Annotated in this window: 60 protein-coding genes, 1 tRNA gene and 1 pseudogene (2 of these 62 only partly in view); 27 read left to right on the forward strand and 35 right to left on the reverse strand. The window is 60.0% G+C overall.

What is annotated here, in order from left to right; translation table 11 throughout:
- Together DVR09_RS02115 and DVR09_RS02120 are read left to right on the forward strand one after the other, a co-directional pair.
- A protein-coding gene (locus DVR09_RS02115) for a nucleoside deaminase (protein ID WP_115415468.1) crosses the window boundary here: on the forward strand, positions 1 to 155 show its end. 301 nt of this gene lie to the left of the window's left edge; the window shows 155 of its 456 coding nt (coding positions 302-456); the start codon falls outside the window, past its left edge; it ends in the stop codon at positions 153 to 155.
- A complete protein-coding gene (locus DVR09_RS02120) occupies positions 152 to 589 on the forward strand; it encodes a hypothetical protein (RefSeq protein WP_115415469.1) in 438 nt (145 codons plus the stop codon). The genes DVR09_RS02115 and DVR09_RS02120 overlap by 4 nt, the downstream gene beginning before the upstream one ends.
- Here the strand turns inward: DVR09_RS02120 and DVR09_RS02125 are convergent, their stop codons facing one another.
- The 5 genes from DVR09_RS02125 to DVR09_RS02145 all read right to left on the reverse strand — a co-directional run bounded on the left by DVR09_RS02125 (position 590) and on the right by DVR09_RS02145 (position 4,750).
- Positions 590 to 1,303 carry a ribonuclease T2 family protein gene (locus tag DVR09_RS02125; RefSeq protein WP_115415470.1) on the reverse strand — a complete coding sequence of 238 codons (714 nt, stop codon included), beginning with the start codon at positions 1,301 to 1,303 and terminating at the stop codon, positions 590 to 592. It abuts the gene before it with no gap.
- Positions 1,290 to 1,709 carry a hypothetical protein gene (locus DVR09_RS02130; RefSeq protein WP_115415471.1) on the reverse strand — a complete coding sequence of 140 codons (420 nt, stop codon included), beginning with the start codon at positions 1,707 to 1,709 and terminating at the stop codon, positions 1,290 to 1,292. Before DVR09_RS02130 ends, DVR09_RS02125 begins: the two co-directional genes overlap by 14 nt.
- Before the next feature lie 42 nt (positions 1,710 to 1,751).
- Positions 1,752 to 2,612 carry a carboxylating nicotinate-nucleotide diphosphorylase gene (gene nadC / locus DVR09_RS02135; protein ID WP_115415472.1) on the reverse strand — a complete coding sequence of 287 codons (861 nt, stop codon included), beginning with the start codon at positions 2,610 to 2,612 and terminating at the stop codon, positions 1,752 to 1,754.
- A gap of 114 nt (positions 2,613 to 2,726) precedes the next feature.
- The gene (locus DVR09_RS02140; protein WP_115415473.1) at positions 2,727 to 3,524 is read right to left on the reverse strand and encodes a LytR/AlgR family response regulator transcription factor; all 798 of its coding nucleotides are present in this window, start codon (positions 3,522 to 3,524) and stop codon (positions 2,727 to 2,729) included.
- On the reverse strand, positions 3,521 to 4,750 hold the full coding sequence (locus tag DVR09_RS02145) for a sensor histidine kinase (RefSeq protein WP_115415474.1): 1,230 nt from the start codon (positions 4,748 to 4,750) through the stop codon (positions 3,521 to 3,523). The genes DVR09_RS02140 and DVR09_RS02145 overlap by 4 nt, the downstream gene beginning before the upstream one ends.
- 82 nt (positions 4,751 to 4,832) lie before the next feature.
- Between DVR09_RS02145 and DVR09_RS02150 the strand changes: the two genes are divergently transcribed.
- Positions 4,833 to 5,444: an HD domain-containing protein gene (locus tag DVR09_RS02150; RefSeq protein WP_115415475.1), complete on the forward strand. Its 612-nt coding sequence runs from the start codon at positions 4,833 to 4,835 to the stop codon at positions 5,442 to 5,444.
- Between the two features lie 4 nt (positions 5,445 to 5,448).
- Here DVR09_RS02150 and DVR09_RS02155 read toward each other — a convergent pair whose 3' ends face one another.
- From DVR09_RS02155 to DVR09_RS02195, 9 genes are all read right to left on the reverse strand, one after another.
- Entirely contained in the window at positions 5,449 to 6,135 is a 687-nt protein-coding gene (locus tag DVR09_RS02155; protein ID WP_115415476.1) for a DsbA family protein, read from the reverse strand.
- A 19-nt stretch (positions 6,136 to 6,154) separates the two neighbouring features.
- A complete protein-coding gene (locus DVR09_RS02160) occupies positions 6,155 to 7,534 on the reverse strand; it encodes a M48 family metalloprotease (RefSeq protein ID WP_115415477.1) in 1,380 nt (459 codons plus the stop codon).
- Between the two features lie 11 nt (positions 7,535 to 7,545).
- Entirely contained in the window at positions 7,546 to 8,448 is a 903-nt protein-coding gene (locus tag DVR09_RS02165; RefSeq protein ID WP_162814816.1) for an alpha/beta hydrolase, read from the reverse strand.
- An 8-nt stretch (positions 8,449 to 8,456) separates the two neighbouring features.
- Positions 8,457 to 9,497, reverse strand: coding sequence for a phosphatase domain-containing protein (locus DVR09_RS02170; RefSeq protein ID WP_234041519.1), 1,041 nt, complete (start codon positions 9,495 to 9,497; stop codon positions 8,457 to 8,459).
- A gap of 123 nt (positions 9,498 to 9,620) precedes the next feature.
- Entirely contained in the window at positions 9,621 to 11,570 is a 1,950-nt protein-coding gene (locus DVR09_RS17865; RefSeq protein WP_115415480.1) for a PAS domain-containing protein, read from the reverse strand.
- Positions 11,571 to 11,680: 110 nt separating this feature from the next.
- Entirely contained in the window at positions 11,681 to 12,151 is a 471-nt protein-coding gene (locus DVR09_RS02180) for a DUF2141 domain-containing protein (protein ID WP_115415481.1), read from the reverse strand.
- The gene (locus tag DVR09_RS02185) at positions 12,148 to 12,864 is read right to left on the reverse strand and encodes a sterol desaturase family protein (protein ID WP_115415482.1); all 717 of its coding nucleotides are present in this window, start codon (positions 12,862 to 12,864) and stop codon (positions 12,148 to 12,150) included. The genes DVR09_RS02180 and DVR09_RS02185 overlap by 4 nt, the downstream gene beginning before the upstream one ends.
- A 49-nt stretch (positions 12,865 to 12,913) precedes the next feature.
- A complete protein-coding gene (locus tag DVR09_RS02190) occupies positions 12,914 to 13,411 on the reverse strand; it encodes an MmcB family DNA repair protein (RefSeq protein ID WP_234041520.1) in 498 nt (165 codons plus the stop codon).
- A 77-nt stretch (positions 13,412 to 13,488) separates the two neighbouring features.
- Entirely contained in the window at positions 13,489 to 13,878 is a 390-nt protein-coding gene (locus tag DVR09_RS02195; RefSeq protein ID WP_162814818.1) for a hypothetical protein, read from the reverse strand.
- Between the two features lie 295 nt (positions 13,879 to 14,173).
- On the opposite strand from DVR09_RS02195, the gene DVR09_RS02200 reads away from it, so the two are divergent.
- Positions 14,174 to 14,250, forward strand: a tRNA-Arg gene (locus DVR09_RS02200).
- Between the two features lie 101 nt (positions 14,251 to 14,351).
- Here DVR09_RS02200 and DVR09_RS02205 read toward each other — a convergent pair.
- Entirely contained in the window at positions 14,352 to 15,296 is a 945-nt protein-coding gene (locus DVR09_RS02205) for a LysR substrate-binding domain-containing protein (protein WP_115415484.1), read from the reverse strand.
- A 77-nt stretch (positions 15,297 to 15,373) separates the two neighbouring features.
- Between DVR09_RS02205 and DVR09_RS02210 the strand changes: the two genes are divergently transcribed.
- A complete protein-coding gene (locus DVR09_RS02210; RefSeq protein ID WP_115415485.1) occupies positions 15,374 to 16,045 on the forward strand; it encodes an FMN-dependent NADH-azoreductase in 672 nt (223 codons plus the stop codon).
- A 102-nt stretch (positions 16,046 to 16,147) separates the two neighbouring features.
- A complete protein-coding gene (locus DVR09_RS02215) occupies positions 16,148 to 17,074 on the forward strand; it encodes an alpha/beta hydrolase (protein ID WP_115415486.1) in 927 nt (308 codons plus the stop codon).
- A gap of 13 nt (positions 17,075 to 17,087) precedes the next feature.
- On the opposite strand, the gene DVR09_RS02220 is transcribed toward DVR09_RS02215, so the two are convergent.
- Positions 17,088 to 17,960, reverse strand: a complete 873-nt coding sequence (locus DVR09_RS02220) for a LysR family transcriptional regulator (RefSeq protein ID WP_115415487.1) — start codon at positions 17,958 to 17,960, stop codon at positions 17,088 to 17,090.
- A gap of 99 nt (positions 17,961 to 18,059) precedes the next feature.
- On the opposite strand from DVR09_RS02220, the gene DVR09_RS02225 reads away from it, so the two are divergent.
- Positions 18,060 to 18,524 carry a cupin domain-containing protein gene (locus DVR09_RS02225; protein WP_115415488.1) on the forward strand — a complete coding sequence of 155 codons (465 nt, stop codon included), beginning with the start codon at positions 18,060 to 18,062 and terminating at the stop codon, positions 18,522 to 18,524.
- A gap of 20 nt (positions 18,525 to 18,544) precedes the next feature.
- Here DVR09_RS02225 and DVR09_RS02230 read toward each other — a convergent pair whose 3' ends face one another.
- Positions 18,545 to 19,495 (reverse strand): LysR family transcriptional regulator, encoded by a 951-nt coding sequence (locus DVR09_RS02230; RefSeq protein ID WP_162814819.1) that lies wholly within the window; start codon positions 19,493 to 19,495, stop codon positions 18,545 to 18,547.
- Positions 19,496 to 19,531: 36 nt separating this feature from the next.
- Here DVR09_RS02230 and DVR09_RS02235 point away from each other — a divergent pair, with 36 nt between their 5' ends.
- Together DVR09_RS02235 and DVR09_RS02240 are read left to right on the forward strand one after the other, a co-directional pair.
- Entirely contained in the window at positions 19,532 to 20,377 is an 846-nt protein-coding gene (locus tag DVR09_RS02235; RefSeq protein WP_115415490.1) for a PhzF family phenazine biosynthesis protein, read from the forward strand.
- Complete coding sequence (locus DVR09_RS02240) at positions 20,374 to 21,288, forward strand: EamA family transporter (RefSeq protein ID WP_115415491.1); 915 nt, start codon at positions 20,374 to 20,376, stop codon at positions 21,286 to 21,288. Before DVR09_RS02235 ends, DVR09_RS02240 begins: the two co-directional genes overlap by 4 nt.
- A gap of 1 nt (position 21,289) precedes the next feature.
- Here DVR09_RS02240 and DVR09_RS02245 read toward each other — a convergent pair whose 3' ends face one another.
- The gene (locus DVR09_RS02245; RefSeq protein WP_115415492.1) at positions 21,290 to 22,159 is read right to left on the reverse strand and encodes a LysR substrate-binding domain-containing protein; all 870 of its coding nucleotides are present in this window, start codon (positions 22,157 to 22,159) and stop codon (positions 21,290 to 21,292) included.
- Positions 22,160 to 22,255: 96 nt separating this feature from the next.
- On the opposite strand from DVR09_RS02245, the gene DVR09_RS02250 reads away from it, so the two are divergent.
- Together DVR09_RS02250 and DVR09_RS02255 are read left to right on the forward strand one after the other, a co-directional pair.
- Positions 22,256 to 23,422 (forward strand): YbfB/YjiJ family MFS transporter, encoded by a 1,167-nt coding sequence (locus DVR09_RS02250; RefSeq protein WP_234041521.1) that lies wholly within the window; start codon positions 22,256 to 22,258, stop codon positions 23,420 to 23,422.
- A gap of 103 nt (positions 23,423 to 23,525) precedes the next feature.
- Positions 23,526 to 24,413, forward strand: coding sequence for a GlxA family transcriptional regulator (locus DVR09_RS02255; RefSeq protein ID WP_162814820.1), 888 nt, complete (start codon positions 23,526 to 23,528; stop codon positions 24,411 to 24,413).
- A gap of 25 nt (positions 24,414 to 24,438) precedes the next feature.
- Here the strand turns inward: DVR09_RS02255 and DVR09_RS02260 are convergent, their stop codons facing one another.
- Both DVR09_RS02260 and DVR09_RS02265 read right to left on the reverse strand, forming a co-directional pair.
- The gene (locus DVR09_RS02260) at positions 24,439 to 24,858 is read right to left on the reverse strand and encodes a PaaI family thioesterase (protein ID WP_115415495.1); all 420 of its coding nucleotides are present in this window, start codon (positions 24,856 to 24,858) and stop codon (positions 24,439 to 24,441) included.
- Positions 24,855 to 25,895 carry an alcohol dehydrogenase catalytic domain-containing protein gene (locus DVR09_RS02265; RefSeq protein WP_234041522.1) on the reverse strand — a complete coding sequence of 347 codons (1,041 nt, stop codon included), beginning with the start codon at positions 25,893 to 25,895 and terminating at the stop codon, positions 24,855 to 24,857. The genes DVR09_RS02260 and DVR09_RS02265 overlap by 4 nt, the downstream gene beginning before the upstream one ends.
- Positions 25,896 to 26,067: 172 nt before the next feature.
- On the opposite strand from DVR09_RS02265, the gene DVR09_RS02270 reads away from it, so the two are divergent.
- Positions 26,068 to 26,622: a GNAT family N-acetyltransferase gene (locus tag DVR09_RS02270; protein ID WP_199798583.1), complete on the forward strand. Its 555-nt coding sequence runs from the start codon at positions 26,068 to 26,070 to the stop codon at positions 26,620 to 26,622.
- Between the two features lie 35 nt (positions 26,623 to 26,657).
- Here the strand turns inward: DVR09_RS02270 and DVR09_RS02275 are convergent, their stop codons facing one another.
- Both DVR09_RS02275 and DVR09_RS02280 read right to left on the reverse strand, forming a co-directional pair.
- The gene (locus DVR09_RS02275; protein WP_162814822.1) at positions 26,658 to 27,722 is read right to left on the reverse strand and encodes a hypothetical protein; all 1,065 of its coding nucleotides are present in this window, start codon (positions 27,720 to 27,722) and stop codon (positions 26,658 to 26,660) included.
- 155 nt (positions 27,723 to 27,877) lie between these two features.
- Complete coding sequence (locus tag DVR09_RS02280; protein ID WP_199798584.1) at positions 27,878 to 28,255, reverse strand: winged helix-turn-helix transcriptional regulator; 378 nt, start codon at positions 28,253 to 28,255, stop codon at positions 27,878 to 27,880.
- Positions 28,256 to 28,485: 230 nt separating this feature from the next.
- Between DVR09_RS02280 and DVR09_RS02285 the strand changes: the two genes are divergently transcribed.
- Together DVR09_RS02285 and DVR09_RS02290 are read left to right on the forward strand one after the other, a co-directional pair.
- Positions 28,486 to 28,908: a DUF2267 domain-containing protein gene (locus DVR09_RS02285; protein ID WP_115415499.1), complete on the forward strand. Its 423-nt coding sequence runs from the start codon at positions 28,486 to 28,488 to the stop codon at positions 28,906 to 28,908.
- A 238-nt stretch (positions 28,909 to 29,146) separates the two neighbouring features.
- The gene (locus DVR09_RS02290; RefSeq protein ID WP_115415500.1) at positions 29,147 to 29,962 is read left to right on the forward strand and encodes a dienelactone hydrolase family protein; all 816 of its coding nucleotides are present in this window, start codon (positions 29,147 to 29,149) and stop codon (positions 29,960 to 29,962) included.
- 98 nt (positions 29,963 to 30,060) lie between these two features.
- Here the strand turns inward: DVR09_RS02290 and ftrA are convergent, their stop codons facing one another.
- Entirely contained in the window at positions 30,061 to 31,023 is a 963-nt protein-coding gene (ftrA, locus tag DVR09_RS02295) for a transcriptional regulator FtrA (RefSeq protein ID WP_115417738.1), read from the reverse strand.
- Between the two features lie 80 nt (positions 31,024 to 31,103).
- Between ftrA and DVR09_RS02300 the strand changes: the two genes are divergently transcribed.
- Positions 31,104 to 31,499, forward strand: a complete 396-nt coding sequence (locus tag DVR09_RS02300; RefSeq protein ID WP_115415501.1) for a rhodanese-like domain-containing protein — start codon at positions 31,104 to 31,106, stop codon at positions 31,497 to 31,499.
- Entirely contained in the window at positions 31,483 to 31,986 is a 504-nt protein-coding gene (locus DVR09_RS02305; RefSeq protein ID WP_162814823.1) for a GNAT family N-acetyltransferase, read from the forward strand. Before DVR09_RS02300 ends, DVR09_RS02305 begins: the two co-directional genes overlap by 17 nt.
- A 9-nt stretch (positions 31,987 to 31,995) precedes the next feature.
- On the opposite strand, the gene DVR09_RS02310 is transcribed toward DVR09_RS02305, so the two are convergent.
- The 5 genes from DVR09_RS02310 to DVR09_RS02330 all read right to left on the reverse strand — a co-directional run bounded on the left by DVR09_RS02310 (position 31,996) and on the right by DVR09_RS02330 (position 36,376).
- A complete protein-coding gene (locus DVR09_RS02310) occupies positions 31,996 to 33,228 on the reverse strand; it encodes a type II toxin-antitoxin system HipA family toxin (RefSeq protein WP_115415503.1) in 1,233 nt (410 codons plus the stop codon).
- Entirely contained in the window at positions 33,228 to 33,617 is a 390-nt protein-coding gene (locus DVR09_RS02315; protein ID WP_115415504.1) for a helix-turn-helix transcriptional regulator, read from the reverse strand. Before DVR09_RS02315 ends, DVR09_RS02310 begins: the two co-directional genes overlap by 1 nt.
- An 86-nt stretch (positions 33,618 to 33,703) precedes the next feature.
- Positions 33,704 to 34,060, reverse strand: coding sequence for a hypothetical protein (locus DVR09_RS02320; protein ID WP_115415505.1), 357 nt, complete (start codon positions 34,058 to 34,060; stop codon positions 33,704 to 33,706).
- Complete coding sequence (locus tag DVR09_RS02325) at positions 34,033 to 35,679, reverse strand: TonB-dependent receptor plug domain-containing protein (RefSeq protein ID WP_115415506.1); 1,647 nt, start codon at positions 35,677 to 35,679, stop codon at positions 34,033 to 34,035. The genes DVR09_RS02320 and DVR09_RS02325 overlap by 28 nt, the downstream gene beginning before the upstream one ends.
- Positions 35,680 to 35,794: 115 nt before the next feature.
- On the reverse strand, positions 35,795 to 36,376 hold the full coding sequence (locus DVR09_RS02330) for an RNA polymerase sigma factor (protein WP_115415507.1): 582 nt from the start codon (positions 36,374 to 36,376) through the stop codon (positions 35,795 to 35,797).
- A 352-nt stretch (positions 36,377 to 36,728) separates the two neighbouring features.
- On the opposite strand from DVR09_RS02330, the pseudogene DVR09_RS17870 reads away from it, so the two are divergent.
- The 6 genes and pseudogenes from DVR09_RS17870 to DVR09_RS02355 all read left to right on the forward strand — a co-directional run.
- A pseudogene (locus tag DVR09_RS17870) lies at positions 36,729 to 36,842 on the forward strand (transcriptional regulator domain-containing protein); the annotation flags it as partial.
- Positions 36,843 to 36,948: 106 nt separating this feature from the next.
- The gene (locus DVR09_RS02335; RefSeq protein ID WP_115415508.1) at positions 36,949 to 37,548 is read left to right on the forward strand and encodes a DNA -binding domain-containing protein; all 600 of its coding nucleotides are present in this window, start codon (positions 36,949 to 36,951) and stop codon (positions 37,546 to 37,548) included.
- A gap of 149 nt (positions 37,549 to 37,697) precedes the next feature.
- Positions 37,698 to 38,456, forward strand: a complete 759-nt coding sequence (locus DVR09_RS02340) for a helix-turn-helix transcriptional regulator (RefSeq protein WP_115415509.1) — start codon at positions 37,698 to 37,700, stop codon at positions 38,454 to 38,456.
- A 90-nt stretch (positions 38,457 to 38,546) separates the two neighbouring features.
- Positions 38,547 to 39,167 (forward strand): acyl-homoserine-lactone synthase, encoded by a 621-nt coding sequence (locus DVR09_RS02345; RefSeq protein ID WP_115415510.1) that lies wholly within the window; start codon positions 38,547 to 38,549, stop codon positions 39,165 to 39,167.
- Entirely contained in the window at positions 39,167 to 40,030 is an 864-nt protein-coding gene (locus DVR09_RS02350; protein ID WP_115415511.1) for a phytanoyl-CoA dioxygenase family protein, read from the forward strand. The genes DVR09_RS02345 and DVR09_RS02350 overlap by 1 nt, the downstream gene beginning before the upstream one ends.
- Complete coding sequence (locus DVR09_RS02355; RefSeq protein WP_115415512.1) at positions 40,030 to 40,626, forward strand: GntR family transcriptional regulator; 597 nt, start codon at positions 40,030 to 40,032, stop codon at positions 40,624 to 40,626. The genes DVR09_RS02350 and DVR09_RS02355 overlap by 1 nt, the downstream gene beginning before the upstream one ends.
- 6 nt (positions 40,627 to 40,632) lie before the next feature.
- Here the strand turns inward: DVR09_RS02355 and DVR09_RS02360 are convergent, their stop codons facing one another.
- Positions 40,633 to 41,991 (reverse strand): tyrosine-type recombinase/integrase, encoded by a 1,359-nt coding sequence (locus DVR09_RS02360; protein ID WP_115415513.1) that lies wholly within the window; start codon positions 41,989 to 41,991, stop codon positions 40,633 to 40,635.
- Positions 41,992 to 42,420: 429 nt separating this feature from the next.
- Complete coding sequence (gene rtcR, locus DVR09_RS02365) at positions 42,421 to 44,007, reverse strand: RNA repair transcriptional activator RtcR (RefSeq protein ID WP_115415514.1); 1,587 nt, start codon at positions 44,005 to 44,007, stop codon at positions 42,421 to 42,423.
- Positions 44,008 to 44,275: 268 nt separating this feature from the next.
- On the opposite strand from rtcR, the gene DVR09_RS02370 reads away from it, so the two are divergent.
- The 5 genes from DVR09_RS02370 to rtcA all read left to right on the forward strand — a co-directional run bounded on the left by DVR09_RS02370 (position 44,276) and on the right by rtcA (position 50,121).
- Positions 44,276 to 45,835, forward strand: coding sequence for a vWA domain-containing protein (locus DVR09_RS02370; RefSeq protein WP_115415515.1), 1,560 nt, complete (start codon positions 44,276 to 44,278; stop codon positions 45,833 to 45,835).
- Positions 45,836 to 46,581: 746 nt separating this feature from the next.
- Positions 46,582 to 47,808, forward strand: a complete 1,227-nt coding sequence (locus DVR09_RS02375) for an RtcB family protein (protein WP_115417739.1) — start codon at positions 46,582 to 46,584, stop codon at positions 47,806 to 47,808.
- Between the two features lie 30 nt (positions 47,809 to 47,838).
- Positions 47,839 to 48,291, forward strand: coding sequence for a hypothetical protein (locus DVR09_RS02380; RefSeq protein ID WP_162814824.1), 453 nt, complete (start codon positions 47,839 to 47,841; stop codon positions 48,289 to 48,291).
- Positions 48,257 to 49,108 (forward strand): nucleotidyltransferase domain-containing protein, encoded by an 852-nt coding sequence (locus DVR09_RS02385; RefSeq protein WP_162814825.1) that lies wholly within the window; start codon positions 48,257 to 48,259, stop codon positions 49,106 to 49,108. The genes DVR09_RS02380 and DVR09_RS02385 overlap by 35 nt, the downstream gene beginning before the upstream one ends.
- On the forward strand, positions 49,105 to 50,121 hold the full coding sequence (gene rtcA, locus DVR09_RS02390) for an RNA 3'-terminal phosphate cyclase (protein ID WP_115415518.1): 1,017 nt from the start codon (positions 49,105 to 49,107) through the stop codon (positions 50,119 to 50,121). The genes DVR09_RS02385 and rtcA overlap by 4 nt, the downstream gene beginning before the upstream one ends.
- 81 nt (positions 50,122 to 50,202) lie before the next feature.
- On the opposite strand, the gene DVR09_RS02395 is transcribed toward rtcA, so the two are convergent.
- The 5 genes from DVR09_RS02395 to DVR09_RS17445 form a co-directional block, all read right to left on the reverse strand.
- A complete protein-coding gene (locus tag DVR09_RS02395) occupies positions 50,203 to 51,954 on the reverse strand; it encodes a DUF2326 domain-containing protein (protein ID WP_234041523.1) in 1,752 nt (583 codons plus the stop codon).
- Positions 51,955 to 51,982: 28 nt separating this feature from the next.
- Positions 51,983 to 52,231: an ABC-three component system middle component 8 gene (locus DVR09_RS02400; RefSeq protein WP_115415520.1), complete on the reverse strand. Its 249-nt coding sequence runs from the start codon at positions 52,229 to 52,231 to the stop codon at positions 51,983 to 51,985.
- Positions 52,218 to 53,180 carry an ABC-three component system protein gene (locus DVR09_RS02405; protein ID WP_115415521.1) on the reverse strand — a complete coding sequence of 321 codons (963 nt, stop codon included), beginning with the start codon at positions 53,178 to 53,180 and terminating at the stop codon, positions 52,218 to 52,220. The genes DVR09_RS02400 and DVR09_RS02405 overlap by 14 nt, the downstream gene beginning before the upstream one ends.
- A 196-nt stretch (positions 53,181 to 53,376) precedes the next feature.
- Positions 53,377 to 53,655: a DUF6118 family protein gene (locus tag DVR09_RS17875; protein WP_369692565.1), complete on the reverse strand. Its 279-nt coding sequence runs from the start codon at positions 53,653 to 53,655 to the stop codon at positions 53,377 to 53,379.
- Positions 53,546 to 54,188 carry the 3' portion of a hypothetical protein gene (locus DVR09_RS17445; protein ID WP_199798585.1) on the reverse strand. 350 nt of this gene lie beyond the right edge of the window, so 643 of the gene's 993 nt are visible here — the last part of the coding sequence; the start codon falls outside the window, past its right edge — the gene reads right to left on this strand; the stop codon is at positions 53,546 to 53,548. The genes DVR09_RS17875 and DVR09_RS17445 overlap by 110 nt, the downstream gene beginning before the upstream one ends.

Consider the following 54,188-nt stretch of genomic DNA (forward strand, 5'->3'; position numbering starts at 1 on the left):
ATTATGCGGCGAGCGATCCCAAGGGCGGCGCGGTCGAACACGGCGCGCGCATTTTCGAACCGCCCCAGTGCCTGCACCGGCCCGAGGTCTATGCCGGTATCGGCGAGGCGAGGGCGGCGGAATTGTTGCGCGAGTTTTTCAGGGAGCGGCGATGAAGCTGACCTCGATCACTGCGGAGAGGCACTATTTCAATGAGAAACCTAAAGGCACGCCTCTTCGCCTACTCCTAAGTTTCACGAACGGGAAAACGCTGCGCTTGCGGGTCGCCGGCGATGGTCAGAGAATGATCCTTGATAGCGATCCACTGCCCAGCCCCACGGAGATGGACGAATTCGGCAGGACAGAACTGTCCGACGTGACGCGGGATCTTTTCCCGACGCTTTCTGGCCTTGCAATTGACCGGATCGCTGAACTTGTCTGGCACAGAACAATGGTAGGGATTTGTCTCGAGTCCGAGACCTCCAGTTCATTCTACTTCTGGGTAGACGGCGACGAGCTGCACTGGGGTGACTCCGCAGCATTGCAGTCCCATGACTGGCTCGATGATGTGCTTCCATCCGTCACGGAAAAGACCATCTCGGTGAACTAGCTACAACCCCCGCCATATCTTCGCCGCCGCCTCGTTCCGCGCTCCAAAGCGCGCCCGGTCGCAGGTCGCGGGCATGAAGCGTTTGTCGTAGCACAGGCGCAGTTCTTCGAGCCATCCCCGCGCGTTGAGCTTCACGCCGACTGCTTCGCGCGGCCAGTCGGGATTGGCATCGGTGAAGCGGGTGCGGATGGTGCCTGCGGTGAGGCCGTCCTCGCGGCTCACGCGATCGAAGTCGGGGATGCGCAGGCCCCGCCACAATATGCGGGTGACTTTGAAATAGGTTGCAGGGCGCTTTGTCATGCAGGCGCCATGCTTGGCCCATTGGCGCGCAAGGAGCGCGGCGGAAGGCGAGATACACATGTTTGCCGCCACCTCGCGCGGCAAGGGGGCGCGGGGGGCAGGGCACCATTGCGGCCAGCTCCGCCCGCTTTGCGGCCAGAGCCCATGGACGACCAGGCCGAACATCCCCTCGCGTCCACTGCATTGGCGCGCATGGCGGCGCTGGCCCTTGCGCGGCTTGCAGAATTCCGGGCTCCAGCTCAACGCCAGCGTGTAGCCGGTGATCGGCAGGCGGCGCGGCGGTGCATCGGGAGTTACTTGCGGCAGGCGCAGGCTGGTTGGCAAATCGCACTGGTAATGCTGCGCGGCAAGCGGTGCGGAGGGAAGCAGCGCCGCGGCGAGCAGCAGGGCGACGCCATGGCTAGGGCGCCGCATGATCGTCAGTTCGGCTAAGCCAAGCCCTGGCATCGGCGCGGAAAAGCAAGGCGATGGCCGCAAGCTGGAGAACCGTGACCACCAGGCTCGTCAGCCTGGCGGGATTAAACATGGTTGCGGGATCGAAATTCACGAACAGCAGCCCGAAAGCGGTCAGGACCACCAGCATCCATTTCGCGATTACGCTCGCGCGGCGGGCGATGAAGTACCACAGGATCAAGGGAATCAGCAGGCTGATCGCGATCACGCCGACGGCGAAGCCATTGCCCGGACCCATGGCGGCAAGGGCAGGATCGCTCCGGATTTGTGCCAGGAAAGCGTCGTACTGGACCACGCTGTTGACGAGAACGAGCACAAGGCTGAGCAGAAACAGGCGCTCGAACCATAGGATAGAAACCGGTCGCATTCCTAATTCCCCCCGTTTTCGACGGGAAAGAATGCCCGCAAATCACAAGGGGGTAAAGTCGAGACCGATATCGGCAGCCGGAGCGCTTTGGGTGAGGCGGCCGACCGATACGTAATCGACCCCGGTGGCGGCTTTCGCCCGGATGGTATCCAGATTGATACCCCCGCTCGCCTCGGTCGGCACACGGCCCGCGACCAGCGCCACGGCCTCGCGCAGGATCGGCGGTTCCATATTGTCGAGCAGGAGGCGGGTCGCCCCGGCTTGCAAAGCGGGCTCGATCTGGTCGATCCGGTCGACCTCGCAGATGATGTCCTTCACTCCGGCTTCGACCGCGCGGCGCACCGCTTCGCCGACCGAACCGGCGACGAGGACATGATTGTCCTTGATCATCGCCGCATCCCACAGGCCCATGCGGTGGTTCGACCCGCCACCCATGCGCACGGCGTATTTTTCAAGCATGCGCAGGCCCGGAATGGTTTTGCGCGTATCGAGCAGGGTGCAGCCAGGATTATCCATCGCACGAACATATTCGGCGACCATCGTGGCAATACCCGAGAGATGCTGGACGGTGTTGAGCGCGCTGCGTTCGGCGGTCAGCATGGCGCGGGCATTGCCTTCGAGCCGCATGAGATCGGTGCCCGCCGGCACGCTCGCGCCTTCTTCCACCAGAAGATCGACGCTCATGTCCGGATCGAGCGCACGAAAGAAAGCTGCCGCGACCGGAAGGCCGGCCACATGGATTGCGTCGCGCGTATCCATCACGCCCGCAAAGCGCGCCTCGGCGGGAATCACGCTTTCGCTGGTGACGTCGCGCCCGCCGCCCGCCAGACCCTCGCCGAGATCCTCGTCCAGAGTGTCGCGGACGAAAGCGGAAAGGTCGAAACCGGAGAGTTGGAAAGCCATGAAGTGCTCCTAACCGGGCCGGGGGAGGCCCGGCAAGGGCGCCCGCCCGCAGCGGGTGCAGCTTGCTGCACGTCTAGCGAGGACGCACCGACGGATGTCGGTGGGAAAAGCAAACTAATGCACGAAGCGCGCCACCACGTCGCGGTAGCTGCGGCTGACCTTAACCTCGGCGCCCGAGTCGAGCACCAGGAAGCATTCGCCATTGGTGTGCGGTTTCACCTGCCGCACCTGGTCGAGATTGACGATCGTGCTGCGGTGGACGCGCTGGAACTTGCGCGGGTCGAGACGGCGTTCGAGGTCCTTCATCGTCTCGCGAAGGATCAGCGAATTGTCGCCGGTATAAATGCACATATAATCGCCGGCCGCCTCGATATGCTCGATCGTGTCGGTTTCGACACGAAAGATCTGGCCGCGATCCTTGACGTTGATGAGCTTCTCATACCTGCTCGACGCCTCCGCTTCCTCACCGGCGAAGCCTTCCGCAGCTTCGGGAGCGACCTCTGAGAGAACGTTCTTGAGCTTCTCCGCCTCTTCGGTCGATTTCTTTTCGGCAAGCCGCTGGCGCACGCGTTCGACCGTGTCGGCGAGCTTGTCCTCGTCGACCGGTTTCATGAGGTAATTGACCGCATTGGCTTCGAAGGCCCGGATCGCGTGTTCCTGGAAGGCGGTGACGAAAACGAACAGCGGCGGATCGATCTCCATCACGCCCTGGACGACCGAAAAGCCATCGAAACCGGGCATCTGGATATCGAGGAAGACGAGATCGGGCTTCAGCGTCTTGATCGCGCGGATCGCTTCGCGACCGTTCTGGCAGGTCTCGATGATTTCGACGTCTTCAAAGGGTTCGAGGCGCAGTTGGAGGCCCTGGATCGCAAGCTTCTCGTCGTCGACGAGGATGGTTCGAATAGTCATGATGCCTGGTGTGCTTTCGGGGGTGTTGGTGAGGGTGTAACGGCCGGGCGAGCCGCAGGTTTCTTAACGGGTTCGACTTGGGCGCCGGGGGCTTGCTCGCGGCTTAACGCCTCGGCCTCCTCCGTTTCGAAGGGGAGTTCGATCAGCACCGAGAACCCGCCGCTTTCGGGCGACCGGATTTCGAAGCGGTGTTCCTCGCCATAGGCCTGGGCCAGCCGGTCGCGAATATTGGTGAGGCCGACGCCGGTCGAATCGCGCCGCGCACGGCTGGGTCTGACGGCTGGCAGACCGTCCTCGGTATTGTTCATCGTCATGCCGGGGCCGGTATCGGACACGGTGACGCGCAGGCGCGGGCCGACCACCTGCGCTGCGATCGATATTTGTGCGCCTTCCTCTTGCGGGCTGACGCCGTATTTGATCGCATTTTCGACCAGCGGTTGCAGCAGCATGGCCGGCAGCTGGGCCTTTGCCGCCTCAGGTTCGATGCGGAAGGTGGAGCGCAGGCGCTCCTCGAAACGCATTTGTTCGATGCCGAGATAGAGCTGCAATGTCTCGACCTCCTGCTCAACCGTCACTTTCCCGCCCGGCTGGGTGACCAGCGTATGCCTCAGAAAGCTCGACAGGCGGGTCAGCATGGCATTGGCCGTCTCGCTCTGCTTGAGCAGCACCAGCGTGCTGATCGAATTGAGCGTATTGAACAGAAAATGCGGGTTGAGCTGGTAACGCAGCATGGCGAGCTGCGCGCTGGTCGCCTGCGCTTCCAGCCGTTCGAGCCGGTCGGCCTGTTCTTCCACCTGAAGGAAGAAATTGATCGCGTAATACAGCGCCGACCAAGCGCCGAGCAGGGTGAGGTTGAAGAAGTAGATACCGATGAACAGCTTGGCGAAATTCTGGCTCGTCGCGCCGCCCGCTACTTCCAGAACCCAGCTGTCGATGAAGGCATAGATTCCGGTCGCGATCGCAAGAACCACGGTCGTCGCGCCCCATGTGACAAGTGGCTTTTGGCGGATTAGCCGATTGTAGGTGACGGCCAGCAGCAGGCTGATCGAAAATCCGGTGATGGTGGAAATCAGATTGATGACCAGCCGGTCGGGCGGAAGGTCGTTCGCCAGCGCCGACATTGCGCGCAGCAGTGTCGTCCCGCCCCAGCCAGCCAGCTGGAGGTTCCAGAACGCCTGGTTCTTGTTCTCGAAGAACGGCGTGGGTCGGATGGGCAACACGGCCATGTGCGGGAACCCCTAGCGCAATTGCGACGAACTGCGCCAGTCGCTAGAGTGCCGCCGACAGCCGAAGCGAGGGAGAGACGCGATGGGCGTGCAGGAAAATATCGAACATGCAGCCAGCGAACGCGCCAAGTTCCGCGAGATGAAGGAAGGCACGGCCGAAGACTGGGCGATCATTGGCGGCGAATATCGCGCCTTTGCCAAGGGGTTGCCCGACCGTGTGCTGGACCATCTCAAGCTACTCGACGGCGATTTCGGAGGCTTTCCGATTTGTCGGCTGGAGCATTCCCTGCAGACCGCGACCCGTGCACATCGCGACGGGCGCGACGAGCAATATGTCGTAATGGCGCTGCTGCACGACATCGGAGACACGCTGGGGAGCTACAATCATCCCGAAGTCGCCGCCTCGATTATCAAGCCCTTCGTGAGCGAGGAAGTGCACTGGATCTGCCAGAATCACGGTGCCTTCCAGGGCTATTACTATTTTCATTTTCTCGGCATGGACCAGAATGCGCGCGACAAGTTCGCGGATCATCCCCATTTCGAGGCCTGCCGCGAATTTTGCGAAAAATACGATCAGGCAGCGTTCGATCCCGATTACGACAGCGAACCGCTTGAGTTCTTCGAACCGATGGTGCGCCGCGTGATGGCGAAACCGATCGCCTCGGCCTATGCGAAGGCACTGGAAGAGGAGTGAGCGCCTAGGTTTCGGCGTCGAGCGCCTTGGCGAGCCGTTCGGCGGGAACCAGCCCCTCGATCACCTCGCCGCCCGCTACCCAGCTCGGCGTGCCGGTGAATTGCAATGTGCGGGCGAAAGCCATGGTCTTCGCCAGTTCGGCGGTCGCTTCGTCGGACTGCGCGAAAACCTCGGCGGCGGCAATGTCGAGCCCGGCAATCTGCGCGGCGCGGGCAATCGTGCCCTCGCTTGGGGGACCCTGTTCGAACATGGCGTGATAGAAGGCGGGATACTTGCCCTGTTTCGCTGCCGCGAGCGCCATGCGCGCAGCCTGTTCGCTGCCATCGAAAATGGGCCATTCGCGCACCACCACCTTGAGCTCGGGATCGGTGGCGATCAGCTCGTCGATCGCTGCGACCGACTGGCGGCAATAGGTGCAGCCATAATCGGTGAACTTGACCAGCACTTTCGATCCGTCGGGATTGCCAAGCACCGCGCCGGGGAAGGGCTGCTTCACTTCGTCCGCGATCTGCGCCAGTCGGTTTTGCGCATCCCCGCGTTGATAGGCTTCGGCCATCTCGGGCAGGATCTGCGGATTGGCGAGCAAATAGTCGCGAGTCTGGCCGTTGCCGAGGCCGGACAGCGACCACAGCGCGGCACCGGCAAAGCCGAACACCAGCGCGATCAGCGCGGTCAGCAGATGATTTCTCATAAGGCCCCTAATCCGTCAGTCAGCGCGGTGCGCAATTGCGCCCGCGTTCCATTTCGCATTGCCGTTCCAGCAGCGCGCGCGCCTGCATGCCTATATCCTGCGCGCGAATCCAGTCGGGCGTTCCCCGCTCGAGTTCGCCCTCGGCCGCCTGGGCGCTGCGCAGCGCGAGCGCATATTGTCCGCTCATCACCTGTTGCTCCGCCGTCGCCAGCCGCGCCCGGGCGGTGTCGCCACGGGCAGCATAGACCACGCCGAGCTGGTACCAGGCAAACGGGTTGCGCCGGTCTCGGCCCACCGCGGCGCGCAATACGCGCTCGGCCTCTTCGTAATTGGCCGGATCTTCGGTCGCGATCAGCGCATGGCCGAACATGCTGGCGATCAGGGGTTCGGAATTGGTCAGGGCAGTCGCGCGGCGCAGCGGATCGAGCGCTTCGCCCGGGCGCCCCGATTCGAGCAGCACCTGCCCCTTGAGTTCGAGGAAATAGGGATCGTCCGGGCTCGTCGCGATCAGCGCATCCGCCGCATCGAGCGCGCGGTCCACCCGGGCGTTCTGGTGATAGGCATAGGCACGGGCATAGAGCGCGGGGATCGACTGATCGGTTTCGGGATAGTCTCGCAGGGTTGCGGAAGGCTTGGCGATGTAACCGGTCAGCTTGGCCTTCACGCGGTCGAAGTTGGCCTGATTGCGTGCATTGGGCGGCCGATCCCATGCCGGGTCCTTTTCATAGACTTCGCGCAGCGCGGCAATCCTATCGCCCGACAAGGGGTGGGTACGATAAAAGCCGGCCTCGTCGCTCTGGCTGTAGCCATAACGATATTCCTGGTTGAGCAGCTTGCCGAAGAAGGTCAGCGACCCCCGGCCGGAAACTCCCGCCTTCGAAAGATATTCGGCGCCCGCGAAATCGGCCGAGGATTCCTGCGTCCGGCTGAAGGACAGGAACTGGCCGAGCGCGGCCTGCTGGCCCAGCGCCATCACGCCCATGGCCGCCTCGCCCGCCCCGGCCAGCGCGGCGCCGATCCCGGCGAGCACCGAGAGCAGCGAAATCTTGGTCGCGGAGGCCGCGCCTTCGCCATAACGCAGGATATGACCGCCGGTAATGTGGCCGAGCTCATGGGCGATCACGCCCTGAACTTCCTCGGCGGAGTCTGCGGCCTCGATCAGGCCCGAATGAATATAGACTATCTGCCCGCCGGCGACGAAGGCATTGATCGAGCGGTCGTTGACGAGAACGATATCCACATTCTCCGGTTCGAGCCCCGCCGCGGCGATAAGGGGGGCGGATATCTCGTCGAGAAACGCCTCGGTCTCCGCATCGCGCAGGATCGACTGGGCGGCGACCGGCTGCGCCGCGAGCATAGCGGCGGCAAGAATGGCGAGCAGGCGGGCAATCAGGCGCATTGGCGGGCAGCCTAAGGGGTTTCGGCCTGAACCGGAACTGAAACCTCGCTCACCCGACGTGCGAAATCGATCAGCGCATTGTCGACATCGCGCGATCGCCGCCAGGGACTGGCCAGTGAAACCAGCGGCGCATTGTGATCGAACTCCTCATAAAACAGCGTTTCGACCGGTGCGCCGGCTGCGCGCAGGGCACGGGACAGGGCGCGCGTATTGCGCGGCTTGACCAGCGTGTCGCGCTCGCCATGAATCAGCAGCATGGGCACCGTATCGCCGCGGGCGTGATTGACCGGCTGGCTCGCAGCTCCTGCCTCGACCGAACCGAAGCTGGCGATGGTCGATTCGCTGTCGAACGGGAAGAAATCGTAAGGCCCGGCCAGTCCCACGACGCCGCGTATGCGGCCCGGGCCGTCTGCCAGCCACTTCTCCTCCAGCGCGGTTTGCACGACATTATAGGCACCGGCGGAATGGCCCGCCAGCACCATTCTGGCCGGGTCGCCGCCATAGCGAGGCGCGAGACGCGCAGCGTGCGCGATGGCGGAGGCAGTATCTTCGAGCATGGCGGGATAGCGCCCGTCCTCGCCCAGTCGGTAGCCTGCGAGCACCACCAGGAAACCCTCAGGCGCCAGCGAACGGGCAACGAAATTGTAATCGTCGGGATCGCCCCAGCGCCAGCTCCCGCCATGAACGAAGACCAGCACCGGGAGCGGCTGCGTCGCGGCGGCAGGCGCGTAGATGCGCAGCTTCTGATCCGGATGCCCGCCATAGCTCGTCTTGGCGACGAGCACGACACCCCGCGTCCCCCCGGTCAGCCTGTCGATCGCGTCGAGAACCGCAGGCCCGTTATTGCGGATTGCCAGCATCAGCATGCCGCCCGCCACAGCCAGCACCGCCACGACGCCGATCAGAAGCTTCATCGGGCGCTTCACCCGGCGGTCGAAGGATCGGTTCGTTCGACCGAATCGACGATCGCCCTGGCTTCCTCGTCCGCCAACAGCCCCACCGACGCCAGAAACTTGTGCCCCGTATCGTAGCTGGTGCCCAGCCACAGCGGTATGTTCGCGGCCTTCAGCTTTGCCTTCGCGTTCAATTCTTCGGGGCTCATCGCGTCACCGACCTTGCGGATGAATATGGCGCGCACGCGATCCGGATTCTCCAGCGCCACATCGGCGAAAGCGGTGAGGTCGCCCTGGCTGTCGTCGCCGATCAGGGCGAACTTCATGTCGGGATAGGCGCCAAGGATACCGTCGATCGCCGCGCGCTTGTGCGCACCGTGGCTCGACGAACCGAAGGTTTCGCGGTTGAGCCCCCAGTCGCGCAGGAAGATCGGCCCCAGCGGCAGACCGCGACCCCGGATATAGGTGACGAGATAGCTGAACAGATTCCACGGACTGGACGATACATAGAAAAAGGGCCGATGCGTGGCCGGCTGGGTTTCTCCTACATGACCCTCGCCTTCCGCCAGCACGTCGCCGCCGCCCAGCGCATTGTAGAAGACATCCGCACCGGGCACGATGATGCGTTCTTCGGGCATCTGCATCAAAACGCGCCGCCAATTGCGCATGACCTTGCGGAAATCGCCGGTAATTCCCGTTTCGATGATCGTATCGTCGATATCCGAAATGACCGCCAGGGCAGTGTCGGTGCCAGGAGCGATCACATGCGCATCGAGGCACTGCTCCTCTCCCGCCGTCTTCCAGTGAAAGACCACGGTTTCCCAGGCCGGATGATCGTCATAAGACCATTCGGGATCGAGGCGAATGTCGAAATGGACGAAGCCTTCCTTATCGGTCAGGCCCTGATGGCGCTGGCTATTGGCGCCGGGGCGCGCGATTTCGAGCTCGACGGGAAATTCCGCGACCTCGTGGCTGGCGAATTGGCCCAGCATCGTTTTGGCGGCGCGCCATTTGCCGCGTTTCTCGAACCGGCCCACCCGCGATCGCAACGCGCGCGCTGTAATGCGCAATCGTTCTCGATTTCGGTAACCGAAATAAGGCTGGATACGGACGGACGCGGTAGGCAGGAACGGCATCGCCCCGCGCTAGCCGTTGCGGCGCAGCGCCGACAAGCCCTTTGTGGAAGTGCCGTTCTAGCCGAGCAGCTTGCGCGCCGCGCGTTCCACGAGCGGGATATCCTCGGGCACTTCGCCAATAATATCCAGCGCGCCCTCGGGCGTGCGGCGAACCATCACAAGCGCGAATTCGGCGCCTTCCTCGTCCAGTTCGGCGAGCGAGAGCGGGTCCAGCGCGCGCAATTTCCCGGCCAGCGCCGGACGTACCGCTTTCTCGTCGGCGACTGGTTTGCCCTGTTCTTCCTTTCGTGCGCGGCGTTCCGCCTGGACCACGCCTTTGAGGCCCCCCTCCGCCTCGCGAAGGAATGCGGTCAGCTTGCCGCGCTCCACGCCGACACGGTGGGCGTGCATCAGAACGGCGGCGTATTCGGTCAGGCGCGTCTTGTCGTAATCGGCACCGAAGACCAGCTTGACCACCGGGGTCATCGGCGCGCGGTCTTGGAAAGTCAGCCCATTTTCATTCAAAAGCTCGTCGAAATCGTCGGGTGCCTGCTGCGCTTCGAGGCTGAAATCATAGGCTCGGCCGACAGCGGCATAAAGCGCCTTGCGGCTGCGATCTTCCGTGTTCTGCGCGGTTTGCGCCATCTCGCGCGCTGCGGCGAGGCAATCGTACAAACCTTCCGGTGAGGCCTGCGCATCGGCGGGAATCTCCTCCGCCCCGGTGTTCGTCGCGATGGCCTTGCCCGCAGGTTCCGTATGCGCATCGGCCCCGACAGTCTCATTTTCCGCGGCGATGCCGGATTCGCCAGCTTCGGAAAGGGTTCCATATCGGGCGACGGGATCCGTGGGCTTTTCGAACCGCTCCGCATCGAATTCGGCTTGGCGCGGCGGCGCAGCTATTTCCTCGTCCCCATAGCCATGCGGCAGAGTGGCTACGGGTGCGCTGCGCGAGAGAAGAACGGTTTTCTTCGTGCGTTCACTGCGGCTGACCAGCGCGACAAGGCTGCTCGCGGTATCTTCGTCGGCCAGAGGGTCGACGACCCCGTCGACATCCTCCTCGTCTTCTTCGTCCTCATCCCATTCGGGCAGTCCGTAATCGGCGGCGGTCTTCATACCGCTGTCGAAATCGTCGAAATCATCGTCCGCGCCACCGAACTCGTCGTCGGCGACATGGGTGCCGACCGGATTGCCCAGCGCATCCATGCGCGGCGCGGCGGAGGCCTGCGATGCACGGCCGGGTGCCTCGTCGGCACCGCCATGTTCTTCGGCAGGTCCGAACGCCGGTCGCGGCAGCGCTCCCGATCCGTGGCTGTCCATCATCGCACGATCCCCGAGTTCGAGCACCCCGCGGTCATGGCGGCCATGCGGAGAGGCCGCAAGCGTTTCGACCGTGTCGATCGTGTCCTCGCCCTCCAAGGCGTATTCGTCCATTGTGCCGAGCGCCTGATCGAGCTCGAGCAGCAGGGCGTCGGCGGTTTCCCGGTCGGCCATTTCCTTCCAGTTTATCACCCCATAAATGAAGTCGATCGTCGCGTTGTTGCTCGAATAGGGCAGCAGAATTCCGCGATAGAGGACCGAGGCCCCTGTTTCGTTGACGAATTCGGCCTCGAAACCGATTGGCGCCTCATTCGCGAGGATCTGCATGTAATGATCGGTAATGCGGCTGAGCACCGATCGGCTGGGGACTTCGGAAAGCCGGACTAGATCTCCCGTCTGACCGCACTCGGCCGCCAATTCGGCGCCCACAAAGCCGATTTTCGGATCCTCGACATCGTCCGAGAGATCCAGCAGGACCGAATAGGGGCCGAAATCCTTCAGCGTGCCGGGCTCGAGGTCTGCGATCGGCGGGAAGTTGAGATCGCCCAGCAGACCCGCCCAGTGATTATAGGCGCGTACCTGCATCCGGCGTTCGTCCTGACCAACAGGCGAGGGCGGCGGCTCGATATCGGCGTCGAACGGCTCGACATAGTCGTCGTCGCAGTCTTCCTCCGCTTCACGCGAGCCGAAAAAACCGCCTAGCCTGTCCATCACTGCATTGGCTCCCGAGAGTTCTGCCCATTCGGCATCGATATGGACGTCGCGCAGTAAAGATATGATTAAGGAAATTAACCATGGAACGGGCCGTCTGCGGGAGATTTTCAGAGCATGTAGCGCATCCTTATAGTCAGCGCGCGATCCTCTGTGCCGATGTCGAAAGCGGCTTCGGAAAATCGGGGTGGCCCCATCCGCACCTTCGCATCGCGCGAAAAGCCGAACCCTTCCTTGGGCATCATGCCCAGTGCGCGGTCGGCCTTTCCATTGGCGTTCTCGTCATGCAGCAGGGCAATGGCATAGCGGCCGGGCTTCACGCCCGCGAAGGTAAAGGTCACGCTCCCCTCGCGCGCTTCGGCCGTGGCCCCGTGCGCTCCCGCGACGCCGCGGCAGCGCGGAAACTTGCCTTCGTCGGTAGTCATGCAGGCGCGCACGATACCCTTGGCATTGCGCAGTTCGGTCACAGTCACGCTGATCGTGGCCCCGGTAAGCGCCCCGTCTTCGGGGGGCGCAGGGGGCGAGGCGGCCGCAAGCACCGCGCCGAGCGGCAGGAAGGCTACCGCGCCCAACCGGCTCATATGTTGGGGCTGAGCCCCTTGTCGGTACCGCAAAAACGATCCCAGTGACGAAAATAGAGGCCGTAATTGCATTGATACTCTTCATGATGGCGCTGGTGATGGCTGGCCGTTATCAGCCATCCGCCTAACTTGGAATGAACCAGTCGCCGTGGGAATATTTCCCAGCCCATATGGTTGGTGACCCCCATCACCGTCATCACGATCAATACCACGCCCAGCATGGCGACATGGATCGGGATGACAAAAACCAGAACCGGTATGACCACCGCGCCCGTGATCGCTTCCCACGGGTGAAAGCTCATCGCCGCCCATGCGGTCGGGGGGCGGCTTGCATGATGAACGGCGTGCATGGTGCGGAACAGGTTCGGGCGATGCATCAACCGGTGCGTCCAGTAGAACCAGGCGTCATGCGCCAGCAGATAGAGCAGCGGGGCCAGAGGCAGGTACCACAACGGATAGGCGCCCGGATCCGTATAGATTTGCGTCCACCCACGCTCCTGCCAGCCCCACGCGACCACGCCCGCAGGAATGCCGTAAATCGCGGCCGAGACGAGCGACCAGCCGATCTCCCTGCGAATCTGGCTGCCGAGGCCAGCGTGATACCCCGGCCGCACGCGATTGGTGATCGCCGCGAAAATCCCGCTCGAGGCAAGATAGCGCCCGGCCACGATCGCGGTCATGGCAAGGGCGGAAAGAGTGATCGCGATCCACATCGTGCAATCGACCCTACTGCGCGATCGCCTGCTGGGGAACCGGCAAAAACTATTCGATCACGCCCCATGGCGAGCAATGCGGATCGAACGCCACCGTGGCGCGGCGCAGGGAAGCGCGGGCGAGCCGTTCGATTTCGACCTTGCGCCGCGCCGCGGCCAGCGGGACGAGCGGCGCGGGCCGCACTATTTCCCCGTCATAGCCATCGGCAACGATGATTCCGCAACTGTCCGGTCGATAGCCTTCGCCGTCCAGCGGGCTGTGATCGAACCCCGGGGGCACTCCCCAGTAGAAACGATCGCAATGATCGAGATAATCGGGCCATTTTCCGTCACCCAGCAGATCGCCCCGCTGGACCTTGATTTCGACGATGATGACCCGCCCCTTGGGGTCGACACCCATGAGGTCCGCCCGCCGCCCGCCACGCAGCGGCATTTCGGCCAGGCACCATATGTCGTTGCGCGCGAACAGCCGCGCTACGCCCCGCGCGACATGGGCCGCCGTATGTCCGTCCAGAAGCGATTCCGTCATGTCGGCGAAATGGAACATACCCCGAACATCGTCAAGGCTTAACCGCGTCAGGGCCTATACCGGCGACATCGCAGTCGCCGTCGATTTTTCGAGACTCAAGCAGCGTCGAGGATAGCAACGATCGCCGCCCGCGCGGTGTGAAATTCGCGCCAGAGGGTAAGTGCGGCGGCAGTCGTATCCTGTCCCTGTGCGGTCAACGACAGAAGCGCCCGCAGACCGGGTTCCATCATCGCGGCAAGATCATCGATCCCGCGCACGACGCTGTCGTAATGCCAGCCGCCCCTTACAGCGGCCCGCTCAGGCAGTCCCATGATTTCCCGGGAGAGTGGCTCGCGGCCAAGCTGGGCCAGATTGCCCACCGCGGCGGCGGCTTCATGAACCGCTTCCCATCGCTGTGCCAATAAGGTGCTGTCCGGCGTTTCGCGCAGCCCGACCTGGGTGGGCGGCAGCATGGTGGCGTGAGCCAGATCGAACGGGTGGGACATCGCGTTCATGCCCGACAGGACTAGGCGGCCAGTCTTGCGAAAAGCCTAACGCCCCCATCGTCATTTCCGCCAATCCGTTTTAAGGCTGGCGGGCGCACGCTGGCTTTGCTAAGCGCCCCGCTCGCTTATCGGCACCATACGCACCCGTAGCTCAGCTGGATAGAGCGCTGCCCTCCGAAGGCAGAGGTCAAGACGAGAATTTAGAAGGAATTTATCGAAATTTCATGCACTTAGTTGTTTTCACGGATTGGGTTCACATTGAAATTCTTTCCGCGTAAGCACTGCGTAAGCAAAAGCACCCGTAGCTCAGCTGGATAGAGCGTCGCCCTCCGAAGGCGAAGGCCACAGGTTCGAATCCTGTCGGGTGCGCCATTGCCATTCAAATCAGGCAGTTTTTGCGTAAATTTTATCTGGATTTCTCGATCTGCGCGCCAACGCTCACTCTGTGTAGCTGTTGCAAGATCGAACAGCTCCTATGGGGTGATTGCGGAAGTAGATTTCCATTCTGACAAGCTGACCCGCAACCAGTTCCAAAGCGAGTTCTCAAGAGATCCCGCGAGCGCATTCTCGCGCCTGAGTAGAGCTAGTTCCGCCCCTTCGATGTGCCGATCATCGATCACTGTGAGCAATCCACGGTCGATGAAATCCTGGGCGAGCGTTCGCGAAATCAGGCCAACTCCCTGCCCCGCGAGCGTGGCGTAGAATGCCTGGATTTCATTGCTGAACGTCGTGTCGAGATCGTTTTTGCGGGATGACATGTGACCATGCCGCCCAAACCATTCTTCCCATGACTGTTTGTGGTGCGTGGGATTGTTTACCTCGAAATGGATCAGCGGCAGGGATGCCAGCGTCTTGCCCGAGCGTCCGATCAACGCGGGACTCGCGCATGGATAGAGCAGGTCCCTGCCCAGCCAGACAGCTTCGAGACTTTTAAGGTCTGTCTTGTGGGCAAAATGTCGGATGGCGAAGTCGGCCTCGTGTGCATGAAGGTCGGCAACGTCCTCGGTTGCTAGGATTCTCAGACCAATTCCGGGCATGCGCGAGCGCAGTGCATCAAGTCGTGGGGTAAGCCACAGAGCCGAGAGCACCGATGTTAGGGTAATTGTATATGTCCGGTTTCCCCCGAAGCGCGCGACTGCATCGCAGCCGCCCCGAATGCCCTGGAAAGCCGGTCCGAGGTGGTCGAGCAAGACTGCGCCCGCCTCGGTGACGGATACCTTGCGGGGGCGACGCTCGAACAACTTGACACCCAGGTGTTCTTCAAGACCGCGGATGCGATGAGAAACTGCCGTCGGCGTGATCGCCATCTCGTCGGCCGCGTCCCTGAAGCTTGTGTGTCTTGCCGCGGCCTCGAATGCCTGCAGGCCCACCAGCGACGGCAGCGGACGTCTTCTTCCAGATGAATCATTCTCATCCATAGGCGCGTTCTAATCATTTGTGCGGAGAAGGTCGAACCTTAGTTTCATCTCATGATTTTCGATGGAGAAATTCTGCGATGAGTAATGTCCTGATTGTCGATGCAAGTGCCCGATCGGCTTCCTCCCACTTTGCAAGCTTTGGGTCGCACACTAGGCGACTTTCGTTGAAATTCGCCGAAACATGGCGCTGCAGATGTCCGGGAGCTACAATCCTTCACAGAGAGATAGGCTTGCTGCCTCCGACCCCCGTCGATCCGGATTGGATCCATGCAGCCTTCACTCCGGAGCAGGACAGAAGCTTCTGGATGCAGCAAAGGCTGGCGGAGAGCGACAAACTTGTAGATGAACTCATCGCGTCCGACATTATCGTGATCGCGTCACCGATGTACAATTTTGGGGTTCCCGCTCAGCTGAAAGCCTATATCGACAATGTGGTTCGCGTGGGCCGCACATTTGGTTTTGACCGCAACCGGGAAGACGAGCCTTATTGGCCGCTGTTGAAGGACGATAACAAGACCTTGGTGGTCCTGTCTTCCCGCGGCGATCATGGCTATGACGATGCCTCACGTTTGAAAAACCAGAATCACGTCGAGCCAGGCATTGTGACCCCGTTGTCGTATCTTGGCATTGAGAAGCATCACTATATCGCAATCGAGTTCGACGAATTTGCAGACGATCGGCTGGAGGCTTCGATAGCTCGCGCGGAGCAGGAGGTTGAAGCGTTGGCTGCCGAGTTGGCGGCACAATGAGTTGGGGTGCCGGGCGGGCGCCACCGACAAAATCGCTCCGATCTCTGCCAACCTGGCTGCAAGCCCTTCTGGCGCCGTCTTGACGGGGATAGGCTTGGATGCATGATTAAACCATCTACAATCCCCGAGAAGCAGGCAACCAGCCGATCCGGGCTCACGGCACTCTGTTTGTCATTCCTGCTTGTCCTCGAAGGGTGCGCTGGCACGTTGCGGCCAGCGAGCACTGCGATCGCCATCGGGCAGAGCCATCAACTCTATTCCTCACATTTCGAAGAGCACCGCGAAATCAATGTATGGCTCCCTCCCGGCTACGCTGACAGCAACGTGCAATACAACGCAGTTTATCTGATCGACGGCGGGCGGGAGCAAGACTTCCATCACATCTCTGGCCTAGCGCAGTTGGGAGTATTGAACGGGACAATCGAACCGTTGATCATCATTGGCATTCGAACAGACAACCGCGCATTTGAACTAACCGAGACCGCGGCTGATCCACGCTATGTCCGCCCTGCTGACCGCGCTGGCGGCGCGCCAAAATTCCGGCGTTATATTGCCGATGAAGTAATCCCTTTCGTCGAGGCCAATTATCGTGTGGGCGCGCGCAAAGCGGTATTGGGCGAATCTCTGGCCGGACTGTTCATTCTCGAGACGTTCTTCTCGCAGCCCGAACTGTTCACCGACTACATCGCGATCAGTCCGAGTCTCTGGTACGATGACCGTGCACTCTCCCGAGCATCTGCAAGCCGCATGCCGGAATCGATGCCCGGGAGCACTCTGTTCCTGGCAATGGCCGACGAGGGCGGGACCATGCAAACTGGAATGGATGAAATCGTGGCGGCGTTGAACGCTGGTCAGCCCGCTGGTCTCACCTGGATGTATTCAGACAGGCGCGAGACCGAACATCACTGGACGATCTACCACAATGCCGCACACGATGCCTTGAAGTGGGCCTTTGGGTTGCCTGCCCCCGACTACGATCTGTCATCCGAATGGTACATGCAGGAAGGCGGGTCTCCCCCTTCCGAATAGGTGCGCTTGATCTTCAACGTCGCGAGCGCATGGATTCTTTTAGGAACTCCCCGAAGATCCTCACTCGCGGCAGCATGTCGGCTCGGGTGGGAAAACTCAGCATGAGCGATGAAGTGTGCCGGATCTCGCCATCCAATATGGCGACTACGCTTCCCTCCACCAACTCCGAAGCGATTACCGATCTTGGCACAATCGCGACACCGGCACCTTTGCGAACAAGCGCGGCGGCGAGCATGTGATTGTCCACCTGGATATGACCCGTTGGCAAGCTTGCACTGCTGAGGACGTGATGCTCGAGGAAAGCCTTCAGTGATGGCGAAGGTGCGATGAATTGCGAAATTTCCGCACTGTGTTCCGGCAGTGTGTTCTTCTTTAGCCACTCCCGGCTGGCGGCAAAAACCCACTCTATGTCGGCCAGCTTCTGTTCGACCACTTCTACACTCGAGCCGCGCCCGGCACGGATAGCGATGTCGATGTTCTCTTCGACCAGATCGAGAAGGGCGTTGGTCATTGTCAAATCGACCTCCACGCGGGGGTGTTGCTTCTGAAACCGAACGATCGCCTCTGCGATACCTTCCGTCGGAAAATCGGCCGGGGCGGTCGCCCTGATCCTGCCTGCCAATTCAGCTTGATTGCCTCCGATCTGATCGACGGCAGCCGAAATCAGCTCGATCGGCCCAGCAACCTTCTCAAGCAGCACGTGCCCTTCATGGGTGAGGACCATGGACCGGGTCGAGCGCTTGAACAGTCGCACCCCGAGCGACTCCTCGAGTTTTGCGATCTGCATGCTGACGGTCGATCTCGGGCTGCCGGAGCGCACGGCGGCAGCAGTAAAGCTGCCCGCTTTCGCGACCGATACGAAGGTTTCAAGCGGATCGAGCTTCATCGATTGTCCAAATAGTTGGCAAGAATTGCCGTAAATTGCCGTCTTTTCGGCAATTGGCAAGCGGGTAAAAGCGTGGAGACTCTCAAGGAAAGGACTCCAATGTCTTCATCGACAAATGATCCGGCTGGGCTGGCCGGAAAACTCGCCGCAACGTCCCGCGCCCGGTTCTCGGGCATTGACGCAAAGATCCTACTTGGCGGGGAAAAGGCGACCAGCACGGTCATGGCAATGTCGGTCGCGCCAGGAATGGGGTCGCCTGCCCACATCTCGCACGACGAAAGCAAGATCTTTCACGTAACAGCAGGTGATCTCGTGTTCCTCGTTGGCGAGGAAAAAATGAATGTGACCGTTGGAGATACCATTCACGTCCCGAAGGGCTTCGTGCACAGCTTCGTTACGGTCGGGTCCGAAGATGCGGCCATGCTTCTGGTCGCCACGCCGAGCGGACATGACCGCTTCTTCACTGCGCTGGCCGATCTCGAGGTCCCGCACGATCAGGACGAGGTCGCGCAGGTGTGTTCGACCTACAACCAGACGATCGTAGGGCCGCCGGTCGCCCCCTGAAACCGACCGGCGGCGAGCCGCTAAGCGAGCAGCCGAACGAGCCATTCGATAAAGACGCGCTGTTTCGGCACGTCGGCGCTCGCGCGATGATAAAGCAGATTCATCGATCGCCTCGGTCCATCGAATGCCGGCAAGACCCGGACCAGACGACCCGATGTCAGGTAGTCTTCCAGATTGATTGCACCGGTCATGACGATCCCGCCGCCCGCAAGGGCCAGGTCGATCAGGGCATGGGTGTCATCAACCGAAATCTGGTGTTGGGGATCGATTTCGATCGCTTCTTTGCCTTGAGAAAATCGCCACAGGTTCGGAGCGGGATATGACCGGAAGTCGTAACCCAGGCATCGATGGCCTGCCAGATCACGCGGATGCGACGGCGTCCCGTTCTCTTCGAGATATTGCGGAGCGGCGTAGGCCCCGACCCGGTAGGATGGCAGCTGCTTCATCATCAACTCGGAATCGGCCGGTTCGCCAATCCTCAGGCATATGTCGAAACGCTCGCCGATCGGGTCGACGAGCCTGTCGGACAGCGAAACATCCAGCGAAACTTCCGGGTATTGCGCGCAGAACGATCCAAGCATGGGGACAATTCTGCATCGCCCCAAGGTCGAGGGAAGGGAAACCCGCAATTGCCCACTCGGCACTTCCATCAAGGCCTGGACTGATGTCTTTGTCGCTTCGACAGACTCCAGAATTTGCCGCGCACCGGCAGCGAAAACCCTGCCCGCCTCAGTCAGCGCCAGCTTTCTGGTGGACCGGTTCAAGAGCCGTGTGCCCAGTTCTTTCTCAAGAGTATCGACGTGTCGGCCAGCCATTTGCGGTGTCATGTCGAGAGTGCGCGAGGCAGCTGCGAATGAGCCTGTCTCTATCGTCTTCAGAAAGACCCGATAGCTCAGAATGCGATCCATTCGAAACCTATAGGTTCGAATGTAGAAATTGCCAAACGCATTATCAACCAGACCCTGCGCCACTAGCTAGGCCGGGACTCACAAATTTTGAAGGATGGTATGGTGGAACTTCACAGACTTGCCGCATTTTCCGATGGCGCTTCCGGTGGCAATCCCGCCGGCGTCTATTTGAGCGACGAAGCAATCGATGAAACTGCGATGCAGGAGATCGCGGCCGACGTGGGATATTCGGAAACCGCCTTCGCCTTTCCTGCAGGCGAAGCGTGGCGCGTGCGATATTTCGCGCCGGAAGGAGAAGTGCCATTTTGCGGGCATGCCACCATCGCTTTGGGGGCGGTACTGGCCAGGAAGCATGGCGACAGTCGTTACGATCTCGTCCTCAACGACAATACCATTCATGTCACCGCGTCAGCGAACGGCGACAGTCTTCGCGCGCAGCTCGTATCACCGAGCACGCGGCACCGCTTCGATGAGGAAATAGCTCAGCAAGGTCTCGAGCTCTTTGAACTGGACCGCTCCGATCTGACAGGCACTTTTCCCCCGGTCGTTGCCCACGCGGGCGCAAACCACCTCATCATTCCCCTCAAGGATCGCACGAGACTGTCCTCGATGTCCTACGATCTTGCAGCCGGGCGGGACATGATGAGGAAACACCAATTGACGACGATTGCGCTGGTCTTCGAAGGCGATGACAGCACATTCCACGTCCGAAATGCTTTCGCGTCGGGCGGTGTGCTCGAAGATCCGGCCACCGGAGCGGCCGCCGCCGCTTTCGCAGGGTTCTTACGCGATCACCTCGATTCCGGAAGGCAGCACATCACCATCATCCAGGGCGAAGACATGGGGATGCGGTCGGTATTGAATGTCGCCATTCCACAAACGACTGGAGAAGGTGTTCAGGTTTCCGGGGACGTTCGCGTGATCGAGGCCGGGCCAGCCCAATGACCGGCCGCGACATAATTCTGGTCATGCTCGTCATGTTCGTGTGGGGCACGAACTTTGTCGTGATCCACGAAGCGTTGCTTGCGCTCCCGCCGCTGCTTTTTGCGACGATCCGGTTTGTTATCGCCTTTTTCCCGGCGGTCCTGTTTGTGCCCAGGCCTTCCACCTCGTGGTTGAACCTTTCGTCCTACGGGGTCCTCGTCGGAGTAGGGCAATTCGGCATTCTGTTCATCGCCATGGACGGCATGATCTCGCCGGGTCTCGCTTCGCTCATAATCCAGGCGCAAGTGTTCTTCACGATCGGCCTGTCGGTGTGGCTTACCGGCGAACGCGTACGCGGTGTGCAGATCGCGGCCCTGCTGCTTGCGACCGCCGGTATTGTGTTGATCGGGGTGAGGGCAGATGGCGGTACTACCGCTGCCGGTGTCGGCCTCGTACTTGTTGCGGCCGCGTCATGGGCGCTTGCTAACATGATCTCGCGCAAGACATCGGGCACCAATGTGCTGGGTTTCGTCGTCTGGAGCAGCATTGCACCGGTTCCGGTTCTGCTCGCCCTGTCTTTCATGTTCGAAGGCTGGAGCGCCATGGCAGCGGGATTTCGGTCGGCAACGCTATCGACATGGGCCGCCGTGATCTGGCAGTCGCTTGGAAACACGCTGTTCGGCTACGGCATCTGGGCCGCACTCCTCAATCGCTACCCTTCGGCAACAGTCGCGCCCTTTGCCCTGCTCGTTCCTGTTTTCGGACTGAGCGCTTCCGCCCTCCTGCTCGCCGAGCCGCTACCCGCCTGGAAGGTGATTGCGTCGATGCTCGTGATGGCAGGCCTGCTGCTGGGCCTCACCGGACCACAGCTGTCCAACTGGGCGGGCAAACGGTTTGGCCGAAAAGCCGGTGAGCAATCCTGCCAACCCTAGTTTATGGCCTTTGCTGCAGCGCTGCTACGATAATGTCCGCCAGGTCCTGCACTTCCGGTCGCGATTTGGGCTTCACCCGCACAACGAAGGTTGCCTTCCCCAGGTCGGGCAATTCCAGATGATCGGGTGCCGGGCGCAGAGCCGGGTTTTCGGCTCTCTTCGTTCGAACGGTTATTCCGAGCCCGGCTGCCACAAGAGCCAGCAGCGCCGACACGCTCGTGGCAGAAGCCGCCAAACGATAGGGTCTGCGCGCCGTTTCCAGGGCTCGCAGGGCTGTTTCCCTGAACCGGCAAGGCGCTTCCATGAAGGCGAGAGGAATGGACCGGGGATCAAATACGGCGTCGCGGCCAGCCAGCCAGACCAGGCTTTCGGAGAACGAGAAATACTCGTCGGGTGTCGGCCTGTCCCTGTGCGTGATCACGATGTCGTGATCGCCTTCGTCCATCGCAGTATTCAAGCGGACCGAACGCGCGCTCGACAAATAGATTTGAACGTGACGGTTTGAATTGCCGAAGGAGCGAACGACTTCGGTAAAGCGTCCGTCGACGAAATCCTCGAAGATCCCCACCGACAAGGTGATAGTGCCATGGGCAGCCTGCATCGCCTGCCAGGCGAGTTCGTTTGCGCTCAGTATTTCGCGGGCATGCCCTACAAGTTCCTCACCCCTGGGAGTCAGAGTGGATCGCCTGCCATCGCGTGTGATGAGCTGGTGCCCTACAAGCTCCTGCAATTTATGCATCTGCGCGGTGATCGCAGATGGCGACCGCCCGACGATCTTTCCGGCGCTCGCCAACGTCCCCGTGTCCGCGAAAGCCACGAGTGTGCGCAGGTGCGAGGGATCGATATCGTAGGCCAGCCGGAATCCTTCCACATCTTGGAATGGTTAGTTCCAAATAACTCGATATTGCAAAACAATCGATAGCTCTACAGCAGAGCTATGGAAAGAGCGGTTTCGATCCGAAACGAATTGATCTGGAGGACTGCCGCGATTGCCGGTGGTGCGGCGATCGCTCTGGCATTCGCGCGCTTTTCCTATGCCCTGATCCTGCCCGAAATGCAGAAGCAGCTGGCACTGGATTATGCCACGGCCGGCTTGCTGAATACCGTGAATGCTATCGGCTATCTCGCTGGCGCGCTCGCGACGGGTTCTCTGGCCGGGCGGTTTGGGGAGAAATTTCTCTTCAAAATCTCGTTCCTGGTTACCGCCATATCGATTGGCGCGACCGGCCTCTCGCCGGACCTCAACCTCATTCTCTTTTTCCGTGCCCTGTCGGGAGTGGCAGGTGCTTCCTGCATGATATCCGGAGCCGCGCTTGTCATTCGCGATGCCAAGCGGATCGACGCCCGTTTCGTTACCAAAGTCACCGGTCTTTACTTTGCCGCACCGGGTGCCGGGATTGCAATCTCCGCCTTCGTCATACCCTGGCTGGTCGACGGCTTCGGCTGGCAAGCGGGTTGGTACGGACTTTCGGCAATTTCGCTGGTCCTGGCGGTTCCGGCGTTTTTCGTCATCGACACCTTCGACGCTACTGCCCATGATCGACAAGCGTCCTCGGTCGCTCTCACGCGCAAGCTTCGTCGCCTCCTCTTGGCCTATGGCCTGTTTGGCGCAGGGTACATCGGCTACATGACCTTCATCATCGCTTATCTGCGCGGCGCGGGATACCTGTCCACTGCCTTTGTCAGCTGGTTCTGGGTGGCCCTTGGCTTGGCCGCTGTCGCTACGGCAGGTCTCTGGAGCAGATATTTCGCCCGGACCTCCAGCGGCAAACGGGTCGCCGTGCCGTTGGCAATGGTCTGTCTGGGCACGATCCTTGCGCTCGCCGTAACCGACCACGCGACCTTGCTGCTTTCCGCTATTGTCTTCGGAGGATCGTTTCTTGCCGTGGTCGCAGGCGTGGCTAACGCATTGGAATCCGAAGTTACCTCACAAGCCTACAGCAAGGCGCTGGGCACGCTGACCGCCGCATTTAGCGCAGGCCAGATCGTGGGTCCCCTCATGACCGGAGTGGTCTCCGATCGAAGCGCGGGGCTCACCCACGGGCTTTGGTTATCGGCCATGCTTCTGCTCGCCGGGTCCCTGATCGCCTGGTCCCATGATTGGGACCGGCAACGAGACGGCGCCGCATGGTAGTGCAAGGCTTCGCAAGGCCGTTCGCCTCTCCAGGCTCGCCTCTCGCAGGCTGTCACGAGGACTCTGCCGGCCTTGCAGGAAGCCGAATCGGCAGGTGATTGAATTGACGAAGGCGATCAAATTTTACGGCGCCGGCAGTCCAACTGCCGAACTGGGTATCCTGAGTTCGGCGTTCTCGACTTGCAACGAAGTGCTGGCCCGGGACTTCTATCAACTGACCTGTTCCTCGCATGCGAGGAGGTGTTCAAATCGCGATCATAATGGGTTTGGGGAAGACGCCTGCAGTGTCGACAGAATAATACTGGACGACATCGTCATCGAAGACCGCGAGATCGCGCAGGCTGCACTCGATCGTGCCGACGGGCGGCTTGCCGGCGTTCATGCCGGCGTTTTCCCGATCGCGAGAATGGGGCTGCTAGAAGCCAGAAGGGCTACGGTACACTGGGCGCTCAGAAAAGAAGCGGAGACCAGATTCCCGAGCGTAGCCTGGACTTGCGAGCAGATATTCCACCAGGATGATAATCTGTTCACCTGTGCTGGAAGGTTATCGGCGCTGGACCTTGCCTTGCATTGGGTGGAAGCCGACCTGGGCAAGGAGGTCGCTCTCGAAGTGGGGAGGCAGTTGATCATTCCGTTTCCCCGGGGTGAGCGTCACCCGCAACAATCCCGCCTTCTTGAGGGTTTTTTCGCGTCGTCGGAACGGACCCGCTCGATCTGCAGCGCGATCATATCCCGCCCCGACAGGGACTGGTCGGTTACGGAAATGGCCCGCCAATCCGCGATGACAGAACGGACACTGCATCGCCGCTTTCGCAAGGAGATCGGTGTCACACCTGCCAAATTCGTGGAGCTGGTAAGGGTTCTCTATGCCGCCGACATGATGGGGATGGACGCAGGCTCACCCGACTGTATTGCGGCGAAGGTCGGTATGCATAATGCCCAAACGCTTCGAAGAGCACTAGGGAGGAAGCCCGCGACCGTTCAGGCCTGACAGCCGATACGTTCTTTCAGCGTACTCAACTCTCTTTTCGATAGGCCTGGAAGACAGCGGAGAAATTCGCGCAGCGCTCGTCGTCCGCCTCGGCTATTCCCTGCGCGATTACCGTCGATCGTCCCACCTTGGCAAAAGTGCATGCGAACTCCAGCCACTGTCCGATCTTCGCCGAACCTACATAATTGACATCGAGATTGATTGTCACCAGCCCGGAGATCTCGGCATCCCTCGCGGCACATGACAGGCCGAGGCAATTATCCGCCAGAGTGGCAATGACGCCGCCATGCGCAAATCCGCGCGAGTTGCAGTGAGACTTTGCAACCACCAGGCCGAGCGTGACGCCCGTCTCCGATGTTTTCGAATAGAGCGGTTCCCAGGGATCGGTAACCGGGCTCTTGCGGTCATGGCGTGCGAAACCTTGCGGGATGGGGCTTTCTGTCATTGCTTGCTCGCTTCGACTGCTACGTAGAGATTATCGCTTGCCCAGGCTTCACCGGCCTCTTCGAAAGAAAACAATCGCGGTCCGACCAACGAAGGATCGAAGCCGCAATGAAGGTGGGTTGAAATGGCCGGGGGAATGCCTTCCCTGCAATTGGGTCGACCCAACTCGAATGAAACGCCTTTCTGATAGGCTTGCATGAGGGGAAGTTCCCCCGAAACGAAATCTGGCGCAACCCCGGTAATCGTTCCGGCCGGCTTGACGAGTTCGAAAGCTTTCCTGAGCCATTCCCTGTTTCCGCTCGCATCGACGATCACGTCGAACGCCGGCTCATTGGACAGCGAGTCCGGGGCGGAGGCTGTGTCAACTCCGTAGAGCGCTGCGGCTTCCCTGTTTGCCGGGTCGGGGTCGCAGTAGAGGACGCCAGCTGCTCCCGATCTCATTGCGATTGCAGCCGCGTAGATTCCGATAACGGGAACAAGTCCGCCGAGGACGAGGACGCTGGCTCCTGGCCGTTCCTTTAGCGGAGGGCCTACGCTGCGCCAGGCGTCGCTGGCCATATCGGCGAGACCGATCGACTGCCCTGCATCCAGCTGTTCGGGAAGCGGCACCATCATGGCCTTGGCGAAGGGAACCTTGATATAGTCCGAAAGGCCGCCACCATATCCGCCCTCCCGGCCCATCCCGTAGCTCGCTGCGAAGGGCACCGAGCGGCAGCGGCCGGAATTTCCCGTACGGCACATATCGCATGACCCGCAGGAGATTTGCGCGCTGACGATCACGCGATCTCCCCGTGCAAAGCCTGCCTCCGCCAGCGTTCCCAGATCGACGATCTCTCCGATGATTTCATGGCCAATCGGTTCACCGCTGCCCATCGGCAGGTAACCGCGCATGTATAAGCGGTCGAGATCGCAGCGCCCCATGACGAGGGGACGCACGATAGCCTCGTTTTCGTCTTCGATGAAAGGCGTGTCCACCTCCCTGAGCTCGAGCTTGCCCGGCTCGAGAAAGACCCAGCTGCGCATTGACGGATCCATCATCCTTGGTCCTCTTGTCTGCTTTGTTCCGAACACCGAAATCGGCATTGCCACCGGCTGCGGGCAAGGTGCGTGCGGCAGCGGATTGTGGCAGGAATTGATGTTTAATTGTCCTGAGGCGCGCCTTTTGGTGCCGGTACAGGGCAGATTTGCTGGCAAGTTCAAGGATCACCCATTGAAACCTCTAGGCTCGGTACTCCCGCACTCGATCCCGCAATTAGAGACGCGGCGGCTACTGATCCGCGCGCATCTGGCTACAGACCTGGATCCGGCTGCCAGGATGTGGGCGGACAGCGAGGTGACCCGATTCATCGGAGGCAAACCGCGCAGCCGCAGCGAGGTTTGGACAACGATCCAGCGCAATATCGGGAGCTGGTGGCTCCTCGGCTATGGGTTCTGGGCAATCACAGACAGGTCGGACGGCCGCTTTCTCGGCGAAATCGGTTTCCTCGAAGGCTTGCGCGATCTCAGCCCCGGACACGAAGGCACTCCGGAAATGGGCTGGTGCCTCGCACCATCGGCCTGGGGTTCGGGCATTGCCAGTGAAGCGGTGGCAGTCGCGCTCGACTGGTTCGATCGGACGCTTGGTACCAAATGTGTGTGCATTATCGAGCCCGACAACAAAGCCTCTGTCCGCGTAGCAGAGCGCAACGGATTTGCATGGGACTATGACGCGACCGGACCATCAGGTTCGATCGGTGTGTTTCGGAGGCCTGCCCTAGCCCAATAGTGCCCGTACCTCGATCTCGATCGTGTTCGAAGACTCTATTTCAGCAGTTTCAGCGGTAGCGGGATCTCACACAGCGAAATCGGCTTTGCCGGTCTGTCCGGATCCGCTTCGAGCGCCTTTGCTGCGTTATCAACATAGTCGGCAAGGGCTTCGCTGTCCTCCTTCAACCGTGCAAACTTCGCGCCTGCGAGGGCTTCGGCCTCCGGGCCGGTGCTGATTGTTACGAGCGTAAACTCGGCACCCGCCAGGGCAGGGCGCTCCCCGAACCAATGAGACAGAAAGCTTCCGTTCGACAGCGGATCGGTTGTGCCGATCACCTGGCCAAGCAGGACAGAAGAGTGATCGAGCGAACGCGTTTGCGATTGGCCGACTATGCGCAAAGCCACCTTGTCTGGTGCGCCGCCTTCGGCATCGCGCGCAATAGTGACCGCGCCGGGGCAGTGCATGGGCCAGAAGGTTCTGGGACGATTCACTCTTTCCGGCGTCATCGGTGCGATCGTTTCAAGTTCGACGGCCACCCGGAACCCGCCCACATAGCCGACAGCATTGGACGCGGGGTCGTCATCATCGCTGAAGTCCGGCTCGAACTCGAAAGTGCCGTCATCGAGCGCTTGCAATTCGACCGGGTCGGGATCCGCCATATCGTCATAAGTCTCTTCGGCCACACGGCGGCCCAGCAATGACCATAGCCACCTCATTTCGCCTTCGACGTAATTCTTGCGTGAAGGCTTTGGAGGAATTTGCGCAAGTGGTCCTGCCGTTGGCGTTGGTATGCGCAGCACAAGTCCGCCAGTGACGGGATCGTATGAAAAGGTTTGGCCAAGACCTAGGGCATGCAGAAGTTCGCGTGGTTGGGTTTCCGCTCCATCGCCATCGCGGCCGACCGCCGCCATTTGGATGACGAAACCGATCTCTTCCCCGCTTTGCGGGTCTTCCATTCCCAGTATGGCAATATCCTCGCGCGGGATCATCGCCCAGTCGGCGTCGGTTGCCTTGCCTTGCATGAGCCGTGTTTCTCCCGGATATAAGCAAGCAGACAGCGACAGTGTGACCGAAATCAGTATCGCCGAGACATATCCGGGTGCCGGTTTCGTGATCATCGCAGGTGCTCCTCCAAGTTGTGCTGCCTGTTCCTAGCGCAGGCCGGTCTCCCTTGGAGAGAACAGTCAAATTTGGCAGCATGAGCATGCGGTTTGTCAGGTGAATAGGAACGTCCGACTTCTGAAGTCCTGGGAGGTAGCCGTGTCTGCTGCAGCTATCGCTGTTCGGGCAATCTTATCGTGATGTCACGGGGCTGCGCGACGGTGCCGTTCGCGTCGACCAATTTCGCCCTGATCGTCTCCCCGGTCACCCGACGCACAAACTCGACAGGCGCGGGTTTTTCCATGACTTCCTGTTCGGCCCATTGGCTCAGCGAAATCAGCGGAGCGGCGAGTGCCTGCCCTTTCGCCGTCAGGAAATACGCCATGCGCTGGCGGGTGCCGGGCTCGCGATAGGGGCGCTTTTCAAGAATCTGCGCGTCGCACAGTTTCTTGAGCCGATCCGAGAGCATCGCTCGCGGAATGTCGAGGTCGGCGAGCATGTCCTCGAAGCGGATCACACCATAGAATGCTTCACGGATAATCAGGAGCATCCAGCGCTCTCCGATAAGCTCCGCAGCTATTGCAAGCGGACACTCGCTTCGCGGCACAGGGGCGCGGTTGCGCACTGCTATATTCTCGTTTTCGCGCGTCATTCGAAGCCGAGTATACCGTCTTGCCCCTACATTCAAAATATATATCTAGCCAGGTGCGATCGGTTCTCTTCGGGCGATCATCTCGCCATGACCGGCAAGCTTCTGGGCCAAAGGATAGGACAATAAAGATGGCACACCCATACGATGTCGAGCATGCTAGCAGACTGCATGTCGAATGGTGCGTGGATCTGGCGAAGCGCATGGATGTCAGGACGACACACCAAAGCGGTCCGCAAATGCGTGCGGTCATGCATGAGCTGAGGCGCTCTGTGCCCAACGACGCCGTGCTCGAAATAGCCAATGCGCTTCCCGCGCTGGAACGCGGTATCTTTCTCGATGGCTGGCGGCTTGACGAAGCGAAGGAAGAGCCGACTACTCCGGACGAATTCCAGGACCGCGTCTATGACCGCGTACGGGCTCACCACTTTCGGGTCGAAACCCTGGTGGGTGATGTCTTCTGGTTGTTTTGCCAAAAGCTGGAGCAGCCCAAGGCCGCGAAGATCCGCGAGAATCTTCCCCGCGTGCTCGCTTCGCTTTGGCCTGCACCGTAGAACAAAGCGGTTTTGTTGCGATCATTTCGGAGAGTAGCGCCATGCGGTCTCTCCGTTCGATGTCGGGTAACTCTCTCCTTCGCACCGGCGCGCGTAACCGGCGCCTGCATTGGCCTGTGAGCGCCATGAGCGCTCGCTGTCTTTGACTCCGAGGCATGCCCAATCTGAGTTTGACAACTGAACTTAGAGCGGGCATTCGAGGCTTGAGTTCAAAAAACAGATGTAGAAGGTTACTCGTATGGAAGACATGCTTGCGCGCGATGATGATCTGGCCGATTTCGTCGGTCGACAGATCGAAATAGATGATGTGGAGAAGACCGTCTGGGTAACGGGCGACGGCCCGGCCGTCATCGTCATGACCGAATTGCCCGGTATCAGTCCTCACGTCGCGAGATTTGCGCGCTGGGTGCGGGATGCGGGCTTTACCGTCTACATGCCGTCCCTGTTTGGCCGCGATGGCGCCGTACCCGCTGCCGATGAAGGTTCCCAGACTTTCAAGAAGGTTTGCGTGGCCGCAGAGTTTCACGCATTTGCGGGGAAAGGCTCCAGCCCGGTCACGGGCTGGCTGCGCGGACTGGCAAGACTTGCGCATAAGGAATGCGGCGGACCGGGTGTCGGTGCGATCGGCATGTGTTTCACCGGCAATTTTGCACTGAGCATGATGCTCGAGCCATCGGTTATCGCACCGGTTCTCGCGCAGCCCTCGCTGCCACTGGACAAGCCGGAAGAGGTCGAGAGTTCGCCCGAGGAGCTGAGAGCCGTCAGGGAGCGGCTGGAGAAGGACGACCTTACAGTTCGCGCATACCGTTTCGAAGGTGACCAGATTTGCCGCGCTGCGCGTTTTGCCGCCTACGCGGACGCATTGGGCGACCGTTTCGTGCCGACGACCTTGCCCGATTCAGCGGCCAATACGAACGTGTCTCCGTTTTTCGAGGCGCATGTGCCGTATCCTCACAGTGTGGTCACGCAACACCTGATCGATGGGGCGGGCGAACCCACTGTCAAAGCGAGAGACGAGATTCTGGAGTTCTTTCGTCACCGGCTGCAAGATTAGTAGGTCCTGAAATGAGCGAGGGCGGGCGCGGCTCTCGCTCGTGACCTGGCACTTGCCGCAATCTTCTGATGCGGTCATGACCACGGCAACTTGCCGCCTCAGCGCCTTGCAAATTCCCGGCGGAACACGGCCGGGCTCTGACCGAGCTTCTCGCGAAAATGGTGGCGCAGATTATAGGCGCTGCCAAAGCCGGTCGCCTCCGCCACTTCGTCCACCGAACGGTCCGATGCGACCAGCAGATCCTTCGCCGCCTCCAGTCTTTCCGCGATAATCCACTCGCCCGGCCCCTTGCCCGTCGCCTCGACAAAGCGGCGCTCGAATGTGCGGCGGCTCATCCTCGCCAGATCGGCCATCTTCGAAATGGTCCAGCGCTGGGCGACATCTTGCCGGATGCGGTCGAGCAGAGGCGCGAGCCCGGTATCCGGTCGGACCTGGACTGTGCGCTCGACGAACTGCGATTGTCCTCCGCTACGATGCGGGGGCATGACGATACGCTTTGCAACCGAATTCGCGGCATCGGGGCCGAAATCGCTACGCACGAGTTCGATCATCAGATCGATGCCGGCCGCGCTGCCGGCCGATGTGAAAATATTGTTCGCGCCATGATACAGTGACGCTTCGTCGACCTCGATCGCCGGGAAGCGGTCGCGCAGCGCCTGTGCGTATCGCCAATGCGTCGTAACCCGTGTGCCATCGAGCAGCCCGGTTGCAGCCAGGACAAATGCCCCGGAGCAGATGGATACCAGCCGCGTCCCACGCTTGTGCGCGGTTTGTAGCAAGGCAACCAGTTCATCGGGCACCGGGTGATCCATGCCCCGCCAGCCGGGAATAATGATCGTATCCGCTCGCCTGAACAAACCCGGGCTGCCGTCAGGCAGGATCGTAAAGCCGCCTTGTGCGCGCAGTGGTCCGGGTTCGATCGCAGCGCTCGCGAAACGATACCAGTTCCGCCCCATCTCCGGCCGGGCGAGACCGAACACCTCCGAGACAATTCCGAATTCGAACGTGCAGAGCCCGTCATACAAAAGCGCGACAACAAGCGGACCGTTCGTTTTCGGCATAATCTTTACGCTTATTGCCATTTCCGCCAATTGCAAGAGGCCGTTCGCGCCCATAATTCGGGCTGTGAAAGGAAAGATCCATGCCATCCACAGTGACAGCCGTTCCACCCGCTTCCAGCGCCGAGGCGCATGAGCATTTTGCCGCCCAGTTCCGGTTCGAGACCGATTGCTGGGACGTCCATGAGGCGATGGGCAAGGAGCCCGACTTTGTCCTGCTCGATGTGCGCAGCCCCCAGATGTTCGCCAAGGGGCATGTGCCGGGCGCGGTCAATCTGCCGCACGGCAAGATTATTGCCTCGAAACTGGCGCAGTGGTCCGATGACACGGTGTTTGTAACTTATTGCGCCGGTCCGCATTGCAATGGTGCGGCAAGGGGAGCCTTGAGATTGGCGGACCTCGGACGCAAGGCCAAGATCATGGCGGGCGGGGTGACCGGATGGCTGGATGAAGGCTTCGCGCTTGAAACCGGCAGTTGAAGACGGCGGGAGCGTTCGGGTACGTCGAGCCGCTACCACAGACTGCGGTCAACTCATCGACCTGATCCGCGCCCATGCCAGATACGAAGACAGTAGCGCGACGCTCACTTCCGAAACGCTTTCGGGATTGTTGTCGGCAGCCGATCCTCCGATCGAGATCCTTGTCGCCTCCTGCGATGACCGCGTGCTCGGCTATGCGGCGATGACATATGATTTCTCGCTCTGGCGTGCCCATTTGTGGGCGCATCTCGATTGCCTTTTCGTGACCGAGAACTCCCGCGGGATGGCTGTCGGACGCAAGCTTTTCGACTCTGCCCTGCTCCGGGCGGACGAGAAGGGAGCCGACCGTCTCGAATGGCAGACACCCGCCTGGAATGACGGGGCCGTCCGCTTCTATCGCCGCCTGGATGTTCTCGAGTGTCCGAAACTGCGCTTCGCCAAGGAACTTGCGGGCAGCGCGGGGGCTCTGGTTCGCGAAGTGCCCTGACAATCCGCTTTACAGCGCCAAGGCCCGTTCCGCCTCGTCGTGAACGAATGCCGGTTCGTAGTCCCTGGTCTCCGCGCCCGACAGGCCGGTATCCCGCAGCGCGTCGCGCCAGCTATTCGCCAGTTGTCCGGCCAGTTCGCGGATGAGCGCAACGGCGTCATCCTCAGCGATCTCGAAGAAGTCGCAGGCCTCCAGAGCCAGTTCGATCGAGCGGTCATGTGCCCCGCCCTCGATGATCGCGGTTTCGAGATATGGATTGCGATCGGGTGCGGGGTTCACATCGAACACCGGCGACAGCCGCCAGCGGTTTTCTCCTGCATAGAGAAAGCCGTGGTTTTTCAGGTGATCGTCCTTGTTCGACACCAGGATCGTGAACACGAGCCGGCGGTAGAGCTCCTCGAAGTCGGCTTGCGGGTCGGCGGAATGTGCGCGCAGAAAATCGACGATTTCCGTGTAGGACCCGGGGTCTGTTCCGGGCTTGTCCAGCGCCGTGCGCGCCGAAATATAGGGGATGCGTGCCGTCCCGCGCCGGTCGAACCGCTCGAGCAGCGCGGCCGGATAGGGCGTGTCGGCCATTTCCAATCTGACTTCGGGTGTTTTTATCCCGCACGCTCTGGCAAGCCGGAGCGTCGCTACCTCGACGCGCTCGACCGGGCTCTCGTCGGTCAAAGAGGTAAACTTTGCGAGCCAGAGCCGGTCGCCTTCGCGCACATTGGCCTTGGGGCGCGCACCGCCCGACCCGCCTGCACCTGCCAGCGCCTGCATGTCTTCCTGCGAGACATCCTTGCCCGCCTCGTAGTCGCGCGCGATCATTGTGATCGCTTCGAGCTCCACCAGTCGGGGGATGGCATCGGGTGCCTTTCCGGCGATGATGTTTCCATCATCGTCGAGGAACCGCAGGGCGCCCTGGCGGCACATATCGTCGGACAGGGTGAGGTATTCGAACTCGGAAAGGCCGGCGCCGTAAGTGCGTCGCAGCAACCGGCGTCCCCAGCTATCGGGTGCAGCATCGGCGAATGCGCCCGGAAGGGCATCTGGCGCTCTCTCGCGCTGGCCCGCCGCGTGGTAGGGTCCGCCTTCGAGCGGCAGGCTCGGTGCCAGCGCAAAAGCCTGCTTGTGGGCGGTCCATTCGGAAGAATAGGAAAAGGTCGAGAACTGCCGCGACGCTTCGCTGGTGAAATGCAATTGCCCCACCGGAAGCAGGCCTTCGCCAAGGGCAACCTGGGACGAGAACCTGGCCATCAGAAGGCCACGCCATCGGGATCGGTGTCATCGCCTTCGTGCCCGTCGGACTGGCTTTGCTTTCCTGCAGACCGGCCGGTTCCGGCACGCCGCGTGCCGCTCGACCGGCCGCGCTGTGGCAGGCGTTCGCTGTCGAGCGCGAGGCCGATATCGTCTTTGCGCACGTCGGCCAGCTCGCCAAGACGGTCGACCAGTCCGAATACAACGAGGATGTCGCACAGCGTGCCGATGCCGACTCCGGTATCGCCTTGCTCGAGGCGCGCAACCGTGCTGCGCGATGTTCCCGCGCGCAGCGCGAGATCTTCGATCGAGATACGCCTGCGTAGCCGCGCTTCGCGCAGGTCTTCGCCAAGGCGGCGCAGGGCGGATGCGGTTTTTGGTGAGGCCATCTTAATCGCTCAAATATGATGCATTATCGCAATCAAACGCTCATATATGAGATGTTATGAAAACATGCAAGTGTGATGGGCGGTTGTCAGGCGGAGCGCTTGTATTCCCGAAGATGGTGATAGATCGCAGCAAGCTCCTCCGCCTTGGCCTCGGTGAACCCTGCGCGGACAAGTTCGGAGCGCAGCACATGGCCGGGTATGGTCTGACGACCTTCCTTCACCAGCCGGTAGAACCGCTTCCAGTCGAGCGGATGGAGCGACGATGTATTGGCCAGGATCGTGAACTGGTCGAGCAACTTTTTCGAGTTTGGCGAAAGCCGGAAAGCCTGGCCTCTACCGCCGCCGATCCACAGATGCTCGCCGCAGGCCTCCCGGACCGCACGATGCGCTATACTGGTCGTATCGAACAGAGGGATTATCTGCCGCTCTTCCGCATCGAACAAATGTCGGCAAAGCCCGCCTGAATCTTTTTAAGCCTCTCCCCTCGGGGCAATCCGAATCTGCTGTGCGCACGCTCCGGCCCGACTTCGGGATTTCCGCCGGCGGTGAACAGGAGCGTGTCGCCCGCACTTCCTGCCCCAAATGGCGCGGCGGGAAGGAGGATTGCCTCGTAAAAGGTGAATTGCTGGAAAAGCGTTGGTGCCTTGAACGAGCGCGACCAGCTGCCACGAAGAGTGAACCCATCGACCGGGGCGAAGGTCAGTCCGATCCGTGGCGTGGCGAGTTCATCGAGACCCGAATAGTCTTCGTAGCGCACGGCTGCAGACACCGTCAGCTGCGAAATGCCCGCGATGGCATTCGCGCTTGAAACGAGGGGCAGATAAAGCTCCGCATAGCCGAACTTCGCTTCGCGCTCGACGTCGAAAGCGACATCGAAAAGCCCGTCATCGAGAGCATAATCGAGACGATTGTTGCGGATGCCTCCGCCCACTGCGAGCCGCGTGTTACCACCGGGCAACGCAAAGAGCGGCCCCTCAAGACCGGCCTCGATCGCGGTCAACTCGTTGAGAAAACGACCATCGGACATGGTTGCATTGCCCGATGCGGGCGTGAAGGTCGCATTGAGAAGCGTGCGGTCCCGGCCATAAACGCCTTCGATCCTCGCTTGCCACCCGCCGCCGACATCGAATCTGAGCGATGGTGCAATCGCAAATCCTTCGACCTTGGGGGCCCGGCGCGTTAGCAGCGTCTCGGTGCCGGACGCCCGCTGCGAACTTCGGTTGGAGTAGACGGCGTCAACGCTCGCCTCGATACCCGGAGCAAGATCATGATGCGCGGATAGGGTCACCGCGTGCCGCCGGATCTCTGGATAAAGCGTGGTCTCTTCGATCAGCGAGGAGGTGTAGTCGCGCTGGCGCGCCTCGATCGCCGAATTGTTGGCGAAGTCGTATGCGAGCATGACGCCGCCGCCATCCCAGAGCGTCCCGCCCACTATGTCGAATTGCTGCCGAAAATTCCCGCCATCGGTGCTCGCGCCGATCTGCGCCGAGGTCGTCACACCTTCGAAGTCGCGGCGGAGGATGACATTGACCACGCCGCCGACAGCGTCCGACCCGTAAAGCGCCGAGGCTCCGTCCGGCATCACCTCGAGGCGGTCGACCGCAGCGAGAGGGATGGCGGAGATGTCGACAGCCTGGAATGCCGCATTGTAGGGAAGCCGGTGACCATTGAGCAGCGTAAGGGTTGCGTCGGGACCCAGTCCACGAAGATTGGCGCTCGAAGCGGAATTGACGTTTTGATTGACCAGTCCTGCACCCGAGCCGACCCCCGGGTTTTGGCCGCCGGAGAAATTCTGCGGCAGGACGCGGATTGCTTCGCCGAGATCGATCTGCCCCGCTTCCACGATTGCCTCGCGATCGAGCGTGGCCACTTCCCCGATAACCCGCGCGCCGCGAATTCGCGTTCCGGTCACGACAATCGTATTGTCTTCGTCCTGGCTCGTCTCGCCTTGAGCGGGTTGCCCGGTGTCCGAGTCGCGGTCTTGCGCGTGAAGCGGTGAAGCGATGGCGATAAGCGCGGAGCCGGCAAAAAGCGCGGGTAAAGCGCGAAAACGAAATAGCATCTTTCTCTCCCTGATAACTGGCCGGCCAGGGCGCCTTGCCGCTTGCCGGTGCAGGGAGTGACGCACCGGTTACCGATCACCTTAGTTTCAATTGAAATTATTTTTGGATTGCCGTTTAGCGAGCGAGTTCGACCGCAGCGCGCAAATGCGCCAGCGCTTTCATCATATGGTATTCGACGGTTGCCTGCGAGATCCTCAACTCCTGGTGTATCTCGCGGTAACTGCGCTGTTCCGACCGGCTCATCATAAAAATCCGCTTCGTCTTGTCTGGCAGGGCTGCGAGGGCATTTTCGATCGCCGTGAGGAGTTCCTGCAACTCGATATGAGTTGTCTGTTCCGGCGCACATGCAGGTTCGTCGCATCCTGGGAGCGGCACCGTCCTGATCCTTGCCCTTTTGCGTCGAGCCCGATCGATCAGCACAGTTTGGGCAATCCGGCAGAGAAAGCCGCCGGGATTGAACAAATGCGGCAGTTGCGCGCTCTTAGCCGCTCTTATGAAGACCTCGTGGATCAGGTCGTCGATGTCCTCGGGTTTCGCGCGGCGGCTCAGAAAGGCGCGCAGCGCATCGCATTCGGTGCGATAGAGGGTGTCGAGGATCTGCCGCGCGTCGGGCGGCTTCTCGCTGAAACAAGTCGGGCGCGATGGAGTGCGATTATCCGACGCATCCTGTGGGGCGTCGAGCGTAGACAGAGACATGGAAACACAGAATTGGCGCAACCGCAAATGCGCACGTCGATGGTGACGCTTCGACGGTGTCCTGTGCTGCGCCGCCGTTCGAACCGCATGGCGGGTTCTTGACCGGTCCGGCCGCCTGTCCCGAATGCGGACCGGCGTGTTTGATGCTTGGCGGAGAATTCCACGCGGTCCTACGCCAGCAATCGGTCCGCGCGGGGAGATCCTGCCGGTTTGCGCTGCTTATGGCAAGTGGCGATTCAAGCCGGGTTTTCCGAGACTTGGCTGCCCAGTTCCCGGTACGGGTATCCCCAGTTCGTGGACTGCAACTGCGTATAGCGAACTCCTAGCCATCCCTTGCAACAAGGGGGCAATCATGAGTTTGCAAGCCGATTATCGCACACGTTTTGCGCAGCACGATCTCGCCGATTTTGCTCAGGAGTTCCTCGCGCGAAACCCGGAGTATCGTAGGCAATGTGCGGCATTGGCAGACGGGATGATGGATGTCTCCGCGCTAGAAGTGGCGAATTTTTGGGGGTTGGAGTTTCGCCTTCCGGCATCGACACGACGCGATACGCTGCCCGGCGATCTGGCGTATGAGAGATGCGCCGTTCATCATCGACGCTCGCATACCGGTGGAGGACAAGTCCTTGCTCGACCGCATCCTGTCTTCAAGGCGAATAGTGACGGATCGTGTTTACAAAGACACCAGGCACCTGATCGTCGACGGTCGGCGCGGTCGTCATCGCATAGTTCTGTCGTCGCGGCCTGATGAACCGAAAAAGGCCGGCTTCTTATGTCGTGCAGACCAGTGGATTGAAGCCCGCCTCGAATCGGTTGCTGCGTTGGTCGGGGGAACCGGCACGCCGCGCTTTCTTCGCCCGACCCCGTATCATCGACACAGGCTGACCACGTTGCTTCTCATTCTTGACACAATCGAGAGACTTGGAGAACGAAATGCAACTGTCCGGAAAGTGGCAGGCTTGGCGCTCTATCCTGGCCTCGAGCGTGTTTCAGCGATCGAATGGAAGTCATCTTCCTACCGCCGACAAACGCAGCGCCTCGCTGCGGAAGCCAGACAAATGGTGAAGGTGGGCTACAAGGATTTGTTGAAAGGGCGCGCGCGACCGTGTGAACGAATCGACGGTGTGGCACAAAATGCCCTGCAATTGTCAGACCCCAAACAGGCAGGCTAGTGTAGCGAACCCGTAGCATCGAGCCTGGGGCTCCGATGTTTGGCGTCAAACGGGTCGCGATGGCCGATTGAAACGGCGTAACCGACCAATACCTGGCGATTTTGGTTGGCTCGGGTTGGGTCGCAGTCCGCCGATCGAACGGCAACGACATGGAAACTGCATTTGCAGAGGACTTTGCTACCGAACTCCACGAAATCCAGACGAGCAACCATCTCGAACAGTCTCTGGCGTCGCTGTCCCGGCGTCTGGGATTTGACCACTTTGCTCTGACTCTTGAACCGCGGGCGAGCGAAGCTTCCATTCCGGACCTGCTGCTGCACGACTATCCCGATGAATGGGCAAAAGTGTACACCGGCTTTGATCTCTCCGGCCGCGATCCGGTTCGCCGCGCCTGCGATCATTCTTTCATCGGGTTTGCCTGGAAGTCTATTGGCGATTTTATACCGCTCACGCGCGGCGACCGGCAAATGCTGGCCGTTGGAAGCGAATGCGGTATCGGTGACGGTTATACGGTACCGCGTCACCTGCCGGGCATGGCACGCGGCAGCTGTTCCTTCGTCGTCCGCCCCGGCAAATCGCTGCCGCAAAACTCGCTTGCAATTGCCGAACTCACAGGAGCATTGGCGTTGACGTGCGCTCTGGGTCTCAGCGATATGCGGCGAGCACCAAAGGACCCGAAACTAAGCGACCGACAGCGTGAATGCCTCTTGTGGGTGGCGCGCGGGAAGACAGCTTCCGAAACAGCAATCATCCTCGGAATCAGCACCGATACGGTCATCCAGCATCTCAAGATCGCCCGCGAAAGATACGAAGTTCATTGCAAGCAAGCTCTGATACTTTCCGCCCTCTTCGATGGCGTCATCGGGTTCGCCGACGTGTTCCGATTATCCGGTGCCAATGAAGCATAAACCACAAGGCATCCCCATTTATTGGTATGGGTGCTCGTGTACAATAGTGGTCTTTTATCTGCCTTGTTCTAACCGACGAAGGCAGACCAGATGTTACCGACTATCCATTCGATCAAAGGGGCCGGGGTCAATCATGCACTGCGCGCCATGTTTGCCGCTAGGAAGCAAGTATTCGTCGATGGTCTAGGGTGGGACATCCCGGTTCTCGCGGGGAAATACGAGATCGATCAGTTCGATACGGAGGGTGCCTCCTATCTCGTTCTGACCGACGAGGACGGAAACCACCGCGCTTCTGCAAGGCTTTTGCCAACCGATAGTCCGCATATACTTGCCGACCTCTTCCCGCAGCTCAGCCCCCAACCAATTCCCGTCGGGAGCACGATCCGGGAAATCACTCGGTTCTGTATCGATCCTTCGCTCGAGAAAACCGAACGGCGGCTTGCGCGCAACCAACTCGTGACTGCCTTGGTCGAGCACGCGCTGGAGCGCGGTATTGCAGCCTACACAGCGGTCGCCACAAACTCGTGGTTCAGACAGATCAGCCGGTTTGGATGGAAGTGTTCGGCTCTGGGACCGTGTCTCACCTTGGGCGGCGAAGCCCTTGTAGCAATGAAGATCGAGATCGATCGTGACACACCAGGGGCGCTTTCACCGAAAGGAATTTACTGTTCGACCTCCTACGACGTTGCGATGTTTGAGGGGGCTGCGTGATGGGCGAGACTATCTCGGAATCATGGTCGCAGGGGCTGAGCGACGACGGTTACTGCCTTATCCCTGACCTTGTCCCATTAGAGACAATCGACGGCTTGAAACGCGATCTCGATCCGGCCCTGTCTGAAACTCCATTCTGTATCGGCGATTTCTACGGGCACCGGACCAAGAGAGTCGGCAGATTGCCCAGACGTTCAGCCTTCGCGATCGATCTCATCCTGAATCCCACCATCTTGGCATTGGCGCAGAAGTTTCTGGGCTCGGCGTGCGACCGCATCCAGCTTAATGTCGCGCAACTCATCGAAATACATCCCGGAGAAATCGAGCAGTTTCCGCATCGCGATCACGATATGTGGCCAATAGAGAAGAACGGAGCGGAATTCCTTCTCAACGTCATGTGGCCGCTCGACCCGTTCACCGAGGAAAATGGCGCGACCAGGATTTATCCGAGATCGCACCGGCTTGAGGTAGAGGAGCTGGATCAGCTTGGCTCTCCGATCGCTGCGGTTTGCAATCCCGGAGCAGCAATTTGCTTTCTCGGATCGACAGTTCATGGCGCGGGTGCAAATCTGGCGCAGAAATCGCGCCGAGCTGTCGTAATCGGCTACAGCCTTGGCTGGCTCAAGCCGCACGAAAACCCCTCGCTCGCCTACCCGCCGGATATTGCCAAACATTTCCCGGCGGAGCTTGCGGAACTCACAGGTTACGTCCAGCACCGGCCGAACCTCGGAAACTACGAGGGGCAGTGCCCGTCGCTACTCTTGCAGGACATGCCGGGCATGCCGAGCGGGGCCAAAGATGCCCTGCGACCCGATCAGGCCGAGGCTGTAGGTGCGTTCGCGCAAAGTCGGCGCAGCGGCTGATGAGCCCGGCCCACGTTCTTGAACCGACCTATGAACGGCTCAAGCAGAGCCTGCTCAATGGTGTATGGGCGCAGGAAACCAGGCTCGAAGCCCAGCGGCTTGCAGAAGACTTCGGCGTGAGCATGACCCCTGTTCGTGACTGCCTCAATCGGCTCGTCGGAGAAGGGCTGGTGGAGTTCAGGCCGGGCGAAGGATACCGGGTGCCACGCATGACCGAAAAAGGTCTTCGTGACATGCTCGAACTCAGCGGCGTTCTCATTGTGGAAGCAATCCAAAGCGGCACCCCGCAACCAACGCCGAAGCCGAAGAAACCAAGACTGTCGGGCTATGCTGAAAGGGTCAGCGCGGTGCTTTTGGAATTGGCGGGGTGGTCGCACAACGCCGCATTCAGTGCGGCGATTGCCAGAGTGAACGAGCACCTCCACCTGCTTCGAACTGTCGAAACCGGCCTGCTTCCAGACGGCTATACCGAGATCGAGAACATCGCAGAGCTTGCGTTCAGCCACTCAACCGAGTTGTCATCGGCAGTATTCGATTTCCATCAGGTGCGCCGGATTAGAACTGCCGAACTGATCGAGTTACTTGAAACCCGATAGATCCAACTATCCTATATGCCAGTAGCGCTGGCGAGATAGAGAACTCCCACTCGGTTCCCGACTGGCAATAAACTCATTCAACGCATTCTTTCGTGTTGCGCGATCAAGCGCAAAGCTACCTTGCTGGAACCGTGTACCGTCGAGCAGAGCATTCACGTATCCGGCAATCATGTCCGCGGCCGTGATCAAGGTTGCGTCGAGCACGTGGATGTACTTGCTGGTGATCGATCCCTTCGCATGGCCCAGCAGTGCCGCGATCGTTACCTCCGTGAAGCCAAGATCATTGCCGATGCTGGCAAAGCTGTGCCGCAGAACATGGGCCGTAACGCCTTCGAGAGGCGTGCCGCCAAGCAACTGGTTCCATTGCCTTGGGAAACCGCCGAAGGCGGTGTCTGCACCATAGCCCGGGAAGACATAGCTGCCCGTTGCGGCCTGGCGCTCGGCTTCGAGAAACTCGACCACTGGCAGACCTATGGGCCGGATCGACCTTCCTTCCTTGCTTTCCGATAAGCGCAGGCAACTCCCTTCGATGTCCACATCGCACCATTTGAGAGTGATGATCTCGCTACGCCTGCAACCCGTGAGGGCAATCTGCCGAATGATATCGGTCGACGGCCAGAACTCGTCGCGCTTCTTTGCTTCGGCAAGAAGTCTCCCAAGGATGCCATATTCCGCTTCCGTTAGCCTGCGCTCGCGCACTTTGTATTTCGGCTTCTTGATGCCGTGCGCCGGATTGCGGTCGATGACACCAAGATCGATTGCGTAAGTCAGGATGCCTCCGATCAGGCCGAGTGTGCGAGTGGCTGTTCCCGGACCACCCTTAACGATCGATTTGCCGCGCAGCTTCTTCGTCTTGACGATAATGCGCGATTTGCCTGCCATGATGTCGCGCATGATCTTGACCATGTCAGCCCGCGTGAGATCCTTCACGCGGCGCGTACCAATCAATGGGATGACGTGCCGCCTGATCCTGCCGATGTCGGTGTCGATCGTGGATTGCTTCTTGGGCCGTCCACCTTTGCCGAGAATCAGTCCATTCTCCAAATCTTCGATGTAGCGCTCGCAAAGCTGCTTCACTGTCATCGCCCGATGATCCTCGAGCCGCTCTTCCGCCGGATCGTTGCCTGCAGCAACCCGACCGAGCTGGGCCCTGGCTTCGCGTCTGGCGGTTTCGGCAGTCCAAACACCGTGCGGCCCGATCGACATTCTCCTCGATCTTCCGCGCTGCCTGTATTGCACGATGTAACTTCGTCTGCCTGAGGGGAAGACACGCAGCCCGAAACCGGATATGTCCTCATCCCATAGAATGTAGTCTGTGGCTTTTGGTTCGGCTGCCTCGACAGCGCGTTTGGTCAATTTGACCATGGCGATCTCCGTCTCTGGGCCCCGATTTTTCGTAAGCGTGGAGGAAGCACGCGGCAGAAAGTGGGGGCGTAAACGCGGTTACGCCAGCGTATCTCGGTTTCAAGCTAAAACATTTGAAAACAGTGCCTTAGCGTAGAATTTCGTAGTCTGGCGTACTCCTTTTGTACCCGCTCCGAAGGCAGAGGTCACAGGTTCGAATCTGTCGGGTGCGCCAGTCAACTGCCCTAGCGCGTTGTTTTTGCGCGGGTTCCGAGAAAATCGCAGAATGCGTTCCTACGATTGACCCCACATAATGTGCGGGCTTGAATGGTCTTTTCGGGGCCGCTGCGGGATGCTCCGACACTACAATAAAATTTGAGGGCCTTGGAATTCGGGCGCCTCGATTGCGTCGCACATCTCTAGAATCGGTCCAGATTGCAGCTACTTAGGTCATTGGGTGAGGGCACCCCAGTCCAACCTAAACTTGGCGAGGTATTTCCGCAGGCGATCAGAATCATTGGTCGATGTGCGCTGTTCGCGTGAGGCGGCAAACAGGGTGCGTCCTGCGTCAGAAAGGCTGGCTGAGCGTCGGCACACGTCAACCACATATTCCAGCTGTACCCGGTCGAAAGGGTCGATCGCCCCCACGCGATCCTTTCCGAGCAAGTCGGTCAACAGGCTTGTCTCTGCCTTGTCGCCTGACCAGAGCTTTGCGAGGCGGCCGGTTTCGAAATCCACAGCCTCACGGTCGATCCTGCCGGTCGGGCAAAGTGTCGCCATGCGGGTTACGCTGGCGGCGAGGTCGCGGAAATTGCCTTGCCACCGTGCAGACTGGCTCTCGGCAAAAGCGAGATACCGGTCCCGCGCTTCCTTGTTGAAGGTAACACGCGTGCCTTCACGTTCGGCGAAACGCTCAAGTTCGTAATCAAGGTTGGGTTCAATATCTTCGCGTCGCTCGGCCAAACCGGGCAGAGCAAAAGTCCATAGGTTAAGTCGTGCGAATAGGTCTTCGCGGAAATTCCCGGCGGCGACTTCATCCATAAGATTGCGGTTGGTTCCGGCGATCAGCTGGAATTCGCTCTTTGCCTCGCTATCCGCGCCAACCGGAAGGAAGCGCCCCTCCTCGATCGCGCGCAGGATCATCGCCTGTTCGTCAAGCCCCAGTTCGCCAATTTCGTCGAGGAACAAAAGGCCCTTGTCAGCACTCTTGAGCAAGCCGGGCCGGTCCTGCACTGCACCCGTGAAGGCGCCTTTCTTGTGGCCGAAGAGGGCAGACATGGCGCTGTCGCCCTTCAGCGTCGCACAGTTGACCTCCACGAATGGCCCTTCGACCTGGTGGCGCAGTTTCTTGAGCTCGTAGACCTTGCGCGCGAGCTGGCTTTTGCCTGCGCCGGTCGGGCCCATAAGCAAAATCGGCGCGCGGCTGCGAACCGCGACCTGTTCAATCTCCTCGATCATGCGGTTGAAGGCTGCGTTGCGGGTCTCGATCCCGCTCTTGAGGAAGCTGGTGCTTTCCGCGCTCGCTTCGGCAAAGCGGCTGGCAATGGAATCGTAGCGGGAAAGGTCGAGATCGATCGAGGCCCAGGTGCCGATCGGCTGCGGGGCGCCCTTGTGCGGCTGTGTCTGCAAAAGCTTACCGGGCAGATAGCGCGCCTCTGTAAGCAGGAAGAGGCAGATCTGCGCCACGTGCGTGCCGGTAGTGATGTGGATCAGGTAGTCCTGCGTGTCCGGATCGAATTCGAACTCACGCGCGAAATCGAGCAGCTTTCCATAAACCTCCTCGAAGTCCCACGCGTCTTCGAAATCCATGACGTGGGGGACGACTTCGGTCTCGGGCGAAACATCCCGAATATCCTGCATGACGAATTCGGCGAGGCGTCGGTGATAGCTGCCGTGGATCAGCACAAACCGATCCACCCGGAGGTCCTCCTGCATGCAGATGCTTACCGTGGGCCGCCACTTGTTCCAGCGTGACGGACCAAACTTTGCGGCGTCGAGTGTTGAGCCAAGAAAACCAATGACAGTAATGGGCTTCATACCCGCTTTGATAAAATTTTATCATAAGCGATACAAGAGAATAGATTTCTCACAAACTTACGATGTACTGTTGAGAGGGCTGGGTCTCAAGAATCCTATATATTTCAGCACACTATACGAAATCCGGAGCGAGCGGCTCATAACTGGCACGCCTCATGCTCTATCCAAACCGTCGGGTAAGTCGAACACCCGGCGAGACGCGGGAAATGGGCGGCCGGAATGGGCCGGCCGCCCAAAGCCCGATGAAGTTTCATGATGGAGTTGGACTATGGCCAACAAGACGCTTTTTTCCTCGGCGCTGGCGAAGTTCCTGCCGCTTACGGACACGGTGAACCAGGCAGGCGGCAACGCCTATGCCTATGGCCCCGAAGCCCTGCTCGCGCAGCTTGCGGCGACCGGCACTTTGTCGGACGGTTTCTACGCCGATGCGCAGGACCAGCTTGCCAAGGCGCTCGAAGCTGCCTGGGCGGTGGACGCTGAATGGATCGCCAAGTGTGCGATCTATGCTCGCCAGTCGGGCGCGATGAAGGATATGCCGGCATTGCTGACCGCAGTGCTGTCGATGACCGATCCGGACCTGATGGTTCCGGTGTTCAAGCGCGTGATCGATAACGGCCGCATGCTGCGCAACTTTGTGCGGATAATGCGGTCGGGCCAGACCGGGCGGACTTCGCTTGGCTCGCGGCCGAAGCGGCTGGTGCGTAAATGGCTGGAAAATGCCTCGACCCGCCAGCTGATGCAGGCGGCGACTGGCAATGATCCGAGCTTGGCCGATATCGTGAAGATGGTTCACCCGGCTCCGGCTTCGGCAGAGCGGCGTGCCTTCTATGGCTGGCTGATCGGCAAGCCCTATGATGTAGCGGCGCTGCCGAAGGAGATCGCCGATTTCGAAGCATGGAAGGCGGACCGTTCGCGGCCCTTGCCCGATGTGCCCTTCGAATGGCTGACTGCCTTCGAGCTCACCGCGAAACAGTGGGCCGTGCTGGCCGAGCGTATCGGGTGGCAGGCGTTGCGGATGAACCTCAACACGCTGGCGCGCAAGGGAGTGTTCCAGATCGACGGAGTGACCGAGATGGTTGCTGCGCGGCTGGCCGATCCCGATGCCATCGCACGGGTCAAGCCGATGCCCTACCAGTTGATGACCGCATTGACTCAGGTCGGTGACGGCGTTCCACTGGCGGTGCAGGCTGCGCTTGAGAAAGCTCTGGACCTGTCGCTTGCGAAGGTCCCGGTGCTTGAAGGCAATGTCGTGGTGTGTCCGGACGTGTCGGGCTCGATGAGCTCGCCTGCGACCGGTTACCGCAAGGGCGCGACTTCGGTCGTGCGCTGCATCGACATCGCCGCGCTGGTTTCAGCCGCGATGTTGCGGAGCAATTCGCAGACCCGCGTGCTGCCGTTCGAGGTGGACGTGGTGAAGCTCAAGCTCGATCCCAAGGCCCGCGTGGCGGTGAATGCCGCCAAGCTGGCAGGGGTCGGCGGTGGCGGAACCAACGTCTCGGCCCCGCTTGCCTTGCTGAACCGCGAGAAGGCGATGGTCGATTGCGTAGTCATCGTCTCGGACAACGAGTCCTGGTTCGATGCGCCGCGTCCGTGGTCTTATGGCGATGCTTCGGCGACGATGAAGGAGTGGAACAAGCTGAAGGCCCGGAACCCGGGTGCTAAGCTGATCTGCATCGACATCCAGCCTTACGGCTCGACACAGGCGAAGGATCGCAAGGACATCATGAATGTCGGTGGTTTCACCGACGCGGTGTTCGACGCAATGGCGCGCTTCGCCAATGGCGATGCGAAGGATTGGGTCGAGATCGTCAACGAAGTGGAGGTTTGAAACATCAAAGGTCGCGGCGAATGCCGGGAAGGACTACATCCTGTCACGATGGTGGTCTCTGAAAAGGGGCGCCGGTCTTTCCCAAGCCTCGTCGCCGCGACCTTTGAATGGATTGATTTTGGAAAGGGCCGGGGCAAATGCCGGTGGGACTACATCTCCCACATGATAGGCCCGACGAGTAAAGCGCCCCATGGGAGCAATCCTGCGGGGAGATGTGGGTTCGAATCCCGCCGCTGGAACGTAGCTTAAGGGTCGATTGTCTCACCAACACTCGTTGCCCCGACCTTTTCCAAATTCACGGCGAATGCCGGAAGGACTACATCGAATAGTAATCGCCAGGTCGCGGGTTCGAATCCCGCCAGGTCCACCAACTATGGGCCTGTAGCTCAGCGGGTAGAGCAGGAACGTCTTTCCAAAACCTCGTCGCCGTGAACCTGAATACAAATCGCTGGCGGATGCCGGTGGGACTACATGGGTAGAGCGCCTTCGAAAGAAGGAGGTCGGCGGTCCGAATCCGCCCCCGGGCAACCGGAGTAGCTCAGTAAAACGTCTCATCAATCACTCGCCGTCGGCACCCTGCGCTCACGCAGCGAAGCGATAGAGCAGAATTACATCAGCGCTGGCGAATGCCGGTCGGGACTACATCGGTAACCAGGCGGTTCGAACCCGCCCCTGCATGGCAACATGCGGAGAAGTCTCGCCAAAACTTGTCGCCAGCACCTATGAAGACGCATGAGGAGGTCGCCATGACCCAGACGACGTATGAATATCAGGACGTGGAAGGCGGGTCGCCGATCAAGATGTGGACCCGCGGCGTTCCCGTTGACGACAAGGCGCGTGAGCAGCTGACCAAAGCGGCGAAGATGCCGTTCATCTTCAAGCATGTTGCGGCCATGCCCGACGTGCATGTGGGGATCGGCGCGACCGTCGGATCGGTGATCCCGACTAAAGGCGCGGTGATCCCGGCTGCGGTCGGCGTCGACATTGGCTGCGGCATGATGGCGGCACGGACTTCGCTGATGGCGAGCGACTTGCCGGACAACCTTGCCGGTATTCGCTCCGCGATCGAGGCGGCGGTGCCGCATGGCCGCGATGTCGGACGCGGCAAGCGCGACAAGGGTTCGTGGGGCGATCCGCCTCCGGCCGTTGTCGATGCCTGGGCAAAGCTTGCCCAGCGCTTCGGACAGATCGTCGCCAAGTATCCGCGGCTCAAGAACACGAACAACCTCGTGCATCTGGGGACGCTGGGAACCGGCAACCACTTCATCGAGCTGTGCCTCGATACCGAGCAGCGGGTGTGGGTCATGCTCCACTCGGGCTCGCGCGGGGTGGGCAACGCGATCGGCACGTTCTTCATCGAGCTGGCCAAGCAAGACATGCGCAAGTGGCATATCAACCTGCCTGACCAGGACCTCGCCTATTTCCCGGAAGGGACCGACCATTTCGACGATTATGTCGAAGCGGTCGAATGGGCGCAGGACTTTGCGGCGCTCAACCGGCGCGTGATGATGACGCATGTGCTCGATGCACTGCGGAGCCAGATCGCCAAGCCGTTCGATGCCGAGTGCGAAGCGGTGAACTGCCATCACAACTATGTGACGCGGGAAAACCACTTCGGCGAAAACGTGCTCGTCACCCGCAAGGGGGCGGTGCGCGCGGCCAAGGGCACGATGGGCATCATCCCCGGATCGATGGGGGCGAAGAGCTTTATCGTGCGCGGGCTAGGCAATGCCGAGAGCTTTGACAGCTGCTCGCACGGTGCAGGGCGCGTTATGTCCCGAACTCAGGCGAAGAAGCTGGTGACGCTCGACGAGCATATCGCCGATACCGCCGGTGTCGAATGCCGCAAGGACGAGGGCGTGATCGATGAAACGCCCAAGGCTTACAAGCCGATCGAAGCCGTGATGGCCGCGCAGGCCGACCTGGTGGAGATCGTCCATACCTTGAAACAGGTGGTGTGCGTGAAGGGGTAACACCCTTCACGCCGCCATTGGGAGGCCTTCATGCGAGACTGGGTGAACGAATGGCACCAGGAAGGTCGCATCTTTATCTGGCGCTACGCTGAGCCGAACCGCTCTTGGCGGGGCTGGCATTTCACTGGTGATCAGACGGGCTGCAGGTCGCTCCGAAATTTGCTTGATCGAATGCGAGGCGGCGAACCTTGCTATCGGACTCTGGATTTGGATCCTGTGACGGACGCGATACTCGGCGTCCCAAATTACGGGCACAAAACCAAAGGCAAGTTCGACAAACTGCGGATCGAGTTTGATCCCGACGCGCCAGATCTGATCCTTGAGCCTGATGGCCAGAAGCTCACGATGATTGTGGGCGATGCGCGCCTACGGTTTTTGACCGCTGCGTTGGCAGACGTCGAAATTGGGCGCGGCGATTTTGGAATAAGGACATCCGATAACCGTAAATTTGATCCTTGGATGTTCTGGTGGATGCCGAATTAAAGAAGTAGAGCAATTTATGTCGAAGGAAATCAGCATCGCCATCGCGCCCGAAGTGCGCGCCGATATCGCAGTCCGTCTCGCCCGTGTGGCGAGCGAGGACGGCGTGCGCCTGCTGATGGCGGTGGAATCCGGTTCGCGCGCATGGGGCTTTCCATCGCCTGACAGCGATTACGACGTGCGCTTTCTCTACATACGGCCTCGCCGTGAATATCTCGCGCTGAGGCCAGTCCGCGATGTGGTCGAGAGGCCCATTGTCGATGAAATCGATCTGAACGGCTGGGATATTCGTAAGGCGCTGGGCCTTATGCTGAAGCACAATGCGGTGCTGTCGGAGTGGATCGAAAGCCCGATCCGCTACATTGCTGACGATCCGGTGGTGGACCGGCTGGCTGACCTCGCCAGTCGCCACTTCAACCCTCGCGGCTATGCCTTGCACTACGCCAGTCTTGGCAGGAGCTCAGCAGATCGCTGGCTCGGCTCAGACGGTGAGATCGCCGTGAAGCGCTATTTCTATGCGCTGCGACCGGCGCTGTCCGTACGTGCGCTGCGCCTCGATCCGTCGAGGCGCCCGCCGATGAGCATGGTGCCGCTGATGCAGGCAGCTGACTTGGATCGGGTCCTGGTGGATCAGGTCGATGAACTGATCGCTCGAAAGGCGAAAACCAACGAAGCGGGAAACACCATCAGGCTGCCCGATATCGAACGGTTGGTAGCAGATGAGCTCTCACGCGCTGGCGAAGTGCCAGAGCGCACCGATAACACGAACTTTGCGGAAGAGGCCGAAGCGCTTTTCCTTGAATTGGTAGAAAAAGAATGATCACGATCGACGGCTCCGAGGGTGAGGGTGGCGGACAGGTGTTGCGGTATTCCGCAGCCCTTTCGCTGCTGACCGGCGAGCCCTTCACCATCCAGAACATCCGCGGGGGCAGGGCTAAGCCCGGCCTGATGCGCCAGCATGTCACCGCGCTGGAAGCGGCCTGCACCATCGGCGGAGCGGAATGCTCCGGGCTGACTGTTGGTGCGAGCGAGCTAATCTTTCGGCCCGGCAGCGTTACGCCCGGCGAATACCATTTTGCCGTCGGCACTGCCGGTTCGACCGGGCTGGTACTGCAGACCGTGCTGGTGCCGTTGATGCTGGCCGATGCGCCTTCAAAACTGGTGATCGAGGGCGGTACCCACGCGATGGCCGCGCCGCCTTTTGAGTTCCTCCAAAAGACGCTGCTCCCGGTGCTGGAGCGGATGGGGCCACAGATTTCCATCACGCTCGAGCGTCACGGCTTCTACCCGCGCGGCGGCGGGCGCATTGTCGTGGACATCGATCCAGCGCCAATGCGCCCGATCGAATGCGTGACGCGCGGCGAGTTCAAGACTGGCAAGGTAGAAGCGCTGGTCGCCGGGATCCCGTTCGACATCGCTGATCGCGAACTGAAGGCGGCGCGCAAGGTGCTGGCCGATTGGCCCGACGAAGCCTTCGCGCCCGTGCAACTCCCGGCTGAGAATGGCCCCGGGAATGCCCTGCTAATGGTAGCCGAATTCGAACATGTCACCGAAGTCATGTCTGGCTTCGGCAAGCTCGGCGTACCTGCTGAACGCCTGGCAAAGACTGCGGCCAAGCGGATGGCGGGCTATCTGGCGTCGCAGGCCTTTGCCGGGCCGTACCTGCAGGACCAGTTGCTGCTGCCGTTCGCAATGGCTGGCCGTGGAGCGTTCACCACAGTCAAGCTCAGTGAGCACACCCGCACCGCTATGAACCTGATCGAACGATTTTCGGGGAGGGGTTTTCGCTTCGCGGAAACCGCTGACGGGGCACATCTCGCAGAGGTTCGCTGACCGGCGGCAATTGGGCCGAAACTGCAATTTGGGCTGCTGGGCGATGCGCTTGGTTTTTCTATTCCTTCGGGTTGTAGCGCCTTACCAGGCCCCCATCTTAAAGAGCCGACCCCTGTCCCCTTCATCATGTAACACAATAATGACCTCGGTCTCATCGAACACGCGATCTTCGTTCTCCCGAGGGGGCAGGTCGGAATCGATCAACGTTATGATCGATTGGATGCCCAGAGCGGTGTAGCGCCGGATAACGGCGAGCAGATTCTCCTTCTTTCTGTCGTCGAGTGATTCGAATACTCCGTCATGGAAAGCGAAGCGCGGGAAGGCTTCGTCCAGATGCGCTCGCAACAAGGCAAGATCGAATGCGATACATAGCAGTTTTTTATAGCTGAAACCGCGATCAGCGCTGGTCGCGTTGCCAGCGTCGTCGAGTAGTTCTGCGCGGAAATCGAGATGCCCGTACTGATTGACTACAACGCTGAGCAGCGCTTTCTGATCAATCACGTCCTCCACGATCTCGTTGAAGAACAGGCGGATGCGGGAGAACAGGCTTTCGTCATCAGCATTCTTCGTCTCGACGTCTGCTTCAATCGCCGCTTGCAGATGCATCTTCTCCTCGGAAAGTGTCCGAATGTCGGTTCGCAGTTGCTGGAGCCGGTGCACAAACTCGCGCTGCCGCGCGAGACTTTCGATATCAGCGCGCAGTGTTACCAACTCGCCGGAAAGGTGCTTGTACTTTGCAAACGAGTCGGTGCTGCTCAGAAAAGCAAGCATCTCCGAGCGCCGCTTTCCGAGCGTGTTCAGCTCAGTATTGATCGTCTTTAACTCGGCGTCGATCTCCGCCCGCTCTTCGACCAGGTAGCCGCGCCTCTCATCCGTTATCGCCTTGTTGAAGGAAATAAGCTGCTGGAAATCACGCTTGATCTGTCCCGAGAACAGGACCCCGGCTTCGCGGAACAGTTCGCTCGCATCCTCGGGATTAAAAAGGATCTGATCCTCTTCGAGCGAAGCGATAATCTTTTTCCTGTTCTGGGTTAGCGAATAGCGTCGTTGGTTGAGAGCAGCGATGCGCGCGTCCACTTGGTCGACAAGCTGCTTTGTGTCAGCTTTGTCCTGGCTCCGAAAATCAAAGGCGTCGAGAAGCTCTTGTTTCCTGGCGACTTCCTGTCGTTTAAGGAGCAAGAGGCCGTCAATCTTGCCGGCGTCTTCGATCTCGCCACCCAGTTCCTGACGGATGGTCGTCGCCTTCTGCTCAGCCTCCTTGAGCTCGTTCTCCTTCTCATAGTGCTGGGTTATCAATTCAGCATCGAACCCCAGTATGTGAGCGAGGAATGGCTTCCAATCGGCGTGCAAGTTAGCGAACTTCCGAAGCTGGAAGACATTTCGGAAGTCTTCCTGCGAGCGCAGGAAATACCCAAGTCCTTTGCGATAATGCCAAGGCTTTAGCGCGCGCCAGTCCAGCAGGCTGTCCAGAAGTTCCTTTGCCCTCGCAAATGGAACATCGACGTGGTCCCATTCGAGATCAGGCAGAGTCGAGAAATCCTGATGACGTGCAGCGTGTTTCTTAAACGCGATTTTTGACGCCTCGGCGACGCTTCGGCGGACGGTAACGTAGCTTCTATCGAGAAGCTCGATCTCAAGAAAGAACACAAACTCTTCGAAGCGGTCGAGGTGCTTGAAGAGAAAAAACTTGGCATCTCGCCCAGCCAGGAAACCGAAATCGAGCAAGCGGCCAAGCGTAGTTTTGCCTAGATTATGCGTATCCCGATCGCGGTTCTCGGGCAGCCGGATTTCCGCGAGAACCACGTTCAGTTCGGGCTCGAATTCGATAGCCACAAATTCGGCGGGCCGGTTGGAATATAGCTTAGACGGCTTCATTCGGCCCCACATATTCGATCGCATCGGTCTTGGGGTGGTATTCGATCAGACCGAGCAGATAGAGAAAGTTGAGTGAAGGTAGAAATAGGACTTCTCCTCCGGCTACGGCCTTTCGGACGAAGTCAAGAAGAGTTTGGTAGTCACAGATCCGCTGAGCACGCAAACGCGAAAGCAATAAAATGGCGACGTTCACAACCGTGCGGTCTGGATGGGCGTGCTTGCTAGGCTTCAGCATCTTCGACCTCCCCAATGTCGCAATTCCAATACATGTAAAACAATACGGCCCGTGTCAGGCGCTTGTGCTGCTTCTGACGCAGAATTGGATCGCGCTGGAACAGGAGGTCGAGCAGATACTCCATGACGGCGTCGAAGTTCTGGAAATCCTTTCGCTTGGAGATGATCTTCATCTGAAGCTCCTCTGCAGTAGCCTCGTAGGACTTCAGGATTTCCAGATTTTCGGGGGCAGCCAGAAACGTTCGTATCTGCGTTGTGTCCTTCAGATAGCGTCTCCGAAGGGCTGCTGCATACTCGTTCGTCATGTTGTTGAGAGAGTTCTTCGCCTCGTACGACGTCCGATTTGCCGGCGGCGCATCGAGGACGGCAGACAAATCGACTTCGTGGTTTGCGATCGCTTGCACAACGATGGCCAACTCATCCGGCGATACAATGAGTGGTGAGTCGATGGGATCGAGATCCGCAAGGATAGGCACTTCGAGGAACTGCTTCATGAAGAGTTCCAGCTGCTCCAGGCCGCAAAGGTAGATCGAGTCTTCCGGTAGCCCGCATTCTTGAGCAATGTGCTGGGTAATATTCTGGTCGGCGTTGCCGGCAAGTCTTCGGTTCGCAAATAGCATGTAGTGATCGAGCTGGTTGTCTTTCCTCAGCTTCCTAATCCGAGGCACCTCCTTACCAATCACCGTATCTTTAGAATTGGCACTGTAGAAGTCGGTCTCGCCGAAATGACGATTGTAGCCATTAGTGTGCTTGGCTTGGACGATCACCGTCCCTGACCAAGGAGCCGCTGTGCTCGGGTGTAGCTCCGCTGTCCCAACGAATTTGGCATCTCGGCCTCCATCCGGACCCTTGGCAAAACCTTTCACTGAAAGGCCGAGCAGTCGCTGACAAAGCAGCACGATCAGCTTTTCGAATTGATCCTCGCTGAGATCTTCGTACGCAAATTTCAAAGCTTTTCTCGGCGGTTAGATCAATAATCTGTGGATGCTCTCTTCCGGCAATGATCGTGTTAGCATGATTGTCTGGAGACGGAATAGGGACATTCAGGCTTGCTTTGAATTGGATGTTCGAGAACCCGACCGCGCCCGCAACCGCCAAGAATTGCCGCGCAAAATGATCCTCAGCATTCATTGCGCCCGCCATACCTTAAAATCTGGGCGTGATAGAGATTGAACAGCTTGCCGAATTTTTTGTCTTCTGCACCCGCTCCTTGCAGCGATCCAACGCCTCGCGATTTTCGTTTAGAATGCGCTGCGCCTGCACCAGCTCTTCCCACGCTTCGGGATTCTGAGACCGGACCAAGCGGATGCCAGCTTCAAGGATCGTCGGTTCGCCCACGGCCTTGCGAGCCAAACTTTCGGGCCAATGCCAGTTTTCGGGCATGGCGCGAGCGATGGTGCCGGGCAGGATCGACCATAGCAGGATGCCGACGGCCAACCCGACGCCTGCAAAGCAACAGGTCGCTGGCATCGTGCAGCATATTGAGCGAGGCGCGCTTGATCTGAACCGCGATGTCTTCCGGCGTCAGCTCAATGGCAGGCTTGTCGCCAATTGCGGCCAACGTCCTGGAGACGCGTTCCAGCTGATCGGCCATCTGGCCGAGTGTCGCCGTGTAGTCCGGGATTACGATGTCGGCTCGCTCTCTGGCCATGTTCTGGACCGTATGGCGCACCATTGCCATTTCCCCTTCGAGACGGGCGAATGCTTCCGTTGCCGGATCGGCTTCTGTCACGACCTCCGGTTTTGGTACCAACGCTGGCGGTTCCTCGACTTCGAGGTCCAGTTGCACTTCTTCGATGTGGTCGTCTTCCATGTCGGTTCTCCTAAATGCCCATGTCGAAGGCGCGGGTGCGCTCGCGGGTGAGGGTTGCGGTGAGTTCATTGGCGATGCTGCGTTCGGGCTTTGGATCGACGCCGAGTTCGCGCGCCTTGCTGCGCAGCAGGCCTTCAACCTGCGG

It is taken from the genome of Erythrobacter aureus, from assembly GCF_003355455.1.
In the GTDB taxonomy this organism is placed as follows: Bacteria; Pseudomonadota; Alphaproteobacteria; order Sphingomonadales; family Sphingomonadaceae; genus Qipengyuania; species Qipengyuania aurea.

Coding starts and splice junctions, on each gene's coding strand:
- DVR09_RS02145 (WP_115415474.1), bottom strand. CDS start 4,750: ATGGCCGTGTTGCCCATCCGACCCACGCCGTTCTTCGAGAACAAGAAC.
- DVR09_RS02260 (WP_115415495.1), bottom strand. CDS start 24,858: ATGACAGAAAGCCCCATCCCGCAAGGTTTCGCACGCCATGACCGCAAG.
- DVR09_RS02195 (WP_162814818.1), bottom strand. CDS start 13,878: ATGTCCCACCCGTTCGATCTGGCTCACGCCACCATGCTGCCGCCCACC.
- DVR09_RS02155 (WP_115415476.1), bottom strand. CDS start 6,135: ATGAGAAATCATCTGCTGACCGCGCTGATCGCGCTGGTGTTCGGCTTT.
- DVR09_RS02140 (WP_115415473.1), bottom strand. CDS start 3,524: ATGACTATTCGAACCATCCTCGTCGACGACGAGAAGCTTGCGATCCAG.
- DVR09_RS02400 (WP_115415520.1), bottom strand. CDS start 52,231: ATGCTGAAGCCTAGCAAGCACGCCCATCCAGACCGCACGGTTGTGAAC.
- DVR09_RS02335 (WP_115415508.1), top strand. CDS start 36,949: ATGAGAGATGCGCCGTTCATCATCGACGCTCGCATACCGGTGGAGGAC.
- rtcR (WP_115415514.1), bottom strand. CDS start 44,007: ATGAAGCCCATTACTGTCATTGGTTTTCTTGGCTCAACACTCGACGCC.
- ftrA (WP_115417738.1), bottom strand. CDS start 31,023: ATGCCGAAAACGAACGGTCCGCTTGTTGTCGCGCTTTTGTATGACGGG.
- DVR09_RS02225 (WP_115415488.1), top strand. CDS start 18,060: ATGTCTTCATCGACAAATGATCCGGCTGGGCTGGCCGGAAAACTCGCC.
- DVR09_RS02265 (WP_234041522.1), bottom strand. CDS start 25,895: ATGATGGATCCGTCAATGCGCAGCTGGGTCTTTCTCGAGCCGGGCAAG.
- DVR09_RS02290 (WP_115415500.1), top strand. CDS start 29,147: ATGGAAGACATGCTTGCGCGCGATGATGATCTGGCCGATTTCGTCGGT.
- DVR09_RS02190 (WP_234041520.1), bottom strand. CDS start 13,411: ATGTTCCATTTCGCCGACATGACGGAATCGCTTCTGGACGGACATACG.
- DVR09_RS02185 (WP_115415482.1), bottom strand. CDS start 12,864: ATGTGGATCGCGATCACTCTTTCCGCCCTTGCCATGACCGCGATCGTG.
- DVR09_RS02380 (WP_162814824.1), top strand. CDS start 47,839: ATGCGAGACTGGGTGAACGAATGGCACCAGGAAGGTCGCATCTTTATC.
- nadC (WP_115415472.1), bottom strand. CDS start 2,612: ATGGCTTTCCAACTCTCCGGTTTCGACCTTTCCGCTTTCGTCCGCGAC.
- DVR09_RS02330 (WP_115415507.1), bottom strand. CDS start 36,376: ATGTCTCTGTCTACGCTCGACGCCCCACAGGATGCGTCGGATAATCGC.
- DVR09_RS02160 (WP_115415477.1), bottom strand. CDS start 7,534: ATGCGCCTGATTGCCCGCCTGCTCGCCATTCTTGCCGCCGCTATGCTC.
- DVR09_RS02345 (WP_115415510.1), top strand. CDS start 38,547: ATGTTACCGACTATCCATTCGATCAAAGGGGCCGGGGTCAATCATGCA.
- DVR09_RS02315 (WP_115415504.1), bottom strand. CDS start 33,617: ATGGCCTCACCAAAAACCGCATCCGCCCTGCGCCGCCTTGGCGAAGAC.
- DVR09_RS02210 (WP_115415485.1), top strand. CDS start 15,374: ATGAGTAATGTCCTGATTGTCGATGCAAGTGCCCGATCGGCTTCCTCC.
- DVR09_RS02130 (WP_115415471.1), bottom strand. CDS start 1,709: ATGCGACCGGTTTCTATCCTATGGTTCGAGCGCCTGTTTCTGCTCAGC.
- DVR09_RS02375 (WP_115417739.1), top strand. CDS start 46,582: ATGACCCAGACGACGTATGAATATCAGGACGTGGAAGGCGGGTCGCCG.
- DVR09_RS02220 (WP_115415487.1), bottom strand. CDS start 17,960: ATGAAGCTCGATCCGCTTGAAACCTTCGTATCGGTCGCGAAAGCGGGC.
- DVR09_RS02340 (WP_115415509.1), top strand. CDS start 37,698: ATGGAAACTGCATTTGCAGAGGACTTTGCTACCGAACTCCACGAAATC.
- DVR09_RS02370 (WP_115415515.1), top strand. CDS start 44,276: ATGGCCAACAAGACGCTTTTTTCCTCGGCGCTGGCGAAGTTCCTGCCG.
- DVR09_RS02125 (WP_115415470.1), bottom strand. CDS start 1,303: ATGCGGCGCCCTAGCCATGGCGTCGCCCTGCTGCTCGCCGCGGCGCTG.
- DVR09_RS02235 (WP_115415490.1), top strand. CDS start 19,532: ATGGTGGAACTTCACAGACTTGCCGCATTTTCCGATGGCGCTTCCGGT.
- DVR09_RS02120 (WP_115415469.1), top strand. CDS start 152: ATGAAGCTGACCTCGATCACTGCGGAGAGGCACTATTTCAATGAGAAA.
- rtcA (WP_115415518.1), top strand. CDS start 49,105: ATGATCACGATCGACGGCTCCGAGGGTGAGGGTGGCGGACAGGTGTTG.
- DVR09_RS02280 (WP_199798584.1), bottom strand. CDS start 28,255: ATGCTCCTGATTATCCGTGAAGCATTCTATGGTGTGATCCGCTTCGAG.
- DVR09_RS02205 (WP_115415484.1), bottom strand. CDS start 15,296: ATGGATGAGAATGATTCATCTGGAAGAAGACGTCCGCTGCCGTCGCTG.
- DVR09_RS02360 (WP_115415513.1), bottom strand. CDS start 41,991: ATGGTCAAATTGACCAAACGCGCTGTCGAGGCAGCCGAACCAAAAGCC.
- DVR09_RS02310 (WP_115415503.1), bottom strand. CDS start 33,228: ATGGCCAGGTTCTCGTCCCAGGTTGCCCTTGGCGAAGGCCTGCTTCCG.
- DVR09_RS02150 (WP_115415475.1), top strand. CDS start 4,833: ATGGGCGTGCAGGAAAATATCGAACATGCAGCCAGCGAACGCGCCAAG.
- DVR09_RS02180 (WP_115415481.1), bottom strand. CDS start 12,151: ATGAGCCGGTTGGGCGCGGTAGCCTTCCTGCCGCTCGGCGCGGTGCTT.
- DVR09_RS17865 (WP_115415480.1), bottom strand. CDS start 11,570: ATGGACAGGCTAGGCGGTTTTTTCGGCTCGCGTGAAGCGGAGGAAGAC.
- DVR09_RS02350 (WP_115415511.1), top strand. CDS start 39,167: ATGGGCGAGACTATCTCGGAATCATGGTCGCAGGGGCTGAGCGACGAC.
- DVR09_RS02355 (WP_115415512.1), top strand. CDS start 40,030: ATGAGCCCGGCCCACGTTCTTGAACCGACCTATGAACGGCTCAAGCAG.
- DVR09_RS02275 (WP_162814822.1), bottom strand. CDS start 27,722: ATGATCACGAAACCGGCACCCGGATATGTCTCGGCGATACTGATTTCG.
- DVR09_RS02240 (WP_115415491.1), top strand. CDS start 20,374: ATGACCGGCCGCGACATAATTCTGGTCATGCTCGTCATGTTCGTGTGG.
- DVR09_RS02285 (WP_115415499.1), top strand. CDS start 28,486: ATGGCACACCCATACGATGTCGAGCATGCTAGCAGACTGCATGTCGAA.
- DVR09_RS02325 (WP_115415506.1), bottom strand. CDS start 35,679: ATGCTATTTCGTTTTCGCGCTTTACCCGCGCTTTTTGCCGGCTCCGCG.
- DVR09_RS02215 (WP_115415486.1), top strand. CDS start 16,148: ATGATTAAACCATCTACAATCCCCGAGAAGCAGGCAACCAGCCGATCC.
- DVR09_RS02300 (WP_115415501.1), top strand. CDS start 31,104: ATGCCATCCACAGTGACAGCCGTTCCACCCGCTTCCAGCGCCGAGGCG.
- DVR09_RS02165 (WP_162814816.1), bottom strand. CDS start 8,448: ATGAAGCTTCTGATCGGCGTCGTGGCGGTGCTGGCTGTGGCGGGCGGC.